This window comes from Ralstonia sp. ASV6 (assembly GCF_016429285.1).
In the GTDB taxonomy this organism is placed as follows: Bacteria; Pseudomonadota; Gammaproteobacteria; order Burkholderiales; family Burkholderiaceae; genus Ralstonia; species Ralstonia flaminis.
Genome location: NZ_JAELUI010000022.1, coordinates 1 through 50662, shown reverse-complemented (window position 1 = coordinate 50662; position 50662 = coordinate 1). Strand labels below are relative to the sequence as shown.

61 protein-coding genes and 1 pseudogene are annotated in these 50662 nt (G+C 58.8%); 44 read left to right on the top strand and 18 right to left on the bottom strand.

Going from position 1 to position 50662, the window contains the following annotated elements:
* Positions 1-92 precede the first annotated feature (92 nt).
* The 6 genes from JHD73_RS06365 to JHD73_RS06340 all read right to left on the bottom strand — a co-directional run bounded on the left by JHD73_RS06365 (position 93) and on the right by JHD73_RS06340 (position 3451).
* Positions 93-611, bottom strand: a complete 519-nt coding sequence (locus JHD73_RS06365; protein ID WP_199028916.1) for a hypothetical protein — start codon at positions 609-611, stop codon at positions 93-95.
* A gap of 239 nt (positions 612-850) precedes the next feature.
* Entirely contained in the window at positions 851-1090 is a 240-nt protein-coding gene (locus tag JHD73_RS06360) for a hypothetical protein (protein WP_199028914.1), read from the bottom strand.
* A 130-nt stretch (positions 1091-1220) separates the two neighbouring features.
* Positions 1221-1550 (bottom strand): hypothetical protein, encoded by a 330-nt coding sequence (locus JHD73_RS06355; RefSeq protein WP_199028912.1) that lies wholly within the window; start codon positions 1548-1550, stop codon positions 1221-1223.
* A gap of 161 nt (positions 1551-1711) precedes the next feature.
* Positions 1712-2170 carry a hypothetical protein gene (locus JHD73_RS06350; protein WP_199028910.1) on the bottom strand — a complete coding sequence of 153 codons (459 nt, stop codon included), beginning with the start codon at positions 2168-2170 and terminating at the stop codon, positions 1712-1714.
* A gap of 11 nt (positions 2171-2181) precedes the next feature.
* Positions 2182-2559, bottom strand: coding sequence for a hypothetical protein (locus JHD73_RS06345; protein ID WP_199028908.1), 378 nt, complete (start codon positions 2557-2559; stop codon positions 2182-2184).
* A 25-nt stretch (positions 2560-2584) separates the two neighbouring features.
* The gene (locus JHD73_RS06340) at positions 2585-3451 is read right to left on the bottom strand and encodes a hypothetical protein (RefSeq protein ID WP_199028906.1); all 867 of its coding nucleotides are present in this window, start codon (positions 3449-3451) and stop codon (positions 2585-2587) included.
* 181 nt (positions 3452-3632) lie between these two features.
* Here JHD73_RS06340 and JHD73_RS06335 point away from each other — a divergent pair, with 181 nt between their 5' ends.
* From JHD73_RS06335 to JHD73_RS06250, 18 genes are all read left to right on the top strand, one after another.
* A complete protein-coding gene (locus JHD73_RS06335; protein WP_199028904.1) occupies positions 3633-5660 on the top strand; it encodes a putative molybdenum carrier protein in 2028 nt (675 codons plus the stop codon).
* 152 nt (positions 5661-5812) lie between these two features.
* A complete protein-coding gene (locus tag JHD73_RS06330; RefSeq protein WP_199028902.1) occupies positions 5813-7246 on the top strand; it encodes a replicative DNA helicase in 1434 nt (477 codons plus the stop codon).
* On the top strand, positions 7227-7463 hold the full coding sequence (locus JHD73_RS06325) for a hypothetical protein (RefSeq protein WP_199028900.1): 237 nt from the start codon (positions 7227-7229) through the stop codon (positions 7461-7463). Before JHD73_RS06330 ends, JHD73_RS06325 begins: the two co-directional genes overlap by 20 nt.
* Complete coding sequence (locus tag JHD73_RS06320; RefSeq protein WP_199028898.1) at positions 7460-8074, top strand: hypothetical protein; 615 nt, start codon at positions 7460-7462, stop codon at positions 8072-8074. Before JHD73_RS06325 ends, JHD73_RS06320 begins: the two co-directional genes overlap by 4 nt.
* The gene (locus JHD73_RS06315) at positions 8067-10517 is read left to right on the top strand and encodes a DNA topoisomerase (protein ID WP_199028897.1); all 2451 of its coding nucleotides are present in this window, start codon (positions 8067-8069) and stop codon (positions 10515-10517) included. The genes JHD73_RS06320 and JHD73_RS06315 overlap by 8 nt, the downstream gene beginning before the upstream one ends.
* 270 nt (positions 10518-10787) lie before the next feature.
* On the top strand, positions 10788-10994 hold the full coding sequence (locus JHD73_RS06310) for a hypothetical protein (RefSeq protein ID WP_199028895.1): 207 nt from the start codon (positions 10788-10790) through the stop codon (positions 10992-10994).
* A 153-nt stretch (positions 10995-11147) separates the two neighbouring features.
* Positions 11148-11750, top strand: coding sequence for a hypothetical protein (locus JHD73_RS06305; RefSeq protein ID WP_199028893.1), 603 nt, complete (start codon positions 11148-11150; stop codon positions 11748-11750).
* A gap of 46 nt (positions 11751-11796) precedes the next feature.
* Positions 11797-13470: a DNA primase gene (dnaG, locus tag JHD73_RS06300; protein ID WP_199028891.1), complete on the top strand. Its 1674-nt coding sequence runs from the start codon at positions 11797-11799 to the stop codon at positions 13468-13470.
* Positions 13471-13474: 4 nt separating this feature from the next.
* The gene (locus tag JHD73_RS06295; RefSeq protein WP_199028889.1) at positions 13475-15499 is read left to right on the top strand and encodes a hypothetical protein; all 2025 of its coding nucleotides are present in this window, start codon (positions 13475-13477) and stop codon (positions 15497-15499) included.
* 296 nt (positions 15500-15795) lie between these two features.
* Entirely contained in the window at positions 15796-17820 is a 2025-nt protein-coding gene (locus JHD73_RS06290) for a DEAD/DEAH box helicase (protein WP_199028887.1), read from the top strand.
* 48 nt (positions 17821-17868) lie between these two features.
* Entirely contained in the window at positions 17869-18264 is a 396-nt protein-coding gene (locus JHD73_RS06285; protein ID WP_199028885.1) for a single-stranded DNA-binding protein, read from the top strand.
* Between the two features lie 91 nt (positions 18265-18355).
* Positions 18356-18892 carry a hypothetical protein gene (locus JHD73_RS06280; RefSeq protein WP_199028883.1) on the top strand — a complete coding sequence of 179 codons (537 nt, stop codon included), beginning with the start codon at positions 18356-18358 and terminating at the stop codon, positions 18890-18892.
* A gap of 28 nt (positions 18893-18920) precedes the next feature.
* Positions 18921-20174, top strand: a complete 1254-nt coding sequence (locus JHD73_RS06275; protein WP_199028881.1) for a hypothetical protein — start codon at positions 18921-18923, stop codon at positions 20172-20174.
* A gap of 47 nt (positions 20175-20221) precedes the next feature.
* Positions 20222-22000, top strand: coding sequence for a PcfJ domain-containing protein (locus JHD73_RS06270; protein WP_199028879.1), 1779 nt, complete (start codon positions 20222-20224; stop codon positions 21998-22000).
* Positions 22001-22022: 22 nt separating this feature from the next.
* Complete coding sequence (locus JHD73_RS06265; RefSeq protein ID WP_199028876.1) at positions 22023-22604, top strand: hypothetical protein; 582 nt, start codon at positions 22023-22025, stop codon at positions 22602-22604.
* A 5-nt stretch (positions 22605-22609) separates the two neighbouring features.
* Complete coding sequence (locus tag JHD73_RS06260; RefSeq protein ID WP_199028874.1) at positions 22610-23518, top strand: DUF6685 family protein; 909 nt, start codon at positions 22610-22612, stop codon at positions 23516-23518.
* A 187-nt stretch (positions 23519-23705) separates the two neighbouring features.
* On the top strand, positions 23706-25760 hold the full coding sequence (locus JHD73_RS06255; RefSeq protein WP_199028873.1) for a hypothetical protein: 2055 nt from the start codon (positions 23706-23708) through the stop codon (positions 25758-25760).
* A 71-nt stretch (positions 25761-25831) separates the two neighbouring features.
* Positions 25832-26938: a hypothetical protein gene (locus JHD73_RS06250; protein ID WP_199028871.1), complete on the top strand. Its 1107-nt coding sequence runs from the start codon at positions 25832-25834 to the stop codon at positions 26936-26938.
* Positions 26939-27041: 103 nt separating this feature from the next.
* Here JHD73_RS06250 and argG read toward each other — a convergent pair whose 3' ends face one another.
* Entirely contained in the window at positions 27042-28379 is a 1338-nt protein-coding gene (gene argG / locus JHD73_RS06245; protein WP_199028868.1) for an argininosuccinate synthase, read from the bottom strand.
* Positions 28380-28663: 284 nt separating this feature from the next.
* Here argG and JHD73_RS06240 point away from each other — a divergent pair, with 284 nt between their 5' ends.
* From JHD73_RS06240 to JHD73_RS29070, 13 genes are all read left to right on the top strand, one after another.
* The gene (locus tag JHD73_RS06240; protein ID WP_199028866.1) at positions 28664-28912 is read left to right on the top strand and encodes an AbrB/MazE/SpoVT family DNA-binding domain-containing protein; all 249 of its coding nucleotides are present in this window, start codon (positions 28664-28666) and stop codon (positions 28910-28912) included.
* Positions 28906-29226 carry a type II toxin-antitoxin system PemK/MazF family toxin gene (locus tag JHD73_RS06235; protein ID WP_199028864.1) on the top strand — a complete coding sequence of 107 codons (321 nt, stop codon included), beginning with the start codon at positions 28906-28908 and terminating at the stop codon, positions 29224-29226. The genes JHD73_RS06240 and JHD73_RS06235 overlap by 7 nt, the downstream gene beginning before the upstream one ends.
* A 76-nt stretch (positions 29227-29302) precedes the next feature.
* Positions 29303-29473, top strand: coding sequence for a hypothetical protein (locus JHD73_RS06230; protein WP_199028862.1), 171 nt, complete (start codon positions 29303-29305; stop codon positions 29471-29473).
* Positions 29474-29657: 184 nt separating this feature from the next.
* On the top strand, positions 29658-30122 hold the full coding sequence (locus tag JHD73_RS06225; RefSeq protein ID WP_199028860.1) for a hypothetical protein: 465 nt from the start codon (positions 29658-29660) through the stop codon (positions 30120-30122).
* The gene (locus tag JHD73_RS06220) at positions 30119-30286 is read left to right on the top strand and encodes a hypothetical protein (RefSeq protein WP_199028858.1); all 168 of its coding nucleotides are present in this window, start codon (positions 30119-30121) and stop codon (positions 30284-30286) included. The genes JHD73_RS06225 and JHD73_RS06220 overlap by 4 nt, the downstream gene beginning before the upstream one ends.
* Positions 30287-30301: 15 nt before the next feature.
* Positions 30302-30556 carry a hypothetical protein gene (locus JHD73_RS06215; protein ID WP_233176806.1) on the top strand — a complete coding sequence of 85 codons (255 nt, stop codon included), beginning with the start codon at positions 30302-30304 and terminating at the stop codon, positions 30554-30556.
* Between the two features lie 14 nt (positions 30557-30570).
* Positions 30571-30984 carry a hypothetical protein gene (locus tag JHD73_RS06210; RefSeq protein WP_199028856.1) on the top strand — a complete coding sequence of 138 codons (414 nt, stop codon included), beginning with the start codon at positions 30571-30573 and terminating at the stop codon, positions 30982-30984.
* 11 nt (positions 30985-30995) lie between these two features.
* Positions 30996-31310, top strand: coding sequence for a hypothetical protein (locus JHD73_RS06205; RefSeq protein WP_199028854.1), 315 nt, complete (start codon positions 30996-30998; stop codon positions 31308-31310).
* Positions 31311-31574: 264 nt separating this feature from the next.
* Positions 31575-32006 (top strand): hypothetical protein, encoded by a 432-nt coding sequence (locus JHD73_RS06200; protein WP_199028852.1) that lies wholly within the window; start codon positions 31575-31577, stop codon positions 32004-32006.
* 152 nt (positions 32007-32158) lie between these two features.
* Positions 32159-32431, top strand: a complete 273-nt coding sequence (locus JHD73_RS06195) for a hypothetical protein (protein WP_199028850.1) — start codon at positions 32159-32161, stop codon at positions 32429-32431.
* Between the two features lie 40 nt (positions 32432-32471).
* Entirely contained in the window at positions 32472-32957 is a 486-nt protein-coding gene (locus JHD73_RS06190; RefSeq protein ID WP_199028848.1) for a hypothetical protein, read from the top strand.
* A 216-nt stretch (positions 32958-33173) separates the two neighbouring features.
* Entirely contained in the window at positions 33174-33470 is a 297-nt protein-coding gene (locus JHD73_RS06185) for a hypothetical protein (protein WP_199028846.1), read from the top strand.
* A 685-nt stretch (positions 33471-34155) separates the two neighbouring features.
* Positions 34156-34488, top strand: a complete 333-nt coding sequence (locus JHD73_RS29070) for a hypothetical protein (RefSeq protein WP_233176805.1) — start codon at positions 34156-34158, stop codon at positions 34486-34488.
* Positions 34489-34592: 104 nt separating this feature from the next.
* Here JHD73_RS29070 and JHD73_RS29725 read toward each other — a convergent pair.
* From JHD73_RS29725 to JHD73_RS06135, 10 genes and pseudogenes are all read right to left on the bottom strand, one after another.
* Positions 34593-34847: pseudogene (locus JHD73_RS29725) on the bottom strand (ATP-grasp domain-containing protein); the annotation flags it as partial.
* 162 nt (positions 34848-35009) lie between these two features.
* Entirely contained in the window at positions 35010-35210 is a 201-nt protein-coding gene (locus JHD73_RS06175) for a hypothetical protein (RefSeq protein WP_199028844.1), read from the bottom strand.
* Positions 35211-35276: 66 nt separating this feature from the next.
* Entirely contained in the window at positions 35277-35654 is a 378-nt protein-coding gene (locus tag JHD73_RS06170) for a hypothetical protein (RefSeq protein ID WP_199028842.1), read from the bottom strand.
* A gap of 53 nt (positions 35655-35707) precedes the next feature.
* Positions 35708-37456 (bottom strand): SNF2-related protein, encoded by a 1749-nt coding sequence (locus tag JHD73_RS06165; protein ID WP_199028840.1) that lies wholly within the window; start codon positions 37454-37456, stop codon positions 35708-35710.
* On the bottom strand, positions 37453-37839 hold the full coding sequence (locus JHD73_RS06160; protein ID WP_199028838.1) for a hypothetical protein: 387 nt from the start codon (positions 37837-37839) through the stop codon (positions 37453-37455). Before JHD73_RS06160 ends, JHD73_RS06165 begins: the two co-directional genes overlap by 4 nt.
* Positions 37840-37934: 95 nt before the next feature.
* Complete coding sequence (locus tag JHD73_RS06155) at positions 37935-39173, bottom strand: DNA methyltransferase (RefSeq protein ID WP_199028836.1); 1239 nt, start codon at positions 39171-39173, stop codon at positions 37935-37937.
* 30 nt (positions 39174-39203) lie between these two features.
* The gene (locus JHD73_RS06150; RefSeq protein WP_199028834.1) at positions 39204-39422 is read right to left on the bottom strand and encodes a hypothetical protein; all 219 of its coding nucleotides are present in this window, start codon (positions 39420-39422) and stop codon (positions 39204-39206) included.
* A 27-nt stretch (positions 39423-39449) separates the two neighbouring features.
* Positions 39450-40145 (bottom strand): hypothetical protein, encoded by a 696-nt coding sequence (locus JHD73_RS06145; RefSeq protein WP_199028832.1) that lies wholly within the window; start codon positions 40143-40145, stop codon positions 39450-39452.
* Positions 40146-40169: 24 nt separating this feature from the next.
* On the bottom strand, positions 40170-40355 hold the full coding sequence (locus tag JHD73_RS06140) for a hypothetical protein (protein ID WP_199028830.1): 186 nt from the start codon (positions 40353-40355) through the stop codon (positions 40170-40172).
* Positions 40356-40376: 21 nt separating this feature from the next.
* Positions 40377-40676: a hypothetical protein gene (locus JHD73_RS06135; protein WP_199028828.1), complete on the bottom strand. Its 300-nt coding sequence runs from the start codon at positions 40674-40676 to the stop codon at positions 40377-40379.
* A gap of 427 nt (positions 40677-41103) precedes the next feature.
* On the opposite strand from JHD73_RS06135, the gene JHD73_RS06130 reads away from it, so the two are divergent.
* The 13 genes from JHD73_RS06130 to JHD73_RS06070 all read left to right on the top strand — a co-directional run bounded on the left by JHD73_RS06130 (position 41104) and on the right by JHD73_RS06070 (position 50137).
* The gene (locus JHD73_RS06130; protein ID WP_199028826.1) at positions 41104-41301 is read left to right on the top strand and encodes a hypothetical protein; all 198 of its coding nucleotides are present in this window, start codon (positions 41104-41106) and stop codon (positions 41299-41301) included.
* A complete protein-coding gene (locus tag JHD73_RS06125; RefSeq protein ID WP_199028824.1) occupies positions 41298-42011 on the top strand; it encodes an A24 family peptidase in 714 nt (237 codons plus the stop codon). Before JHD73_RS06130 ends, JHD73_RS06125 begins: the two co-directional genes overlap by 4 nt.
* A 16-nt stretch (positions 42012-42027) precedes the next feature.
* Positions 42028-42372, top strand: a complete 345-nt coding sequence (locus JHD73_RS06120) for a hypothetical protein (protein ID WP_199028822.1) — start codon at positions 42028-42030, stop codon at positions 42370-42372.
* A 49-nt stretch (positions 42373-42421) separates the two neighbouring features.
* Complete coding sequence (locus tag JHD73_RS06115) at positions 42422-42892, top strand: hypothetical protein (protein ID WP_199028820.1); 471 nt, start codon at positions 42422-42424, stop codon at positions 42890-42892.
* A gap of 6 nt (positions 42893-42898) precedes the next feature.
* Positions 42899-43474 (top strand): hypothetical protein, encoded by a 576-nt coding sequence (locus JHD73_RS06110; protein WP_199028818.1) that lies wholly within the window; start codon positions 42899-42901, stop codon positions 43472-43474.
* A 308-nt stretch (positions 43475-43782) separates the two neighbouring features.
* Positions 43783-44214 carry a hypothetical protein gene (locus tag JHD73_RS06105; RefSeq protein WP_199028816.1) on the top strand — a complete coding sequence of 144 codons (432 nt, stop codon included), beginning with the start codon at positions 43783-43785 and terminating at the stop codon, positions 44212-44214.
* A 53-nt stretch (positions 44215-44267) separates the two neighbouring features.
* Entirely contained in the window at positions 44268-45092 is an 825-nt protein-coding gene (locus JHD73_RS06100) for a hypothetical protein (RefSeq protein WP_199028814.1), read from the top strand.
* A gap of 68 nt (positions 45093-45160) precedes the next feature.
* Positions 45161-45865, top strand: a complete 705-nt coding sequence (locus tag JHD73_RS06095; RefSeq protein WP_199028812.1) for a hypothetical protein — start codon at positions 45161-45163, stop codon at positions 45863-45865.
* Between the two features lie 99 nt (positions 45866-45964).
* A complete protein-coding gene (locus JHD73_RS06090) occupies positions 45965-46336 on the top strand; it encodes a hypothetical protein (protein ID WP_199028810.1) in 372 nt (123 codons plus the stop codon).
* Between the two features lie 139 nt (positions 46337-46475).
* On the top strand, positions 46476-46634 hold the full coding sequence (locus tag JHD73_RS06085) for a hypothetical protein (protein WP_199028808.1): 159 nt from the start codon (positions 46476-46478) through the stop codon (positions 46632-46634).
* A gap of 763 nt (positions 46635-47397) precedes the next feature.
* Positions 47398-47928, top strand: a complete 531-nt coding sequence (locus JHD73_RS06080; protein WP_199028806.1) for a toprim domain-containing protein — start codon at positions 47398-47400, stop codon at positions 47926-47928.
* A 944-nt stretch (positions 47929-48872) separates the two neighbouring features.
* Entirely contained in the window at positions 48873-49370 is a 498-nt protein-coding gene (locus JHD73_RS06075) for a hypothetical protein (protein WP_199028804.1), read from the top strand.
* Positions 49367-50137, top strand: a complete 771-nt coding sequence (locus JHD73_RS06070) for a hypothetical protein (RefSeq protein WP_199028802.1) — start codon at positions 49367-49369, stop codon at positions 50135-50137. The genes JHD73_RS06075 and JHD73_RS06070 overlap by 4 nt, the downstream gene beginning before the upstream one ends.
* Before the next feature lie 25 nt (positions 50138-50162).
* Here the strand turns inward: JHD73_RS06070 and JHD73_RS29720 are convergent, their stop codons facing one another.
* A complete protein-coding gene (locus JHD73_RS29720; protein ID WP_368735499.1) occupies positions 50163-50633 on the bottom strand; it encodes a DUF5677 domain-containing protein in 471 nt (156 codons plus the stop codon).
* Positions 50634-50662 lie beyond the last annotated feature (29 nt).

Sequence of the window (50662 nt, the reverse complement as noted above, 5' to 3'; positions counted from 1 at the left end):
CGCTTGGATACCGTCCGCCGGCACCTGCCGCCCACTGGCCAACACCGATGCCCGCACAGCAACCAGGCACCATCCAATAAACTTCAATCCTCTCATAAGAACTGGACCGGAATACCGGTCACGTCAATCGCCTCCTTTGATAGCGGACCGCCTGAGACTGTAAGCACACAGGCCGCGTCTTCGATGGTGCCATAAGGCATGATGGCCAGGCGCTGCGCCGTCAGGGTGATGTCGGTGCCCCTGCGCTGAATGGTTGCGGTCAGCAGCGATTCGTCGCGTGTCTGAGTCCACGCCAGCGAGAAATTGCGGCCATTCAGCAGGGCCTGCGATAGCGCCTGGCTTCCCGGTATCGCTCGTGCCTCCTGGGCTTGGATGCTCTTGATGGCGTCAGCCAACTCATTTGCGTTGAGCGCGGGCACTGCTTGCTTGGCCAGGTGGAGCTTTCCTCGGATCTCAGTGATGCGAGAGATGGTTGGGTCCTCACCGCATTCCGCCAGCGCCCACATGACGCGGTTATCGGGGGCAAGCGGATTGAGCTCGGGCTCCTTGGCGACGGGCTCGGCCGGTGCTGGGGAACGGCGACCAAAGAGGGAGGCCAGAAAATTCGGCATGGTTGGTTTCAATTGGGGCGGGGATATCGGGGAAAGGCAAAGACTCTTTGTCGTTTTGTTGGGGTGGCCAAGGCCGCGTCTGCGACGCCGCTACGTGGCTGTCCGGTCAGGTGGTACGGAGTCAATGAAGGGTGCTATCAAAAGCAGCATGCATATTTCTAGAAAACTGCATGCGATCCATTTTCGTTGAGCGGGGTAACGCGTGCCCGGACAGCCTCTGTGTGACGGATCTCAGCCATTCACATAGTTCGGCTGGGGTTGCAAAAACCTTTCTCGTCAAAGCCTGAAGATGAGAGAAAACCGAGGCGTCCTTGAACTCCAGGGTGCGAGGCCAAGAAGACGGCGGTTCGTCGTATAGCCAGGATGTTTTCCCCGGTGATGCCGAGCATTTCGCATGAGGCCAGGAAGTGCAGAATGACGGCGTCACTCCATTCCTGGATGGAGGCGAGACGTTGCAGGCGAGGGTCAATCGTTTCCATGGAGTAGCCTTTGGTCGTGATGTCTATCGGGGGAGTTCGGTTTCTCTAACGGCTCAAGAACTCTTTTTCTGTTTTTCGTTTGTGAGCAAGACAACGCGCCGTAGGCGCGCTCCAGCCCCTCCACGGGGCCTTAAAATTCCGGAAAAGCGGTTTCACTAACCCCGGTCGTCGCAGCAGCCTGGTCAACGGTGTCTTTGGTGATGGTCTTGGCAAAACCCGGTTGCAGGCGTTCAGCGATGGCCATGAGCCATGCATGTTCGGTGTCGCGGATGAATCCGAGTACGTCGAGCTTGGCGCGCACGGTGCCGCAGAAGATCTGCTCGCGCTCGGTCAGCGCGTTGTGGCGTCTGGTGATGACGTTGAGGGCCAGCTTCCGTGTGTCGAGTAGCCGTGCAGCAGCTGCGTTGTCGGCCTCAAGGCGTTGCTGGATGTTGGGATCGTTCATCTTACGAAAGGCCATGGTGGGCGCCTCAATGGTCGTGTGCGGTTTCTGTATCTCGTGTAGGGACGGGATCATGGACGGCAACGACTCTTTGTCGGTTTTTTCTCGTTGTCGAGAACGCGCCTTCGGCGCTTCACAGCCCCTCCGGAATGCCATTAACCGCGAAGGGCCGGAATCTGTCACATCTCGGGACCGGAATCGGTTGGAATCTGGATACCATCAACGCATTCGAAGTGCAGATCGCTGGCAAGGCCGATGTCATGGACGACGGTGTCGCCGTCTTCCAGACGGCCGAAGTCGTCACCGTTCTTCCCGTTGAGCACTTGATTCAGGATGCGCTCGGCGTCGGCACGAGAATGCGTTGTGACGTTCACGGTGGCATAGAGGCTCACCGTGAATGAGTAGGTGCGATCAACCAGCTCGGACTCAGGGGTGTCGTATGAATTGGAGGCGGCTTCGCGTGCCGCGTGTACGGTGCGCAGGAGGGCCACTTCGCGATCGGCGCCTTGGAGCAGGTCCTGTTTGAGATGCATACGGATCAGGTCGACCCGGGATGCGCTGGGGTCCTCGCCAAGCGACGCCAGTGCGGTCAAGATTTCGTCGTCGCTTGGCTCGATCTGGGTGACATTGTTCGACATGATGGGCTCCTTCAAGGGCTGGGCGAATCGGACGCTCTCACTTCGGCTTCTTGGGGTTCCTCTGCGGGTTTCGCCGCAGTCAGGATCTCCATGTCGGAACCGGGAAAGGCTTGCTTGAAGCCAGGCTGCAGACGCTCTGCGATGTCCATCAACCACCGGTGTTGATTCGCAGGGAGGTAGCCCTGCGCCGAAGCCTGTGTTGCCGAGTACATGAAGCTGCGCTCCTTGGTGGACAGCGTTTCATGGTGCTCGTGCATCAGGTCGACGGCCGCGTTTCGCGCGGTGTCGACGAGTTTCTGCGCGGCCCAGCGCGCCTCCTGCTCCCGATCGCACTTCGCGCGGTATTCGGGGTCGTTGAGGTTCTTGAGCAGTTTTCCGAAATCGATCATGAATTGGCTCTTTGCGTGGCGGTGGTTACAGCGTTGCCTCGGTCGTCGGCTCTGCCGGCATTGTTTGGTAGAGCCCTTTCACCGTTGTCACGATCTCGTCGTGCGACATGGAGGTGCGGCCGTTGAAGCGGAAGTAGTCGTCGCCGATTCGGGCGTACACGCGCGTAACGTTAAAAGTCAGCGGTTCAGAGGATAGGAAGGTCTCAGTCGCCCCATCGTTGCGCCACCGCAATGGCGGAGTCATGTTGCGGGCGCTATGCCAATCTTCTTCTGAGATCTGTTTGGCAGGCTCGTCGAGGTATCGGTGGGCGTGCAGCTCAAGTGCCCGGTCGAACGAGATTTTGATGACGTCGGGGTAGCGGGAAATGATCTCGGGGAAGCTCTCGCGGCCGTAGAGCGTGAGTCCGTTTGGACGAATCTCGTCGATGATGCTGTAGGTTTTCGGGGAGTAGTACACCCATTCTGTTGCCGCGAGGTTGGGCATTAGCGCCTCAGCCTCTGGAACTGCCTCCTCGATGGTGGCTGCATCCAGAAACGCGATATCGCGCACTCCGGTTTGGAGCGTTGTCAGAACGAGGCGGCTGGTTCGGCGATCCCTGGCCACGCCGACGTAGTCGGGCAGTTCCATGGCTTCAGCGCCATAGACCAGCAGGCGGTCACCATCCAGGTCAATCATCGGCAGCGTGTCGACAGAGGGCGTGCCGAGCATGGTCTTCTGAATGGCGGCGCGCAGTGCGAGTGACCGGTCTGCGGCGGCGGTGATTGCGCTGGCATCGAGGCGTTGCTGAATGGATTCCGCATGGGAAACGCTGGGGTCGAAGCCGTTCTGCGCGAGGGCCACGATGATCTCTTCGAGCTCAATGGTGCCGGTGGGTGCGAGGGTGTCGTTCATGATCGGTTCCGTGCTATAAACGCCGAAAGTATAGGTATCAGAGCGTATTTTCGGAGCATTCCTGCGCAAATAATCCGAAAACATATTTCTTTAGAGATCAAAATGTGCAGCCTGGGAACGAACGCAAGTGGATTTCATATTGCGGCGCGCTATGGTGTTTTGAATGCGGGAGGGTAAGGCGATGTGGGAAGAAGTGAGCGGGCCGCGAGCGGCCGTTTTCTACGGCACGGTGTCGGCGGCCCCCGATGAGCGCGCAACGCTTGAGAGCTTCGGGCTCCAGCTGGGCGAGTTTTCCGCTCAGCACGGGTGGTTCTACGCGTGCGGTGACGCGGCAGCGGTCGCTCAGCTGGGGGCATTTGATCGGTCGTTCCCTGCCACCATGCTGCAGCGTGAAAACCCCAGCGGCGCTGAGTACTCGTTTCTCGATGTCGATCGGTTGCGTGCTGAACTCGCGTATCTCGACTACAGCATCCACTCGCCAGAAGCGCGCGGGGAGCGCAAAGCCGAGCTGCAGGCGCAGCGCGCGGCGGTGCTCGATGAGTTGCAGTACCAGGGTGAGCCCGTGCAGGTGAGCGGTAGCGAGTATGTGCGCGGCGCGTTGGTGGTCGCGGCGCACAGGTCGTCCGACTATGCGCCGCGCACCTTCCACAACGCGAAGGCGGCGGATGCGACGGTCGCCTTCGCAGTCGACTTTGCGAGCAAGGGCGAAATCCTGACCAAGAAGGCTGCGGAAGGCCGCTATCTTGCGGTGCCACTGGACCTGAAGCGGGAACCGGAAGAAGCGGCCCGCCTTGTCTTCGAGCACCTGAAGCGATTGGATGCCCGAAGCTTGAACGTTGCTGGAAACAGCATCAAAACGCTCGCCAAACATGGCGTCACCCAACAGGCGGCCAATCGCTGGGTCTTCCAGGTGCTCGAAAAAGTGCACGAGCATCGGCGTATTGAGCGCGTGCATTGTGGCGGCCAGACAGGTGTGGATCTGGCAGGTGCTGTGGCGGGCGTTGCGCTCGGCATCGAGACGCACGTCATGATGCCGGCAGGCTTCAAGCAGCGCGGCATTGACGGCAAGGATCGCAATTCCAGCCAGGCGGAGGTGGAGTCGGCAATCCATAAGCAGGTCGCGGCCTTGAGTGCGAGCCCTGAGTCACCGCCGTCAGACGAGCCCTGGCTCACGCCGCCGGTTGAGGTCGCGCACTTGCTGCTGCGCGAGCGCGTGCCAGGGGCGGCATTCGACGGCGAGCCATTTATGGGCACGTCCACATTCACGCGGGACGGGCAACGCTTCATCAGTTGTGACTGCTATTTCCATACAGTCCTCTATCACTCAAGCGATCGTGTTGCCGTGTTCACTCGCGATGAGGGAGGAATGGTGCCATGGGTGGACGGGTTGCCGGACATGGACTTTCTGGTCAAGCGGATCCGGCTGCCGGACGGCGCATTCGAGCGCCTTTGGACGCGCAACAAAGAGCATGAAGCGGCGGCGTGCCGGGATGCAGTTGTAAAGAGGATGCCGGAGGTCGTGCGCCGGTGGGTCGCTGAAGGGTCTGTACGGTTGGTGCCGCCGGAGTCGGCTGAACTTTCGCCTGAAATCGTGGCGCATTTTCGAGAAAGGGGCGACGACAAAATTACTGGTGTGACGTTTCTGAAGGAAGGCCAGCAGGTGGTGCTTGCGTTTTCCGGGCGTGGCGCGCGAGACGAGCCAACGGTCCGTCACGAGGCCATTCATGTGGCACAGATTTGGGCGGGTACCGATGTAATGGAACAAGCGCTACACGCGGCGGCGCGCCGGGGAGAGGCGATTGCTGGCGCGGTTGCGGCAAGTGGCGGTTTGCCCCCGCAACGTGAAGATGAGTTGTGGTGGATTCCCTCTGCGATGCGCCGGGCCTACCAGGACGGCAGAGACGGCGCTTTGGGCGCGCTCAAACTCGCAATGATGATTTACCCCCGGCAGGGAGTCAGCGGTGTTGCAAAGGAACTGGGATTCAGCGATCGAGAGGGGGTAGTGGCTGCCCTGTGTGCGCACTACCTGCTGGAAACAGGATTCTCGGACTGGCAATCTGACATCGCCAGAGAGCTTGTCGCATACACCTTTCAATCCCACAGCGATCCCGTTGTGGATGCGCTGCTGGAATCGGCGGACGGCCGACGCCCGATGCCCGTTCTGGGGCAGGTCCGCGTGGAAGGGCCGGGCGATGCCATGTGCGCTTGACGACGCACCAGAGTGAGCTGCAAATAAAAAATTCGCCGAGTAGGCCGTGATTTCGCCATACGATTACAGTTAGAAATCGCACGCGATACTAAAAAAAACATGTTTTCGTATCGTCCTGCTACAATGCCCGCCAAACGTGCACGGGATGAGGTATGAGCGTAGAAAGGAGCGAAGGCCAGCAGTTGGCCGCCATAGAGGCGGAGGAAAGTATCGTCTCCGCGCTGTTCAGCGATCACGCCGACAGTGCCTACACGACACTGTCGCAGGAGCTGGAGGGTAAGCATTTTTCGGAGCCCGTGTATCGCATGGTCTACGAGGCTTACGGCCAACTCCTGGCAAAAGGCCAGTCGCCCGACAGCGTCACGCTGGCGAGCTATCTGAAGTCTCTGCCTGTGTTCGGCGCCAGAGCAAAAGAGCTCCTTTCCCATGCGATCAGTATCAAGGCGTCGCAGGACAACCTCCCAAACTACGCCGCGGCGGTCATCGAGAAGTGGCGTGCTCGCCAGATTGCCGAGGCCCTGAAAAACGCAGAATCGCGGATTGCCAGGATCGGCGGTGAGCTGACGTCGGATGACGTGCTGCGCGACCTGGAATCAATAGCACCGAGTCTGTCTACGAGACAGAAGACGGCCGGTTTGTTGAAGACGCCCCTGCAGGTGGTAGAGGACGTCGTCAGCCGTATGCAAAAGGTCGAGGCGGGCGGCTTGCCGGGCGCACGTACCGGCATTGAAGAGCTCGATCTAAAGCTTGGCTCGATGGAACCCGGGCACCTCATTGTCGTAGCGGGCCGGCCGAGTATGGGTAAGTCGGTTTTTGGCTTGCGTATCGCTATCCACAATTCAATTGAGGCCGTACCCGAGCTCTCCCCCGACGCGTTGCAACGGAACCCAGAGCCGTCTCCCGACGCAAGCCCATTTGGGGCCTACTTCTCGCTTGAGATGCCTGACGTGTCCTTAGGGATGCGCGCAATCTCTGCGCTGTCGAGCGTCGAATATGGCCGAATCCGCACCGCCCAGTTTGAAACGGATGACTGGGCACGATTGACGATCGCGATGATGCGGTACAGCGCCTCCAATATCCGCATCAGCTACGAGACGCACTTCACCCCATCTATGATGCGGGCTCGGTGCCGCGAACTGACGCGCGCGACCGGGAAGAAGCTCGCATACATCGTCGTCGACTATCTGCAACTGATGAACTCGGACAAGGCTTCGAGTAGTCAGAACCGGGCAACGGAAGTCTCGGAGATCACCCGAGCTCTCAAACAAATGGCGGGGGAATTCGAGTGCCCAGTGGTCGCGCTCTCCCAGCTTAATCGTTCTCTGGAATCCCGGACGGACAAGCGACCGACGATGGGCGATCTGCGAGAGTCAGGGGCTATCGAGCAAGATGCCGACACGATTCTCTTTCTCTATCGCGACGAAGTCTACAACCCAGATTCGGACCAGCGTGGAACAGTCGAAATTATTGTTGCGAAGGGCCGTGACACCGGGATTGGTGTTGCGCGGGCTCAGTCTCAGCTTCAATATCAGCGCTTCGTGAGCATGCCTCGCGGCGAATTTTCCTATGAAAAACTCTACGCCTAAAACCTGGGTCGCGGCGCGACGCCGGGCGTTGATCTATCTGGCAATTGCTTGCGGTTGCGCATTTCTCGCCGGTGTTTACCTGTTCAAGGCGCCTTTCAATCCGCCAATGCTGCTGGGCGTGATGTTGATCCTCGGTGCAGGGTTTTGCTTCGCGTTCAATGAGGGATGGAACGCATGGGAAGCTGCACAGAAGTGCGAGGATGAAGCATGTCAATGAAGGCGCGCAATCGCGAATTTCGTCGGTCCCCTGAGGGCCAGAAGACGCGGATCTTTGATGAGATCCGGGTGGAGATCGGGAAAGCCCTGCAGCGCCCGAATTTGAAGGTGCGTGCGGGCTCTTCGATGGAGCTCGCGATCGGCACGTTTGCCCCGTCCGAGATCATCGACGGCTTCGAGATGAGCGACTACCCGTTCATCGGCGCACGCTACGTGTCCGTGCGCGATGGCCATGTCTACATCGTGGCTGGTGCGACGGACGACGGTGGGAGCATCAAGGCCTATCGCTTGCACTTCGTGCGCTCGATCTTCACGAACACGGGTGGCATCGCGGTCGGCCTCACCTGCCAAGGCTGGATGGATTCGGTAATGGTCATGTACTCGCTCACGAATGCGCACTTCGAGATGAAGGGCGGCGAGATTCAAGGTGTGAGCGACACCGTGACGGATCGGCGTGCCTACCCCATCAAGAAAACGAGGATCTTCCTCGCGCATTTGGCATTGGCGTTGCGCACAGCCCTTTGTCGGATCCCACTGATTGCGCGCATCGTGGAAGCGCGCAAGGCAAAGGCGGCCCAAACATCTACCGCACAAGGAGCGGAACATGAGTAAGACACTGATTGTGCCGGAGAAGCCGAGCGTTGCCGCTGATATTGCGAAGGCGCTGGGTGGATTTCAGCTGCAACGGGATGGTGAGAAACAATGGTATGAGCGCGGCGATGCGCTCATCGCGTCGGCCGTCGGGCACCTGGTTGAGTTGGTTTGCCCGGATGGCCAAGACGTTGGCTACGACCTCAACCGATTACCGGTGATCCCGGAGCCGTTCGGATTGAAGCCGGTTGACAAGACGAAATCGAAGTTGTTGTTGATCAAGTCTCTTGCGGAACGAAGCGACGTAACGAGCCTGGTGAACGCCTGCGATGCAGGGCGTGAGGGCGAGTTGATTTTTCGATACATCGTGGCGGCGATTCGCTGCAAGAAGCCCTTTACACGGATGTGGTTGCAGTCAATGACCCCAGAGTCCATTAGGGCCGCCTATAAAAAGCAACGCAGCTCGCAAGAGATGCAGGGACTCTATGACGCGGCGCGGTGCAGATCGGAATCGGATTTTCTGATCGGCATCAATGGCACACGAGCACTCACTATCGTTGCACAGATGCTGAGTGGGCAGCGTGATACGCATACGACGGGGCGAGTGCAGGGCCCGACGCTTGCAATTACGGTGGATCTGGAAGAAAAGATTCGCACCTTCGTTCCGAAGGACTACTGGGAAGTGCGTGCAAAGTTTGGTGCTCAAGCTGGCACCTATGACGGTAAGTGGTTTGATCCTAACTTCAAGAAGCCCGAGGCCGGAGAAGAAGAAAAACAGGCGGATCGGATTTGGAACGAGGACGATGCGAAAGCTATTGCCCAGCGCTGCCACGGGCAACAGGCGACCGAAGTTAAAGAGGAGTCGAAGCCTGACTCGAAGGCGCCGCCTCATCTTTTCGACCTGACGTCGTTGCAGCGGGAAGCGAACAAGAAGTTTGGCTTTAGCGCGGCGCAGACGCTCAAGCTGGCGCAAGCTTTGTACGAGACCCACAAGGTGCTGACATATCCACGGACGGATGCGAAGGTTCTGCCCGATGACTACGTGGATACCGCAAAAGGCACCCTTCTCAACCTTACGGGCCTGACGGTGGGTAAGTATGCGCAAGAGGCTGTGGAGAAAGGCTATGTGAAGCCGAACCCGCGCATCTTCGATAGCTCAAAAGTCTCCGACCACTTTGCAATTATCCCCACGGGTACAGTCGTGCAAGGGCTCTCGGCGGACGAGAGCAAAATTTACGACTTGGTAACGAGACGCTTCATTGCGGTTTTCTTCCCGGCCGCTGTGTTCTTGAAGACCGTGCGCATCACGAGTATCGGCTCCGACCATTTTCGTTCCACTGGGAGTGTGCTGCAGGAGGCCGGCTGGATGGCGGTCTACGGCAGAGAGGTGGCAGACAACGATGTTGCGATGTGCCAGGTCGCAGCCGGTGAGCTGCCAAATGCGACTGAGGTCAAGGCGGTCGGTTTGAAGACGAAACCACCCGAGCGGTTTACCGAGGCGACACTCCTAGGTGCGATGGAACACGCAGGGCGACTCGTCACCGACGATGATTTGCGTGATGCCATGAGTGAGCGGGGGCTCGGTACCCCCGCAACCCGAGCCGCTACGATTGAGAAACTGCTCTACTCCGGGGCGGGTTGCAGCCCCTATCTCGTGCGTTCCGGAAAGGAACTCGTGCCGCAGCAGAAGGCAATGTCCACTGTGGCTCTGCTGCGCCGCGTAGGGGCGGCATCGCTGACGTCCCCGGAGATGACGGGAGAATGGGAGTACCAACTCAAGCAGATGGAATCCGGCAAGGTGTCTCGCGCAGACTTCATGAAAGAGATCCAGGAGCAGACGCGGACTATTGTGGATTGCCTTCGTTCAGAGGCGAAGGAGGCACCCGCAGCGCAGCCACTGGGTGCTCCCTGTCCGAAGTGCGGCGGGGCGGTTGCGTCAGCAGGCTTGCACTACAGCTGCAGTGGCTGCGGCTTGCGCGTCCCGCGCCGTTTGCTGGATCGCAACCTGGAGGTGTCTGAAGTCGAGGCGTTGCTGCGCGAGCGCCAAACGCCTGTGCTTGATGGCTTCGTGTCAGGCAAAACCGGCAAGTCGTTCTCTGCGTCACTGAAGTTTGCCGAAGACTTCAGCAAGATGGACTTTGTGTTCCCGCCGCGTGAGGCGGCGTCAGAGCCTGCGGGGGAGACGCTTGGCAACTGCCCGAAATGTGGTGGTGCCGTCCACCAGCGTGGCGACCATTACTACTGTGAGAAGAACGGCGCTGCAGCTGAGAGCCGGACGTGCGACTTCCGCATCTACGGTGAGCGATCGGGGAAGACGATCGGAGCTTCGGTCGTTAAGCAACTGTTGAGTGGTGGGCGAAGCAATTTGATCGACGGATTCAAGGGCAAGAGCAGCGGGAAGAAGTTCTCAGCCTATCTTGTGCTGTTGCCGGACCACCAGGTCGGTTTCGAATTCGAGAGCTAAGCCGGGTCGTGAGACCGCCGTCTACGGCGGCCTCACGCAGGCATACATAGATCGCGCTCGGTGAGCCACCTGGGAGTCGAGAAGATGGTATTTAAGATCATTGGTTTCCAGCAAGCGGATGAGCCGCGGCGCAAATTCCGGATCACGATCACTGCGTCCCTATCCGGGTACAGCGCCCGGGTGGTTGAGCTGTCGGAGTCGGGCGCTCGCATTGCTGTCAGGGTTCGGCGTGGCCCCAGGTATTCGATACCGCCAGCGGAGTTTTACCGCATGCGCGAACACTATCGCGGTGAACTCGTGGCCTACGTCATCGCGCAGTTGGGGTACGGCGAAGTCGACAGCTTGGAGTCTGGCATGGACGCATCAGCGTCCGACTGCTACATCACCGCTGACTTGTCCGGCTGGCCAGAGGGTTTCCCAGGGGCGGCTTCCGACAATATGGGCAACTGGACGCGCGAGGCGCAAGCAAGCACATAGAGGGGGCGTGGGCGGACAGAGATCCTTCGGGCGCACAAACTGATTCGACTTCCCGCCAAGCGCTTGCGCTGATTTTCGTTACGAAAAGATATTTTTTTCTGTATCTTTCTCGTACAATGTGCCCAACATAGCCGGTTGAGGTGCGAACGAATCATGCGGAAGATCTTTCTTGTCTCGGTATTGGTGCCTGGAATGGCGCTGGCCCAAATGCCACCAGTCAACGTTCTCATGGCGCCAGCGGGAGCTGAAGCCTCAGACGCGCAGCTCCAGCTCGCTTCCGGCTTCGTTCAGTGCAACCCGAGTGTGGCGCTTTCGCGCACTGAGCTCTCGCCGCTGGGCGTGAAGTTCGGGCCCATCGGCAAGCGGTATGCGCACCCATCGGTGAACACTACCGCGGAGATGGTGCTGGCGCCGCAAGCGCAACAAAGCCAACGTACTGGCGATGGCAAGGGCTATTTGAGCGTGGTCGCCGATTACAAGCTGCGCTCGCCTCTGCAGTTGCTCACATCGCCTGTGCAGATCATTCAGGTCGGGGAGGCGGCTTACTACGAGGAGACACCCGCTACCGTTTCCATCGCCTTGCGATTCAAGCAGCCGGCTGCCGAGGCGGTGCGCGAATTCGACAAACGGTTCGGCGGTGGGGTGGGCGCACGCCTGGGGACGCAGTACGCAGCCAACGGCCGTTGGTTCGTCATCGAGGAAGATGGGCACACGCTGCGTTGTTTCCGTCATCCGGATGTGGCGGAGAAGCCGTGATTCAACTTCGTGCGGCTGAGGCCGGGCCAGCGCTCAAAGGTGGTGTGTGAGCCGGTTTCCAGACGCCTTTCTGAGCGACGTCAGGGACCGCCACGACGTGGTGGATCTCGTCGGGCGCTATGTGCAGCTCAAGAAGGCCGGTGCCAATTACTCCGGCCTGTGCCCGTTCCATAGCGAGAAGTCGCCGTCGTTTTCTGTCAGCCCGACCAAGCAGTTCTATCACTGCTTCGGCTGTGGGGCCCATGGGGACGTGTTCGGGTTCCTGATGGCACACACCGGCATGACGTTCGTGGAAGCGGTAGAGGAGCTCGCGCAGGCAGCGGGCATGCCTTTGCCGGAGCGGGCAAAGCCTACTCCTGAGGTGCAGGCGCGAGAAGCGCACGAGTCATCGCTTTATGAGGTGCTCTCGCGCGCGGCCCGCCATTTTCATCTGAACCTGCGTCAGGAGCCGGAAACGATCGACTACATGAAGCGGCGCGGTCTCACGAAAGAGACGGTCGTCAAATTTAGCCTCGGTCACGCCAGCAATGGCTTGCGCGCAGCTTTGGCCGACGTACCTGAGTCTGTGTTGGTCGAAGCCGGGCTGGTGTCGCGAAGCGAAGAAACAGGCCATGTGCGAGACAAGTTCCGTGAGCGGTTGATGTTCCCGATCTGGAACGCGGCCGGACAGGTGATCGGATTCGGTGGCCGCACCATGACCGACGCGGAGCCGAAATACTTGAATTCGCCCGAGACGCCCGTGTTCCACAAGGGCGAGGAGCTTTACGGGCTGAACTTTGCGCGCGCGGCAGTGCGGCAGACACGCAGTGCCGTGGTGGTTGAGGGGTACATGGATGTGGCCATGCTGCACCAGCACGGCGAAACCAGGGCGGTTGCTGCACTCGGGACCAGCATCACGGCGGAGCAGGTCACCAGGCTGTTGCGCCAGTGCCAGTCGATCTACTTCTGTTTCGATGGTGACAAGGCTGGCCAGCATGCGGCCGACCGCGCTGCGAACATCGTCCTCAGTGTCATGACGGACGGCAAGCGTGCGTATTTCCTGACGCTACCCAACGATCATGATCCCGACAGCTACGTGCGGGAGCACGGCATTGATGCGTGGCGTGAGGCATTGATCAACGCCTCGGTCCCGCTTTCTGAGCGCGTCATAGCGATTTTGCACGGCGGAATCAGGAAGGTTCACGCCGAAGACCGTGCAGCGATGGCGAAGGAGGCTTCGATGCTCCTGGCCACCATCGAGCACGCGCCTTTGTTCCGCGATGCTCTGCGCGGCGAAATCGAAGCGGCGATTGGGGTGGAGGTGTCGGTTGCGCCACGGGCAACAAAAGGTTCTGCGCGGATGCAAGGGGGGCAGGTAGACGCCCAGCGCGCGCCTGTGACGAATGAGCGCCAGCTCTTCTACAGGCGCTTGGCCCTGCTGAGTGCGATTGACGTCAATCGCACGTGCGAAGTGCCGCAGGAGCTTCGAGACGAGTTCTCGGAGCTGATTGTTGGTTGGTTCGGTGTCAATGCACCCGAGCAACGATTCGTCGCAGCAGAGCGCATCCCCGATGTAGCGCTGCGCATGGCTGTCACAGAGGCGTTGGCAAGCCACGCCGATCGCGAACGCATTGTCGCGAGCGCTGGGCTCGTGCACGAGGCGAACGCCATCCTTTCCACCATTGCCAGCGACCTGGAGCAGCGAAATCGCGCCCAGGCCGCCGCGGCGCTATTCAGCTGAGAACATGAGCACTCCGCACAACGGCAGCCGGCCGGATGAGACGATCGAGCCGTATTGGATCCTCATCCTAGGCCTCCTGGTGGCCCTGGGCTTCTACGCATTCTGGACAGCAGCGCATACACAGATTGCGACGGGATATTCCTGGATCCGCATCGTTGAGTTCGGTGTGTTCGTCGTCAGCCGAACCCTCTGGGGAGCGCTCGCAGGAGCGGTTCTTCTGGGTGCGGCGGCGGCCTTGCGGGCGCTCAAGCCGGAAGCGACGTCAGTTCGCTGGATCGCCGTCGCAGGTGGCTACCTTCTCGTTGACGGGTTGCTGTCGCTTTTGACGAAAGGTCCGCTTGGCGCGATCGCTGGCGTGCCGTTGATCCTTGCCGGTGCCGTCATGATGGCTCTGCGGATACGCAAAGAGCTTGGCCGTGGTGTCTTGTATGTCGGGGGCCTAGTTGTCGTGGGCAGGCTGGTTGGTGGCATCTTCACGAGCTGGTTCCGCTTTTTCGTGGGCTCGAATCCGGCTTTCATCGAGCTCTCGCATATGGCGCAATCGAGCATTGCGGCAAACATCTTTTTGCTGGTCGCCATTAACGTGCCTGTCGCGATCTGGATCATGCGCAAGTCGCTTGATTCGAATCCGACGAACCATAAGCACTTCGGCAAGCCGCGGGACTACACCCTGCACACGTTCACGGATGAGCAGTCCAAGCACTACCCGCATTTGAAGTTGTTCCGCAAGGTCGACCTGACGAGCCAGTCCATCAATGTCGGGAAGTACCGCATGGCGGATACCGAGAAGGCATTCGCTATCAAGCACAAGCTGCTGGACCGTGGAGCGAAACCCGGCGAGTACAGAATCAACCGTGACCGTGCAGCTGCTCTTTTCCGCGCTCAGATGGGGCCGCTCTGGCGAACGCCGAAGCATCTGACCAAGTGGGAAGCGGCCGTACTTGCAATCGTCTTGCCGCGTATCGCTGCGCTCGATTCGAAGATGTCTGAGCGCGACTACAAGGCGGCCATGGCCGATACCGAGCGGATGTTGGCCACCTTCTGGAAGTGTGCGGGCGATAGCTACAACAAAGAGACCGACCGCATTGATCTGGACATGAGCGAAGCTGTGGTCGTGCTGCGTAAGTACTGGAATGCACCCACAGTGCGCGGCTACTTTAAGCGTCACGCATACGTGTACACGCTGATCTACGCAATGCTCACGGATGCGCGGCGCCTTGGTGTCTTGCCGCCGTCGGAATTCCGCTGGCTGCGCGTCGCAGACCGCCGGCTGTGGCTCGTCGTCGATAACGTAGGGCGGATCACGGCCTTCACCGAAGTTGCCGGCATCTATTCCCACTTCCTCCACGAAAGCAAGCGCAAGCGCGCGCTAGAGAAACCGGCTATCGATTCAGCCGTGACTGGGCTCATCGAGGGTGTTGAGAGCTACAAGTTCACCGAAGAAGAGCTGGAGAAGATCGAGGCGCAGCTCAAGGAACAGGAGCAACTCTCAGCCGTCGATCCTGCAGCGGTTGCGGTCAAGCGGCAGACGCTGGCTCTGGGCCTCCTGACCGTGCGCTCGGACACCCAGACCGACTTTATCGAGGCGGCGCTCATGAACGAGCGCGGCGATATTGTTCACAGCCAGCTGTGCAAGCCACAGGTTTCCGTGGAGGAGATCACCGCTCAGCACGGCACGACCGATGAGCAGCTCGCTCGTATCGTCCAGGCGCCGACGTCGATGGAAGCGCGCCGAAAGCTGCTGGAGCTCGTCAATGGCCACGACGTCATTGTGTTCTATGCGAACGATGTGGCGTTGATTCCAGGCCTTGAGCGTTCGGCGGCATCGGTGCGCGTGCTGGAAGACCCGGACGAGCCGCTGGATCTTCCGTCCACGTCGGTCGTGGAAGGTGTGATGAAGCAGCCGCCGGAGCTGCGCGACGCCAAGGCCATCGCAACGCTTGTACGTGCCATCTGGCTGAAGTACCGCGAGGCCGAGATGCGTGCACAAGCGCAGAGCGAAGCGGGCAAGGCAAAGCCCGGTAACTGATCTCTCATCCCCCCGGAGAACCCCATGGCCCCCCCGACATTCTCACAGGTCGTCTTCAGCCTCATCTGGCTTGCAATCATCATCCTGACAGTTCGATTCGTCCTGCGCATGTTCCTGGGCGTTCGGAAGTTGGAGCGACGCTGTCAGACGCAAGAGCGCCTTTTGGCGGCCTTTGCACGCGAACTGAATCTTGAGCTGCCGGCAGTCGAGCCAGCGCCACGAAGCGCTGTCGCAACTCTCATCGCGCGCCTGATCCCGGCGCGTGGCATGCGTCGTTAGTCTAGGGGCGCGTCAAGATGGGTCTACGCCTGCAATCGCTCGGTTTCAAATCTGCGTATAGCGCGGATCCGAAGCCGCTCGTGCAGCGCGTTGTATATGACGGCTTCCAGTTTGGCATTCTGTTCTCGCACTTCGAAGGTGCGAACCTGATCCTGAAACAGGAACCGTACAACGGTCGCTACATTCCGAAGGAACAGCATCCGTACCACCGGTTCTGGCGCTTTCCGGCCCATGTCCTCTACGAACATGGGGAAGCGTTGTTCAATGCGCTGATTGATGCCGGCAATGGCCGGGTCAAGGGCGCATCGCCCGAGTTTTTCAAGATGCTGGCGGACGCCCGGGCCGATGCACAGCCTTCGGCGTTCACAGATGATCTGACGGCGACGATCTACCAGATCGAGGCGGGCGGCGCCGTGCTGGTGAGCAGCGCTTATCACCCGGCAGTTGTCTCTCTCGCACAGTCGATGAAGGGCCGCTATCTGGCCCCAATGCGTGCTTGGAAGCTGGCGCAGTCCAGTCCGCACATGGTGCGTGAGAACCTGATCGAGCAGCTCAAGCTGCGCGAGGACCAGGTGACGATTGCGCAGGGCATCTTCGACATCGTCGACGATGCCTTCGTGCCGCAGGGCAACAAGGGCGCAACGATTCAGGTTCTGCCGAGCGCGATCCCGGAGTTTGCGCAGGCATCCGAGGATCACGACAAGGAGGTGTATCTCGCGGTGACGGCGCCACTGGCGCCGACGCCGTTGACATCGTCTTTGATCGAAGCCGCGATCGCGGGGTACTCGCTCTACGACTACCAGAAGGTCGGCGTCCGGCACCTGGTGCGCAACTCAAGCGCGCTGCTGGCCGACGATATGGGCCTGGGCAAGACGCGTCAGGGCATCTGCGCAGCCGACATCCTGTCGAGCCAGGCCCCGGGTAAGCAGATCCTCGTCATTACGCTGTCCGACCTGATGATCAACTGGGCGCGGGAAATCGCCCAGGTGCTCCCAGGAGAAACGAGCATTTCCCTGGGCTACCGCGCAGACAAGCGGTGGATCGTCATCAACTACGAGATGCTGCATACGGTCGCCCATCTAGCAGACCGGTTCGTGGTGATGGTGGTCGACGAGGCGCATTCGATCAAGGACCCGACGGCGCTGCGCACGCGCTACGCGTTCGACATCGCAGCCAGCGTGCCGTATCGGGTGATTCTGACCGGTACACCGATCCTGAACCGCGAAAGCGAGATTCACACGCTGCTGCGGTTGTCTGGGCATCCGCTTGGCAAGATTCCGCTCAAGACATTCCAGGAGAAGTTTGCCGGCGATGCTGCTTTCCGGCGCGATCTCGGCAAGCTGATTCGTGAGTGGATGCTGTATCGCACCAAGGACCAGGTGCTCAAGCATCTCAAAGGCAAACGTCGGCAGGCTCGGTACATCGAGCTCGACCAGAGCCAGCGCGAGCGCTATGACGCGATCAATGCGGACAGCGGAATCATCACGCTCGCCAAGATCACGAAGCTGCGCCAGGAGCTGGAGATCAGCAAGGTCCGCGCCGTCGTTGACATGGTGTCGCAGCTCAACGGCGACGACAAAGTCCTGGTCTTCTGCGAATTCAGCGAGTCGGTGGCGCACTTCGAGGCGGCATTGCGAGACGCTGGACATGACCCCTGCGTGCTCACCGGCGCAATCAAATCGAAGAAGCGCCGGCAGGCTGTTATCGATGAATTTCAGACGAACCCGCTCAAGCGCGTGCTGGTGGCCACGCGCTCGGTGGGCGGCGTGGGCCACAACATCACCGCGGCGAACTACGTGATCCTGGTGTCGCTGCCGTGGACGCCGTTCCTGGCCAAGCAAGCCGAAGACCGTGCGTACCGCAACGGTCAGGAGCGCCTCGTCTTTGTACTCATCGTGTTGGTCGACGGGACCATCGATATAGACGTGGTCGAGATGCACAAATCAAAGATGGCAATCGCGACCGAGATCCTCGACCCGGAAGAGGCAGAACGTCTCGCGATGATGGAGTTTGCAGAAGGTTTCGATCGAAAGGCCGCATAGGGCGGTCATTCGTTATCAACGGGCTGAGGCCCTACTTTGGAGGTTGTGATGACTATTCGTGGCGAATTGGAAATGACGCAAATCGGCTTTTTGGCCGATAACCCGCAGTTCCGCAAGAACCCGGACGGCAGCAAGGTCGCGAATTTCCGCGTGATTACCAACGTCACGTGGAAAGACAAGAACACTCAAGAAGAAGTCAGTCGTGCTGAAGGCTTCCCCTATGAGCTGTGGGGTGAGAGCGCGGAGATCTTCGCCGACATGATGAAGAAGGGCTATCGCGTCTACGTGAAGGGCGAACCGCGCAACGAAAAGTACGAACTCGACGGCGTGACCCGCTACGGTGTCCGCATCCGCGTGACCAAGTGGGAAAACCTGACGAAGATCGATCGCCCGGACCAAGCAACCGGTGGCGAAGCGGAGCGTCTGGACGACATCCCCGCGTGATCACTTCCGTAATGCCGGCCTAGCGCGGCGGCGGGGGCCGCTGTCCGCGCGAAGCCGATTTTGAGCAAGTCACAGAGATCGGATTTCCGCAATGATCACGCACACCCAACTGCAAGACATGTTGGCCGCTCAGTTGAGCACCAACAACGCGATCAACGGCTGCTGGATGGACGCCGGCTATCCGTTTGATCGAGCCATCGCCATTCAATGTTCGGCGGCGGTAACGCCAACTGGGTGGGCGTGGAAGCAGTATCGTGAATCGGAGTCGGCGGTAGCCGCACTCACCAATATTTGGCGCTGTGTCATGTCACGTCATCTGACCCTGGCGAAGGGGAATGTACGGGAGGCGGCCGAAGCGATCGCTATCGGTCTGACGGACCCGCCGCAGGTGTTTTTTGATTTCAAGCCCTACACGTTTTCAGAGATGAGCGCAGTTTCGCAAGTTGAACTGCTTGCGGCGCTTTCGCTTGCGCACCGTGTCTACCTGCCCCTTCTCGTATCCATCATGGACGCATGTCTGGTGCAGTGGAGCGACATCGAGCAGCGCATCCGAATGTCCTCGTTGAATGAGCAGGCATTTCCGATCGCTTTTGCGTCGAAGGCTGTCAGCACACTGCTGGCCGCGTGATCGGTTGAGTAGATCAATTGGAGCTGACATGACGGATGTCGATAGCAATTTGAGTGTGGTTGAAGAGTTTTTCGAAGTCTATGACTCCAGCTTTGGAAGCTCGCTGTTTGATACCCAAGCGTATGCCGGGGCGCTTGCTACCTATTTCGCGCGCGAACACGGTCAACGTCATCTTGACACGCTGGCCAACGAAGTCGGCCTCCACAATCTCAAGTTCGTAAAGGGTGAATCGTCCCTTCGGCTCACCAGAAGCCAGGTAGAGGAAATCGGACGAGTGCTGACACGCGCAGAAATGCAGTCGAAACACCCTGGGCTTCCCAGCGATGAGATCGATGACATGGTGGATGCCGCTGTGGCTATGGGGTTTCACATTGCATACCTCGATACGCTGCTTGAAGCGCTGCGCCGTCGGGGGATTTCTCTTGAGCGATCCGATCACGAATCGGATGCTGTAGACCTCAGGCCGCACGCGTTGTCGGTGGAGCGATACGTGTTTTGGGCGCAGTATTCTGCGGGCGCGAGAGGTGCGATTCGCAAGCTCATTGAACATGGCGTTTGGTTGGGCCGTGGCGTTGCGGCCATGTCAATCCCAAGCGCGCTTCGCGACGACGTCGAGACCGCGTACAAACATGCCAGGGGCGGGCACTATGGCCCTCGCTGGACGCCAGAACTTGGCCAGTATTTCCAGAAGGAACTTCGACGAAAAGAGTCTTTCGATGTTCTATGGAAATCGCTATCTCGGCTTGGCTATGAGCCCTATCGCACGGAGCAAGGCGCAGTCGATCGGAGGGAGTGGGAAGCGCGTAAGCGTAGCGCTTCCAAACTCGCGGCGAGGCTTGGCGTCGTTCTGCGAGAAGCCAGCTTGAAGAGCCGGTTCTCTGAATACATGACGGCAATGAGCCGAATTGCCGAGTTGATCGGGCTGCAGTTTGTACGAGAGAAGAAGCCACTGCTATCCAGCCAGATTCCAGAGCAATTACGTTCTGCGCTGGAGATCGCGCTGTGTTTTGACGATGTTGCGAACGATCGAAAACTCTCGAAAGCGCCCTTCGCCGAGCAGTGGAGTGCCGCAATGGCGTTGTACGACCGTGGTCACGCGACGGTCCGTCTCGGCGACATGATCGCGGCGCTCATGCATTGTGGGATTCGGCTCTCCCCTCTGGATAACACGTCGCATCCAGCGAAGCTTCCTTTGATGCAACTCGAAGTCGCTGAGGTGCGAGGCGCACTGGCCGCGGTATTCGCGCTTCGTCATCACCTCGGTGGTGTTATCAATTTTTGATTGCGAGTCGGAACTGCGGTTGAGAGCGCAAGGAGATCGCTTTGTACATGGAACGCGGTGAAGAGGGCTTTCTTTCGCCTGGTGTCGAGGCTAGCGTTTCCCCCGCCATGGCGTTGGCCCCTGTTCTTCGCGGGCGCAAGAATCTTTTCGGCAGGGAGGATTTGGCGGATGTGTATCGCCGCGCGAAGCAGATGATCGTCGACCACAAGGTGTTCCGCCTTGTGCAGGTGTCAGAAGCCGTAGATGGTGGGAAGAGCGTCATCATTTGCAATCTGTGGCGGGTCGACCGTAGCCCGGAAGGGGCTGTGCAGACGCTTGAGTTCGATCTCAAAGAGAAGCTGTGGAAGGAGGTTGATGACCTTGGATACTGGCCAAGGGTGCCATTTTTCCCAATTCAGAAAACACAGAAACTCGATTGGTGGCGCGACATCACGCGAAAAGCCATTTGGGCAGCGCTGGTAGCCGCTGGGTACAAGGATCTCCCATGGCATCTATCGAATTGGGATGCGGATTGGGACCCCTTGTCAGGGACGAACACACCCAAGGCGGACGCCCCGAAGCCTGACATGTCGCCAGGAACGATGGCCAGCATTTTGCTCGGAAAGTACCTTGGTAAGGGCACCGGAATTCGCAATGATGGCAAGGAGAACTGGAAGGACGGTCTGCTCACGACCGAATCGATGTTGGCAGGCGCCCGGGCGTTGCGTGCTGCCATCTTCGATCATGTGCTCGACGCTGAAGTGTTGTCGGCAATGCTCGCTATCGAGTACGACGTCGTTTGGTTTCACGACTACTTGCGCCATGCCAAAAACCGCGACGCTCTTTTGAAGGTTTCAAAGGAGAGGCGAAACCTGCTACCGCTGCTGCGTGATATCCGCGTGGATCAATGGAGCAGAGACGATTTGTTTTCTCGGAAGCTTTGGGTTCGGGATGGTCGCAAACGGACTTTGGTGGAGTATCCGAGGTTCAACGCGAGTGGGAACCGGTTTGTGCCGCTTGAGTCGAGAGCCGCTATGCGCTGGCTGTTTAAATCGAAGCTCACTGTCATCAGGAAATGGGCCTCGGTCAATGGGGGCGGTAAGGATCCCGTCGTGGTGGAGAACCTTGCGAGGGCCAACATAACAGTCGATATTCCAGCGATCGCATGGTGGCATCTGGTCACGCGCAGTTACAGCGTCCGGCAACTGGGGGTGAGCGATCCAGTTCAGCGGCTCTATCGCGCTTTCGCGATCCACTGTGCGGCCATGTGGAAGGAGCAGGGCTTCGCCCATCTCAAGAATTGGTTGCAGTCGGGGCAGGCGAATCTTGGCGATATCGCCGACTGGCTCCGAGTTGAGGGTATCGATCAGGGTTTTCCGGATCGACACGCCACTTGGTCGTCTCTGGTGAGGCGTAGCCGAGACTGGCATATGCGTACCGCCGAAGTTCGCGTAAGCCAGACAGGAAGGAACCATACCTGGACCTCGCTCGTGCCGGAAATCGAGATTGAAGGGATTCGCTTCACGCCATTAAACTCGGTGCGTGACCTCATGGAAGAGGGGCGGGTGCAACGCCACTGCGTTGCCGACTATGCTGATGACTGTATCGACGGCGAATATCGTGTCTACAGAGTGGTTGAGCCTGACGGTACCCGATCGACCCTCGGGCTGTGGCGAAACGACAGAGGGCATTGGGAGGTGGAGCAGCACCGAGGAATGTTTAATGACCCGGTAAGCGCTACAGCAAGCGAGGCAGGTGAGAAGTTGATGAACCTGTATCGCGTTGCGCAGATGCAGAAACGCGGGAAGACCGCAGCCCCTATGACTGGAGCGGCTTCTGCCGCTTGACGTCTTGAGAATAACAACGACTATGCGCATTTATCACGAGACCTTGCCAGCGATTGCCATCCACATCGCGAGAACGAAGCAGTTCATTTGCGGCGAGATTGCAGGTGATGCTGGCTTGAATTGCTACATCGAGGGCAGCCTGCCAAACCTTTCCGTGTACAGCCAAGCAGAGAAGAAAGGGGCGCTGATCACGTTCGAGTGGACTGGGCCAATAAGCTCCGATGGCTACTGGATGTTTGGCGACCCCGATACGCTGTATGACCAGCGACCGCACCGTGGTTTCGTCCCCGTGGATACCACACAGCATCTGAAGCTGGTTGGCATCGAATTGCTGTACGGTCAAACGTTTGCCGATTTGGTCCATCGACCGAATCTCCCCAGCGGTACCGATGTACTAAAGCCGTGGATCTGGTGGGAGTGGGCCCAATCAAGACGCAGTGCATGGGTGAAGGCGCAAGCGCAGCAGCTTGAGAGTACGATCGCGGCGTTGGTAGCAGAGCGGCCGAGCATCTCCGTGGTTCCGCCGCGCCGCGCACCCTATCTGGGCTATCTTCAGGACTGGCGCGCAACGCGAATGGCGCGCACCGGCGCCTCTGCCGAGTAGACGGAATGCGGCAAGTCCTGACTGCGCTGTATGACGCGATTCGCGAAGATCTGGGAATCCATCCGTCGCGGTTGGGGCGGCTGATTGAACAACGGTCCGATGCTTGCTATCAGCTCGTCAAGCCGGTGCAATCCATCGCTGCCAGCAGCGTTGTCCGGTGGGATGAGCTCGGATTGCCACCATTGACCGACTGGCCGCGCCGGTCCCGTAGTACGTTGCGCGGCTGGCGGGTCGCCGGCAAGCACTACTACGAGAGTTTCGAATTTCATTGCCCGGCGTTCGACCACCTGGCCAGCATCGAGACGACTGACGACTGGATGTGCGATATCCAGGACATCGACGGTCTTTCGTCGTCGAAGTCCAGGCTCACTGATTTCGCTACCATGGATGCGCTGGTGGAGCGAAATTCGCGCGAAATGATCGACGAGATTACGCACGCGAAGCTGACGAAGAACCTTGCGCATAGCGAGATCCGAATACTCCATCGAGAGACGACATCGGACCACTTCGCGCGGTTTGCGTGGGATGGGCGCCTATTCCTGATGAATAGTGGAGGCTCGCATCACCTGGCCGCCGGCAAATACATTGCGGCGCGCCTCGGCGTTTCCGTCCCTTTGAAAGCGACCCTGCGCGAGTACTCGCTCGAAGCTGGTTCAGTTCTGTCGCTGATCTCCCAATTCGAGATGTTCGTTCTCTCTGATGAGCCAGAGTTCAGCGTGGCCTTTGGTGAGGCGATGCGTCACTTCAAAGCCACCTGGCTTTGGCATCATCTCCCGCGGCCTTATCAGGAACATGCAAGGTTGATCCTCCTGCCCAAGTCGGAAGGCCGATCGATGAAGGTGGCTGATATCTTGAGCAAAGCGGGTGCGGTCGATTTTGTTGCATACCTCGTGGAGCTGGCGGGATTGGCTTGACTGGTGTACATGTCCACATTACGCTTGCGGTACGACGGACTGATCTCGTTCGTACCGCTGGCATTGGTAAAGGCTGTGCCATGAGATCGCATCGATTCTGTCGCCTGGACGCATAACACCTCCTCAACGGTGCGCACCAACGGCAAGCCAGCTCCCGTGTCCGTCTCGTGCGCCGCTTGGAGTGATTGTGCGTATTCCTATCTCTCAGGCAGACCTGAAGCAAGGTCGCCTTACCAAAATCTCGCGTGCCCTGCAGAAGCTCTGGAAAGCCGATTCCTTGAGCTTGATGCAAGCCCAGAATCTACTCGCTGGATTGCTTGGGTACCGCAACCTGCACGAGCTTCAGGCCAATGCTTTGGCCGACATCCCTCAGCCTCCTGCTGGTCTTTTGCCGGAGGGATTCAGCAGAGCCATGATGGTGAGCGCTGTGGCTTGGCAGTTGTTTCGGAAGCACCGGTTGAGTTTGGCTGAAGCAACTCGCCTCGCGGGCGCGTTGCACCTCAACGAGCTATCAGTCGACTCCAGCACAACAGATGCAATCACTGGCCGGTTGATCGCGCGTGAGCAAGCTCGGGGACGGCATCTGGTATTGGATGAAGCCCACTACCTTTTGAATCCACGATGGTGTGAGAAGACGCCGGCTGCGCTTGCCGGCGGCGTACCTGCGCACAAAATTGCGGTGTTGCCGGATCGTCGCGTGTTCACATGGTCAGCGCTTGAGCACCTGATCGACTTGCTGCCTCCGTACTACCAGGACCAATTGAGAGCTGAGTCACGGTACCGAGATTGTAGGGATGATGAAGTCGACCGCCAGTTCATTCGTGACGAGCTGTTCCCTTTGGCATGTGAGCCGCTGGAAGACTATGTCGTGCGCTCAAATGCTTTGCCCGCTGGATTTCGCGAGCTTTGGGTGTTCGATGAGCACAACGCATGTATGGGTCGTGTCCTTCATAACGTATCAATTGGCGGTCTCATCCCGGAGCTCTTCAGCGTTGCCGGGCGCGATTTGGCGCGGGCCGCGGTGTCCCTCTATTGCGGAGATCCAGTCCGCTCAAAGAAGTGGGAGGCTGCCGGCGTGGCGGACTATGAGCCACGTGAGGACGACATGTCGCTGTTGACTTCTCGTTATACGTATGGCGATCGGAAGTACCGCGAGCGGGCGACCGTTTCAGAGGGCCCCATTTACGCCGATGCTCGCGATCTGATGCCACTTCCTGCCTCGGTACGCCTCCGTCCCGAAGGGGAATCGTTTTTGCTGTGCGGCCATGTATTCGAGGAAGCCGGTCAAAGTTATCTTCGGTATCAGCCCGATTGGTTAATGCTTGAGGATGTGCCCAATGTAGCGATGCCTGCAGAACCTGAGACTTCCGAGATGATGGAGGAATGCAGGCGTGGTTATGCAAGCGCAGCGACGGCCGTTCCCGATGCGGCTGCGGCCCTGTACCGGGCCGTAAAGCGGCAAGTCGATGAGCTGATCAAGTCGGCTGCAGATCGTCTCACTGGCCAGGTGGCACGCGCCGACATGGTTGGGCTTTTGTTGGAGATCGTCCCGCCACAAGCCTTCAACGCCTATTGTGGAACCTGGATCAACGAGAGTCTTCCGGTGCGGTATGACGGTGATTCGGTAGACAACCCAGTCCTCGTAGAGGAGAGGGAGGATGCCCTGGGCAACCTCGTTTGGCTTGGCGAAAGTGTCAAGCGTTCGATCCCGGAAGTTTTTGCATTCGACGACGCTGCGCTTGGGTACGTGTTGCTTCATGCGGAAGGGCAGGTGCCGGGAGGTCGCCATGCTGCCCTGGTGCAAGCGCTAGAGCCTCATCAGGAGGAACGAATCACGCAGCTGCTTGTTGACATGATCTACGTGGCGGCCTACTGCGAGGCGGATATGCCAGAAGAGCCGGTGACGCGGAAGCTTGACATCCTTCGTGTGGCGGTGAGGCGAGTACTCGACGGAGAAGCTGCGCGGATCTCAATTCCCGGCATTTGCGAAGACCTTTCGAGGCTTGGCCAAAGGATGGCACAGCACCTGGAGTTTTTCGGTACTGTAGAGATCTGGAGGGCACAACAAGCCAAGCAAGCTCGTATTCGGGAGGAAGGGGCCTACCTCTACGTAGGTGAGCCCGTGCCGCGGGAGAAGCCTCAGCGATTTGGCGATTTGATGGCCGGACTGAGACCGAAGCCAAAGCTCTTCGAGGTCGAGCAGCGCCTCTCAGATCTGACAGAGTCACGGAACGACCCATAGCAGCAGCGTGCCCTATTTTTGTAGGCAACTTCGCTATTTTTTTAGGTTCCTTCGCTATCTTCACAACTCAAATGAGCAGCAACCTCCACCCCATCCGTAATCTGACCGACCTGTTCAATAAAGAAGAGATCGATCGCCTCAAAGACGCTCCGCTGCGTCCCAGCGGTGTGCAACACCCAAGTTGGTATCCGCTACACAGTGTCGATTCGCGCCCTGTAGACGCCTTGGTGCGCCAAGTAGTCCCGATGATTGCCTGCGAAGTCGGCGGCGAATCTTGGTTGAGAGATCTCGCTCCGCGCTTGAATGACTTTGTGGATGATCGCAACGCCTCTTCAGCGTTGGCGGAGATCCGCGCGTACGGCGGCCTTCTCGAAGCTGGATTTGAAGTCACGCCAATTCCACGTATGAGTTCGGCCACGCCGGACTTCACGGTGGATGCGGGCGACGGCCCCGTGACTGTCGAGGTCTTTTCGAAGCACCAGGATGTCGAGCAAGACGAGCTGATGGCCGCGGCGAACACACCTGGTGGATGTCACCCTCTTGGCATCGAAAGGACGACGTCAACTGTCGGCAGTCGTGTAGTGACAATGACAGAGATAGAACTCACGCCGGCAGGAAGGCCGGATCCCAACAAGCCTGGTGATAGTGTGCAGGCAAATCTCATCAGCAGAGTCTGCTCGATGAAAAGCGACGAGACGCAGGTCGATGTCGATCGCCCGTGTTTGCTGATTGCAGACTTTGCTCACTTCGGCGGCCCGGTTGCATCCAGATTTGTTGAAGCGGACCAGACGGCCCCGCTCATCAGTGGGCACCATGGCCTATGCAGCGGCGGCATGTGGTATGGGGTCTATGGCTGGAAGGGTGCCCCGATTTTTGAGCATCGGTATGGGAGCCCGAAGCGCATGGGGCACGATGGGCGTTTCCGCCTCACAGGGAAGGAGAAAAGCCGCCTGTCTGGCATTTTGTTCGTCTTCCACGAAGGGGCGGTGCTGCTCGAAAACCCCTGGGCAGCCAAACCGCTGCCTACTCGCGCACGCTTCGCGTTGAACCGCTTCCCCTGGTTCGACCTGCAGCACTCGATCGCGGACTGGTATCCGGGACAGGCTGCGGGACTGGTGGAGTCCCAGCGCAAGATGATTGAGACATTCGACGCCCAGGTTCACCTGATGATGCCGTAGGAAGGCGTACAGGCGCTGGTCAGTTCCAGGGCTTATTCAGCAGCCATAAAAAAGGCCGCTCCGACGTCAATCGGAGCGGCCTTTTGCTTTTGGCAGCAGGCAGCTACTTCTTGCCGCCGTCGAGCTGGGGCAGTGCATTGCTGGTGCCCAGCGACAGCAGACCGGCTTTGGAATAGATGGCCAGCTTGTCGCGCGTGTCCATCAGGTCCAGATTGCGCATGGTCAGTTGGCCGATACGGTCGGCCGGGCTGAACGGTGCGTCTTCCACCTTTTCCATCGACAGGCGCTCGGGCGCGTACGTCAGGTTCGGCGACTCGGTGTTCAGGATCGAGTAGTCGTTGCCGCGGCGCAGTTCCAGCGTCACGGTGCCGGTGACGGCGCGGGCCACCCAACGCTGGGCGGTTTCGCGCAGCATGATGGCTTGCGGGTCGAACCAGCGGCCTTGGTACAGCAGGCGGCCGAGCTTGAGGCCGTTGATGCGGTACTGCTCGATGGTGTCTTCGTTGTGGATGCCGGTGACCAGGCGCTCGTAGGCGATGTGCAGCAGCGCCATGCCCGGGGCTTCGTAGATGCCGCGGCTCTTGGCTTCGATGATGCGGTTTTCGATCTGGTCGCTCATGCCCAGGCCGTGGCGGCCGCCGATGCGGTTCAGCTCCAGGAACATCTCGACCGGGTCGGCGATTTCCTTGCCGTTGACGGCGACCGGACGGCCTTCGTCGAAGGTGACCGACACTTCTTCGGCCTTCACCTCAACTTCCGGCTTCCAGAACGCCACGCCCATGATCGGGTTGACGATGCGGATGCCGGCGTTCAGGAACTCCAGATCCTTCGCCTCGTGGGTGGCGCCCAACATGTTGCTGTCCGTCGAATAGGCCTTCTCGGCGCTCATCTTGTAGCCGAAACCTTCCTTCGTCATGAAGGCTGACATTTCGGCACGGCCGCCGAGTTCGTCGATGAAGGTCTGGTCCAGCCACGGCTTGTAGATCTTCAGCGCCGGGTTGGTCAGCAGGCCGTAGCGGTAGAAGCGCTCGATGTCGTTGCCCTTGAAGGTCGAGCCGTCGCCCCAGATGTGGACGTCGTCTTCCTTCATGGCGGCGACCAGCATGGTGCCCGTGACGGCGCGGCCCAGCGGCGTGGTGTTGAAGTAGGTGATGCCGCCGGTGCTGATGTGGAAGGCGCCGGCCTGGATGGCGGCGATGCCTTCGTTGGCCAACTGCGGGCGGCAATCGATCAGGCGGGCCTTTTCTGCGCCGTACTCCATCGCCTTGCGCGGGATGGCATCGTAGTCTTCCTCGTCGGGCTGGCCGAGATTGGCGGTGTAGGCATAGGGCAGCGCACCCTTGTTCTTCATCCAGCGCAGGGCCGCGCTGGTGTCCAGGCCGCCGGAGAAGGCAATGCCGACCTTCTGGCCGACGGGAACGTGTTGCAGGATGGTTTCCATGGTCTTTCTCAAATGGCGGAGCGCAAAAAAACAGCAGATTGGGGTCGAATCCGCCATTTTAGGGCAGGACGGGGATACAACATCGAAACCGCTCAGCTTTTGCGTGGGCACGCCGAACTGGACCATTTGCGCCAAGGTGCCGCGGCAGGATCTGCGTGCCGCTTTGGCAGGGCGCGACGCCACTGTTGGTCCCCAAGTGAGGTGCAGACTTGCCGGCAACAATGTAATAACATTGTGTTGCCATGCATCTGGCAACGGTATAACATTGTGCTTACGGTGAGGCTATGAAGGCAACGATACGCAAGATGGGCAATTCGCAGGGGGTGTTGATCCCCAAGCCCATTCTTGCCCAGCTAGGTTTGGAGAATGAGGTGGATATGGCAGTGGAGGACAATGCGCTGGTGATCCGCAAGCCACAGAAGAAGGCGCGCGAGGGCTGGGCTGAAGCCAGCCAGGCCGTCGCGGCTGCCGGTGATGATGCGCTGGTGATGGGCGAATTCCCCAATGCTGACGACACGGAGCTGGTGTGGTAGCGCGCGGAGAGATTTGGCTCGTAGCCCTAGACCCGACGAAGGGCGGCGAGATTGAGAAGACGCGGCCGTGCGTGATCGTCTCCCCACCGGAGATGCACGACCATCTGCGAACGGTCATTGTTGCTCCGATGACGACGAAGGGCCGGCCGGCTCCGTTCCGGGTGCCGATCACCTTCATGAAGAGGAGTGGGCTGATTTTGCTGGACCAGATTCGTGCGGTCGACAAGGTGCGCCTGGTCAAGAAAGAGGGCGTAGTTGCCGATAAAACCTTGTTGAGCACCCTGCAGACATTGCAGGAAGTTTTCGCTGAATAGGCGAAGGGGAAAAACCACCAGGCGCGAAAGCGCCCCGCGTCCGGCCGGCTGCCGCGAAACTAAAGAGACCACAACGATGAACGCGACCTATTTATCAGGCTTCCTTACGGGCTTTGGTGCCGGCACGGGCGGTATCTGGCTGGCGATCGGCAACACGACGCTGGCGTGCGTCGCTGCTGCTGTAGCTGTGGCCGGGATCGTCATTCACGGTGTAGCAGTGCGAAACAATGCGAAAGCTTCCCCCTAACTCCGGATCACCAGCAGAGCAAATTTAGATTATGGATCGAATTATTTGGCCGGCGCTGGCAGGGTTGGTCTTGATTGTGGCATACGGTGCCTACTTGGCGTTGTCCTGACAAACATTCCGGCGCACAGCGCCTCGCGTACCGGTCTCCAAGCAGTTGGATTCGACTTTGATAGGAAAACCGACGATGACTTCATGGGCCGTATCAATGTTTGCTGCTGGAGCATGTAGCGCTGGCGCAATCCTGCTGATCCGGGATGTGCCGAAATTTGCGGGTGGCATGCCGCCAGCGCTGGTGGTATCCATCTACATGTTGCTGGGCGGGGTCACACTGCTTTTTTTTGCGGCACTCGGCCTTCAACGCACGGCCGGAGCTGCTGCGATCAAGTGGCCAACAATCGCCGGTATGGTGGGCGTGGCCGCCATCGGTGTCTTGCTGGCAATGCTGGAGCTGTTTTTTGTCTTCGGTGCACGCCAGGCCATGCCGCTGCCGGATGCCATGATTGTGTACAACGTGACGAGCCTATCGCTGGTGGCCGCCGTTGGTGTTGTCGTGTTTCGTGAATCGATGGACTGGCCACGCCTGGTTGGAGTCGGCATGGGGCTGGCGTCGATGATCCTCTTGCTTCAACCGTCGAAGGTGTCAACATGATTGAGATGAATGACCGCGCAGCCGTCATTTTGTCCGTCCTGCTGGGTGCCATTGCTGTAGTTCATACGCTGATGGTGGTGCATGTCGCGTGGTTGCGCGCAAAGCTCGATGCGAAGTTGGCCGAGCGCATCAAGGCAGACGGCGAGCGCGAGTTTTCGCGCTGATACAGGGGAAAACAAATGGCAAATCAAGTTATCGGTGCGGCAGTCATGTTGGTGGTCACGCTCCAGCTCGTGCTGTTCATCTGCTCGCCCACGAAGTCGATGAAGCAGGCATACGCGGATAGCTGGCACAAGACGGGAACGGTAATCGCGCATCTGTTCCAAATCCAGCCTGGCCCGGATCGATGGATCGGGTTCGCGGTGCTTGGGCTCATGGCGTATGTCGCGGCCCTGGCCCTCGCGTTGGAAGCGGTCGGCCGGTACATCCACTGAAGGCTCGGAACAAGATGATGGGTACTCCCAACCTGAATGAATTGGCTGCAAAGCCTGCGGGCGACGACCAGATCAAGCGCGCCCGCGAGATTTGCGGGGAATCCGAGGTACTACACGCCAAGCTGGACGCGTTCCTAAACGAGAACCCTACTCGCGGGAGTATGGTTGAGTTCATGAGCGAGTTGAAAGAGGGTGGCCTGAAAGCGGAGATGGAGGCCAACATTCTGCGCATCTGCGCGTCGGTCGGGATCGATCAGCCAACCGGTACAGACAGGCTTCTGGCGCTGCAAATTGGCCTTCTGCAAGAACAGAACGAGGCATTAGCGAACCTTGCACGGCGCACTGGCCAGATCGCACATCAAACGAAGGAATCGCCGTCGATCTTCGGCCCTGTCCTCGCGGCCGTGTTGATCGGCAAGGTGCTGTAACCATCGGAAAAATGATGGACGAACGAATCAAGAAGTGGTCAGCCTTGCGCCCGATGCAGATGCCCGAGTTGGTGCACTTTGGGAAGGCCAGCGGGGTCACGGTGGAGCGCTTCGGTGGCGGCTGGGTTTTGCAGTGCAAGGACGGCGTTCTGTCCGATGACAAGGGTTATGCGATCGTTTTCAAGGACCTTGAGCCGATTATCAAGGCCGTCGCGCGACATGGCATTTCAGAATGCACCGTCGAGTTTTCAGAGCTCCATCCCGACGACATGCAGCCCCTGGATTTCGAGGTCGTTCCAACTGTTGGGTACATCGGCAAAGCATAAGAAAAAGGACAGGGGTCTTGAATAGAGCAGCGGCCACTGTAGTCCCGCTGATAGTCGTCGTCTCAGGCGCTTCGTTTGCGTTCGGCAGACATATTCGGAAAGGCGATCAGGACATCATCTATCGTGACGGAATGACGTACGGCTGCTCAATGCTTGCGCGAAGTGAGGCAGACGCCAAGGCATGCACGAACATTACCTATTCGCCTCCCCAAAGTTATCGCGGTATGAGCGGGTTTTCGCGTTAGAACGGATCGAAAAAACATCATGAAACAACAACAACGAATGACTTGGCGTGTTGCCTTTGCCGCCTGTGCACTCACGCTGATTTCTTCGGCAGCAACCGCTGCTGAGCTAGTGCTGCTGACCGGCATTGCTCCAACCACGGCTGATGGAAGTGTGGTGCAACTGCGGAAGACTGGGCCAGATGGCTGCACATACCTCGGAGCGTTCCATGATACGACGCGTACCGCATCGTCGTGGATCGAAAAGGTTCTGTCTGGCGGCGATCAGCGTTTGTCGGACTGGTCGATCGAGCTGACGCGCATGCAATGCGATCGCATGCTGTCACCGATCCAAGCGATCGTGCCACTGAGCAAGACTCACACCTATCTGGATGTGGACGGCAAGATCCGCCCCGGTTACGCGCCAGGCGACAGCGTAGGCAACATGACGCCCCTTCAGCCCCAAGCGCGTTGAGTCCCACAAATCGGAAAATAGGGAAATCGTTTCGTGGACTTGATCTTTCAGACACCAATCGTCGGCTCTTTGGTCGACCCAGCTCAACGGGCGACAGCCTGCAAGGCATTGGTTGACTCAGTGAAACGCTAGGGGCCTAGGAGAATCGTCAAATGAACATCGAGATAGATGGTGGTGGTCGGGTCGCGTTCAACGCACCTCAGCAGCGTTGGGTGGACCCGAATGGTGGTGATGGGCGCGTGATTCAGATGGCTCGCTTTGGTGGGCAAGAGATGATGGCGATAACCGATGACGGCGGTGCATTCGATCTGCACTTCCTGCATTTCAAGACAGGTGGATTCCCTACTATTGAAGCTGCGAAGCAGGCAGCTCCAGAATTCGCCCGACGCGTCCTCGCTCGGCTGGCCGAAATGATCGCGGACTGAACAGAAAAACGCCGGCAGTGCTGGCAGGAGGGAACGAACGATGACAGATGAAGAAATGGACCGGCAGCATCTCGCTAGCCTGGGTGATGCGGATTGGTATCTGTCGCGCCACGATGCGGCAGTGGTTTGCCGGGCAATCGCGTTGTCGATGCCGCCACTCTCGTGGGAGGCCATTAAGGCGCGGGTCTGCTCGCTCATTTGTCGCCTCAGTCGGGATGGCGACCATTGGATGTGTCAGGGAAGCTTTGAAAGAGAGCGTCGGCCTATCTCTGTCGCCGCGGTCTCCTACCTGAAGGCAAACGCATCCAAGGACGTGCTCAACGAGTTGGAAGTCGCTTACGAAGTTTTTGTGAAACACTCAGACCAAAACAAACAGCCGTGGTTGGCGGTGAAAGAGCTTTACAGCTTGCTGGGTCGGGGCTTGTGCGCAGATCGCTTTCGAGCACGCATGGCAAGGCAAGCGAAGGAAGCAAGCGGCAACAAAGTGCTTGAGAGCGCCCAGCGTTCGGCCTTCAGTTCAGACTAATAGGAAAGACTCGGTGGCCGACCTGCACGCACCGCTGCATACATTCAATGGCCGGAAGTGCCGCGTGTTAGGACGCGAGTACACGAACGAGGCACCTTACGTTGTCATCCGGTTCATTGACGAAGGCGGGGAAGCGTTCGGTGACGAGTTGCGTGTGAAGCCTTGGGATGTGGAGCCGAAGCTCCCAATTTACTCACGCCGCTAGCAACAAGGAAAATGATGAACCTACACGAAGAAATGACAGCGTTGCTCAGAGCCGTGAATCGTGACGTGCGCCGGGGAGCGTGGGAGTTGCTGGCTTGCGCTCTCGCGCTGCTGTTGTTCGCTGGATATGGATACAGTCACATCATTCCGCTACTCGAATCGCTTACGAGCGCAAACCTGTCGTTGTTGCGTCACGGCTTCGTGTTGGCGTTCGGCCTCGGGATTGCATTGGTCATCTGGTGTGGTCTGATCTTGACCAGTCGCCATTTCGCGAGCGAGCAAAACAGTCGCGATTCGACTGGCAACTGATACCAAGGAAGAACAAGCCGGCGCGTGAGCGCTCCGCCACCGGCCGGCAGCCGAGTGAAGGAAATGCGATGGACAAGTCAACCTTGAGTTAGGGCTTTCCGGCGGGCAGAACAGCGACACCGGAACGGTGCTGCGTAAGCAAAGGGAAGAGAGCGATGTCAGATGAAGGTCGCAGAAACGGGGCGGCGTTGGAGTGGGTCAACCGCCAGCGGTTCTGGCCTGACTGTGGAGCCCCGTGCTGGCGTTCGCCCACTCGACCCAAGACCGAAGCACTACTTCGACATCAGCCGCATACCAGCCAGACGAGTGGATGGGATTGAACTCGATGACCTTGTAGCCGCCTGTAAGTTCCAGCACTAAATGAGATTGCACAGGGTTATTTGCGAATGTCCACCGCAATTTGCATGGCAAAACGCATGGCGCAGAAGATGATCCACAGCAAGATCAAGCACTTGCAGCAACAGGACGGCAATTTTGGCAACCCTGTGTTCGTCCCTGCACCGGAATGCACGGTTGCAAGCGGCGATTGCTTTCACGAGGGGCAGTGCCTTGCGCAATGCGGGCGACACGCGTTGCAAGCCGGCTGGAAGTGCTCGGTATGCGGCAAGGGAAACGCTCCCTTCCAAGCGCTGTGCGCGAACGAGAACTGCGGGCGAGAGCGCACAAACTAGACGAAGAGGCAACGATGGACGATGGGGAATACTGGGATCGCATCGAAGGCGAAGCAGCGCTTGCGGTCGAGCGGGGCATGACGGACCTCGCCTGCCCTCATGCTGCGGGCAGCGATGAGGCTAACCATTGGCTGTTCACATTCGAGAACGTCCGGGCCCGACCATATATCCAGAGTGGTGAGCGCGCGGCGCGTGATGGACAGCCCATCACCGCATGTCCGCAAGGGTTGGAACCGAAGTTGCGTGAAGCCTGGGAGCTAGGTTGGCGTATCGCCCACGACGGCCCGTTTTCGGGCTTTAAGGATCTCGAAATCTCATTTCGAGGGCGGGACTCTGTTCGCGAATAGCGATGGAAATTGCCCCGCCGTTTGCAAATAGCGTCGGAACCAACACCGCCATCTGCCCTGGCAATGTCAAGAGCCACGCAGGGGGCGGGCAGGTACCGGTCAGCAAGACTTTGCGCTGCCTGCCAGAGCTGCGGGTCCACATCGCGCTCAAGAGCGCGTTCGCCGTTCTCCCGATACTTGCTGATCTCGATCAGGCGGCCGCCGACAAACCAGCACCGCCATTCCGCATCGATTTTCCGCAGTGGACTCATCCAGCAGTCCAGTTCGTTCGATAGGTCCCGTTCAATTTCGATCTTTCTCCACCCTTCGGCGTCGACGACTGCCCCTGTGAAGGCTTTGTCCAGAGAGTCGGGGCGAATGTGAGCTGGACCTTCGTGGGCAAGGACTGAGGCAACGTCGCGCGCCTTGACTATGCGTCCTGTTCCGTTCAGGGCGTCAGGACCGAAAGACCTGGCCGAGGCCTGAGTGGCAAACCGCGCTTCGTCATGCTGAACGAAGCGCGCCAGGGAGCTGGTCTTGAGTTACCGAAGAAATTGGACGGATCCATAGGTCAACACGAAACGGAATCCAGTCCAATCAATGCCGCAGTCGTCAGGATCGAAGTTGGTGGTTGATGAGCGGTCGTATAGCGTGATGCCCGCGGCGCGGGCAAAGATCGCGACAGGCGCGGTCAGGCGCTCCACGTAGTTGTTCTGCACGAAGATGGCAACGCTTTCGGACATCGTGTGTGGAGGGAGCGCGCTCAATGCGTTCAGTGGAGCAGGGAAGACACTATCCGGCGAGGATGACTATTGGACCATAGTCGGCGTAACAGTCACCTCCAAACCGGGGACGAGGCTGTCGAATTTCGTGTCGGTAGCGAGCGTGCCGTCGGGCAGGACGGTCGGAGTAATGGACACGGTGATGCCGTTGGTTCCCATCCCTTTCTCGCATTCGTCCGCACCCAGGCAAGTCTTGACGCTATACCTGACGGTCTGCCCTTGGAGGGTGAGAGCGTAGCCGGTGCTGATGTGCTTGTCATCCTTGTCGACGTCGATGCGATAGGCGATTTGGCGGAGTTGAGTTGTCGGCGAAGACGCGGGTTGCTCGGACGCCGCCGCGGCAGTGTGGCCGGTGGCCATTGCTGCGGAAATGAATGCGAGTGCTAGGAAGGCTTTCTTCATCATGTTCTACCGGTATTGGTCCGACTGATTGTTGCAGCCTCTCGGCTGCTATAGGGTTAGATGGGTAGCAGCTGTTGTTCGGAGCGATCGGTTTGTGGCTCCATGATCTTGGAGCCACCATCTGCGGCGATATCTTCCTTGGCGCGGCGATTCACCTTGTCAAGGTAGTGTTGGACCAAGCGCTTGAGATGCGATGTGTCGTTGTCTGTTTGTTGGACACCAAGGTTTGGATCGACGACGTGATGAGCCTCGCTGGCCTTGATACCGAGTACGTCCATGATGGGCGGATCGCTTCCTTCTTCGCTGACGAGGAAGAAGGCAATCACCGGATTTTTCTGTCCTTCACGATCGATGCGCCACAGTAATTGCTGGTGGACTCCAGGGCTATAATCCAATTCTCCAATGACCAACACTGAGCAGCGCTCCTGCAGGCCGTCCAATCCAGCGCCAGATCTCAGAGAGATAATCATCACATCGGTATCGCCGTTTAGGAATCGCTCCTTCTCGCGTTCCTTTTGCGTGGGCGATTCTGAACCGGTATACATGGCCGGGCGCAGGTCCCCCAACTCCTGCTGCCAAATACTGTAGACCTCGCGATGCCAACCTGCCAACAGAACGGGCTCGCCAGCTTCGACCATGAGTCGCACAAACTGCGCGACCGATTTCGCTTTGGAGACCCCGGTCGCTTGGCGGACCATCATGTCGAGCTCGCGCACTGCGGCGCCACGTTCGACAAATGAGCCTGTCGTCGCGCGAATGGCCAGCTTCTTTGCGAGCTCCTCAATGCTCTGCACGGCCTTAGCGTCAAAATCGACGTGCTCAACGATGCGCGACACCTTCGGAAGCTCCAGGCCAACATCAGCCTTGAGGCGCCGCAGAAACACGTGTTGTTCACGCAGGAACGTACCGAGTGCCTCGGGGTCATTGATCCTGCCGTCATCGTCGAGCCATTCGCGCTCGAAATCTTCCCGGGTCCCGAGGACATCGGCATCGATAAAGCTCAGGATTTGCCAGATCTCCCGGCCATAGCCGTACACGGGAGTCGCGGACAGTCCTAGGTGATATTCGGTGTGGTTCGAGAGCACGCGCGCGGCGGCGCCCTTAGCCGTCTGATCGCCGGTGCGAAGACTCTGCGGCTCGTCGTAAACGACGGCCTTGAAGAACCCTTCGTTGAAGAAATCGATCCATCCGCCGATCTGGCTGATCCGGAAAATATAGACGTCCGCGGGCGGTAGATTGTAGGGCGATGCCTTTTTAATGACATGGACCCGCAACGTCGTGAACGTGGTCAGTTTGTCACGCCACTGCTTCTGCATGTGCGGATCACAAACGACTGCGGCGGGGAGTGCGCCAGGTGTCGAAGCAAGGAACGCTCCGGCGACGTAAGTCTTCCCGAGTCCGCCCTCATCGCCTAGCAGTAAGCTCTTTCGCATCTGCACGAGCGTTACTGCTTGCGATTGGTACAGGCGAATCTTCTGGCCATCTCGCAAGCCCAGCATGGGCGGCGGCGAGTAGTCTGGCAACAGGATTCTTTCGAGCTCGGCCTGCTCGTGCTCAAACGCCAGGCGGCCGCCGCGTAGTGCCTGCCTGTCGCCCTCGCTCATGAAGAGCGGATAGCGTGAGATGAACCAATCGAGATCCGCAGCGTGAGCCAAGTCGCGCGGGAAGTAGTAGGGCCCTGTGGAATTTTTCGGGACGCGCGGGAAAAGGTGCTTGAGCCGGATGGCGACATGCGGCTCGATCTTGGACATCTCCCACTTTGTCCCGCCGTCGACGAGCTGCAGACAGCCGTAGGTACGCGTCATAGCCAACCTCGGCTGAGCGATGCCGAATAGAGCGGCTTGCCGTTCAGTTCCGGCGGCAGCCCCATCGACATATTCGAGGCCAGGATGATGGCCGTCACCTCGGCGTGCTCGGCGTAGCGGGAGATCTGGCGGAACACCTCCATCTTGCTGGATTTGTTGCGCATTTTGCATTCGATGACCACGCCGCCGGACACCAAGAAATCGGGGATGTCCTGAGAAGACAGGCGCTTCTCGCGAGCAAAGTCGAATCCGGCACCCCGTAACGCTTGCTCTACACCAGCTTGGAGGTGCTTTTCAGTCGACAGGTCAAAGCGGCACCGTTGCAGCAACTGAACGATCTCCACCGCGATTGTGTTGTGCTCAACAACGGCAAGTGCTTCCATCGGTTTGCTCCTGGTGCACGAGATCATCAAATGCGCAGCGAGATGCCTAAAGTTGTGGATTTTTTTGACAAATAACGCCGGACCGCCGCCCGCATTCACGCGGCATCAAGCGCTAGGTCGAATCCTTCAAACTGGCGAAATCGTTCTGCGGCGCCCCGGACGTAGTCGTACACAACGTCCGTCGCTGCCCAGCGTCGTCCCTCAAGCTCGCTGGCCAGAGCCGTCGTCATCGATCCCGCGCACGGGTCGACCACCAGCTGATCGACGTCCGTCATGAACCGGATGAGCTTGCGTGCCAGTGCGAGTGGCATCGGCGCGCCGTGAGGTTGTAGGCCGATCTCGCGTGCACGCTTCTTGTAGGCACGTTGGCTTGCGCAATTGTTTGGGACGTGGAGCACGTTGCGAGGGATGCGCCCAGCGGTGGGGTTCCCATAGGATCCTGGGCGTAGGCGATACACTCCGTCACCATTGACAGCGACATGCTTGACGCCGCCCTGGTCGATCAGCTTCTGGTGCTGCTCGGTATGCGGTTCCAGGACGCGTTGGTTGTTGGCGATGCACCGGACCGGGTCGTTGCACAGCCACAGAATCGGCTCGTAGGCCGTGTTGAATTGCATCCGCTGCAGGCTGGCCCACTGGATCGGACCCGGCGCCTTGTTGGACTCCCAAATCAGGGTGTCCATCTTGTAGAGGCCGAAGCGCTCGCAGAGTGCGATGGTCAGCTTTTCGAAGTAGAGCGAGCGCGCAGGGGATTTAGGCAAGTGCACGTCGTTGCTCAGCGAGAGCAGGATGTTGCCGCCTGGCACCAGCTTGTTCGCGATGGGCTCCACCACACGCGAGATGAAGTCGATGAAATCCTCGACGGGGGGATTGCCGTATGCGCGTGGCTTCTGCAGCGGGTACGGCGTCGAGGTCAGCGCGAGAAAAATGGGCTCGTCCCATTTTGAGAAAACGTGATGGCAGTTGCCCCAGATCGCGAGGCCAAGATCCGTGCTGAAGGCGATGGCGGCGATGTTGTCCTTCACCGTTCGCATCTTTTTCTTTCCCGCTTCCGTCAGCTCCCATACCGCGCGCTCACCTTCGACGCGCTCGATCAAGCCAAGGCTGCGAAGCGTTTGCTGATGCCAGCGGATGGCACGCTTCAGGAGGCTGCGTTGATCGCCGGCACGGCCGACTGGAGCGGTCTCGTTCAAGAGCTTGGGATCCACGCCGGCACGGCCGACTGCCATGCGATAGAGCTCAGCATTGGTCAGGCGCCCGGACTGTGGTTGGGCATACGCCCCAGCCACATGTTCGAAGAGATCAATCTGACGGGCAGCGGTTGATTTGGTCATGAGTGCGGTTGGTGGTTTGACGCTTGGTGCTCAGGCCACGCCTTGGCAGCGCCGGATGGCTTGCCGGCGCTCCGCATCGACCTTGCATTCATGGCAGCAGTACGACGACCCTTCGGCAGGTGGTTCGCCACATTCGTTGAGGCACTGGTCAACCCGCTGATGGGATTTCGGATTTACGCGAGCGGCGGCGATCGCCTGCTCCAGCGTGCGCTGGGCGTAGTCGTTTGCAATATCGATTTCGTCGGGCATGGTCAGCTCCTCTCGATCAGGTTGGTGTTACCAACGGGCAGACTCTTCAGTTTCTCGGCTGCTGGTGTTCGTCGCGTTTCCGCCACCGAACAAGCCAGAACCCTTGCGCAGCGTCGGCCAGCGCAAAGGTGCTTCTGCAGCGCGCAGGAGTGCGATGAGCATCAGCAATGGGGCGAGCGACAGCGTGACGATCCAGCCAGCGGCCAGGTGCGCGCCGACGAGTCCAGCGTCGCGCGCGGTGGCCAGCAACATTAGTGCTCGGTTGGACACCGGGATGCGATCACAGGGGATATCGGCAGCTGCAGCCAGTGGTGAGGCGGCTCCGGACCCCACGGACTTCCAAAGGACGTCGCGATCGCGCAACTTGGTAGCAGCGTCGGCCATCTCGCCTTCTCGGAGCTTTGCAGGATCAGCCTTGCATACGGTCGCCAGTGCGCTGCCGAGCGCGTAGTTCTGCGTGATGGAGCCCATCATGGACGGCCAGAGAGCGGCTTGGACGGCTGAATTGAGGACGATGAGCGAGAGACCCATGCAACCCATGAGGATGGCCGCGCCACCCCAGAGGTTCATGCGGCGCTTGTAGGCGGCGTCTCGTCGTACGAGGGAGAAACGCGCGATGAGATACAGCAGAGGAAGCCCGATAGCAGTAGCGAGGAGGCCTGCGTAGCTTTGCCAGCCGTGAAAGAGATCAAGGCGGGCAAGCGCAAGGAAGAATTCGTGCATGGATGGTCCTGGAGGGATTGCTGGCTACCGGCTGCCGGCTACGGCGCCGTCGTCGAGAAACAGTGTTTTGCCGAGCACCGCATCATCGATGCGGCAGTAGGGAAGGAAGGCGCAGCGATAGGTGGCAATCAGCGACGCCACAAAGAGCCAGCGGGTAGCAAAGCGTGGATGCGATTGGCCTGGTGCCGTGTAGATGAGGTAACGGTGCATCCCACCCTCCTGCAATTCTTGCTACGTTGTCGAGCGAGCGAGTATTTGCTCGACGGCTCGTTTGACGTGCTCACCGGCGAGGATCTGAGCTCTCCGGCGTGCATGCTGCTGCCTCGTAATGAGCGTCAACAAAGCAATGATGGCCAAGAGCGTTACACCCATCGGGGTAGTGAACGAAGAGACGTTTTGCAGCGCACCCAAAGTCATCACGATGGCAACGAGTACGCTTGCGAATGCAGCGAGTGCTAGTGCAATGGTGCCCCCCAACTGGATCTGCTCCAGGTTCCCGTTGCCGATGTCAAAGTTCTTGGTGCCGGTCATACGCACTCCACTCTGTTGATCATGTTGTTGATGTCGAACAGCGCTTCAGGTTTAGCGTGACGTTTCTTGGGTTACCAAGCCTGCTTGTGGCTGACGGCGGCTGAATATCCGCCAACCCTCGTAACTGCCAAAGCCGCCCAGCGCGCCAAAGCAGAAGGCGATGACGAGGTTCTGCACCCAGTGTTCAGGGACTTGGCTGCTGCCCCACATCCCCCAGAGCACGTACAGGTGCACGAAGGGGAAGCACGCGAAAGGCGCCGCCACTACAAACAAGATCGCTCCCAGCACCCGACGCAGCATCCCCCAGCCCTCACAATTCGGAAAAATTCTCAAACCACAACGGCGAATTCTGCTCGCTTTGTGGCGTTGTGTGTGCTGTATAATACGAAAACATATTTTTTTTTGCAACATACCCGAGGGGGTTGTCGTGCAAACACCATCCATCCAGTCCTATACGGGACTCAGAGAACGGGACACCGGGCGCGAGTTTGTGGTTACCGATGTCTCGCATGGCTTCGTCTTTTATCGCGCTCGGGTGGGGAAGATCGTGGGCGAGATCATGTGTGCCTATGTCGACGAAGTCTTCGAGGTGGTCGCAGCGAAATCGAATGGTGCCGACGCATGACTGGCCTGCTCCTTGAGGTCAGTTGTCTGGCACTGGGGTTGGGTGCGGGCGCCGTGGCGCCGTTGGCTGCACGCCATATCCTGCATGCGCTGGCGGTGTCTTACGGCCTTGAGCCTTCGGCACTGTGGCTCCGTCCGGACATAGCGAGAGATTGGGTGCCAAGCGTTCTATGTGCGATCGCCTGTGGGGCGTTGGCGCTCGTTCTGCTGCAGAGGCTCGGCACCAGCCCGTTGATCGGCTTCGTTGCCGCTGCCTGCTATGTGCTGCTGATCCTGTCGCTCATCGATTTGCACGCGAGGCTGTTGCCGGATTTCCTCACCGTTCCCATGTTGGTTGCCGGGCTCGTCATCAATTCAACGGATGCCCTGGTGACGCTCCCAAGTGCCTTGCTCGGTGCAGCTCTCGGATACGCCGCGCTATGGGCGGCGCGCCAACTCTCCATGCGGACGTGGCGGCGAGCCGAAGGTATCGGTCTCGGCGATGCAAAGCTGCTTGCAGCACTGGGAGCGTGGCTAGGCTGGGGCCCTGTTCTCGAAATCCTGATCGCCGCATCGATCGCTGCATGTGTCGTCGGTGCCGTTCAAACACGGTTGCGGGCGACCGCAGCAGGTCAGATTCTCGCTTTCGGGCCATTTATCTCTGCGGCGGGGATGGTTGCCCTCCTGACCTGGCCATTCTCTCCGGCCGAAGTATTGGCCACCCTTATCTAACTAAACGGAGTCTCCGATGCTCACCGAAATGCTGCCATCGCTCGCGGTCGTCCTTCTCATCTTCTACACCGTCTTTGCTCGGTATACCCAGGGCAAGTACGCGATGAGCGGTTGGGAGTCATTCAAATGGTTCGGGCTTGCAGTTTTGGTGTTCTTTGTTGTGCTCGGTATCGCTGGCGAAATCCGCAGTCGGATTGACGCCACAAAAATGAAGAGGGAACGCAAGGCGTACCTCGCGCGCCAAGCGATGATGGAATCGAGGCATCCGGGCACGCGCGCAACGCTGTTGTCCTCTGGGCTCTGGCTGCTGACCGACATCGCTACAGGAAAGACCGTCGGCGAGGTCGCCGATAACGTCTAAGTGGCGTAGCCGCTATTCCTTCAACGGAAGTCACTAACCGGACCGATCTATGGAAAACAACGTGCAGCAACGATCCGCCGACCTCTCACGCGCAGGTGCGCTGATGGGACAGCCTTCGCCAGATCACGACCTGAGCGAAGCGGAAATTGCCGAATTCGAGGCCGATGGTCGGAGGCGATACCGCATCACCCATTACTACGACATCGGCGATCAGGACGTGTATGTGGAGCACCCGACCGGAGAAATCGATGGCCGGCGGGTCGCGCTCTATTGCTGGTTCAAGGCCACGGATTGGTTCGGTGACGCAGCCATGGTTTCGAACCTGGGGGTCGCGTCGTTGATGGTGGCCTTCTACGGGTTTCAGCATTGCGCCCGTGCTTACAACAGTACGCCGGTGGATCTATATGCCGATACTGAAAGGTGCTCCGGCGAGGAATACAGGACGCTCATGCAGGACGGAGCCTTCTATCGTGAGGGCTTGCGCGAAGCGATGGCACCTCACGTAATCCTCGGAGCGTGATTCGCCATGGCTAAGTGCACGGTATCTGAACAATGCGGTTGCCGAATCATCACCGGGCAACTACCCATTTCCGCTATGGACCTCCTGTCGCGAGGATTCAGCAAGAAGGCCGTCCTCGACCACGATCTCGCCCGCATGCTTGGTGCGTCATTCGTGGTTGGCGAACCGGAAGCACTCGCACGTTTGAGAGAAGACCCGCATGTCCTAGCGTCAGCGCGGGCGCGGTTCAATGGTGAGGACTACTCGAACCTGTCTCCTGCAGCACGCGAATGGCTTGCGACTGGGGATAGGGGCGCGAGCAGCGATGCCATGTTTGCTCGGTTCACCGGCATTGGGACGAGAACAACGGCTTGTCCTGTCGATCCATCGGATTTTCGGCGCTGCCGCCTGCTGATCGAGCGGGTCCCGGAATTCGCATCGCTGCTGCCGGCAATGCGGGACGTCTCCGGCGAATGGGCGGTTCTCGTTGATCGCTGGGAAGAGCTTTGCGCGCTGATGGACAGTGAAACGCCAGAGTGGAGAGCGGGGCGCGGCGACGCGCACAAGACATACGCGGCGCTGAAGGCTATTCGACAATCCTGAAACCATTTCGCCAAGAGCTTTGGGTCTTCATCCCGTCAGCGAAGCTGCGGCACAGGTTGCGCAAATCATGGTGCCGGAAATCGCAAGCATTTCTTCTGATTGAAGCACCGTCAATACAAACTGAGACACGTTAGAGGGACAGGTATGTCGACTCTCGCAAATCAAGTCAAGAAGCTCATCAAGGGCGCCTCGATGCATCCCTCCACCGACTTTTTTTAAGTGCGGAACGCGCACTCGATTCTTGTGGTCACCCTGCATACGATTGCCCAGGCTGTCCAGAACGCAGCCAATTTTGCACAGAAGAATCAATGGAAGAATTGAGCCTGGGAGCGCGTGCGGAACTCGCAAATGAGCGATACCGTAAGGCTGAAGAGGGCTTGATCGGCTTCGCCCTATTCCATTTACCTGACCGGATGCGCAAGCGGTACTGCGCTGAAGGCGGGATGGACGCATTCGTGCATTACGCAGTCTTTGGCAACACCCCATACGAAGACGACAAAAAAGAATGCTTTGGGGACGTGTCGGCACGCTCACATCGTTTTCTGATTGCGATACCCCGGTTTCGTCGCCTGTTTGAGGTATGGGCGATCGCCGCGGATGAATCCATCGATGTGGGTCTCCTCCTCGATGAAGCGGAAGAGGAGTACAAGCGCTCGATTGCAGAAACATACGACCAAATTGAGTGTGAAATGTGGGCTGACATCTACGACGAATGTCGTGACCTTGGCCTAGTCGACTAAACATCGCTTCAAGCAACGAGCGATAGGCAACAACCAATTTTTTGGGAAACTCTATGAAACTTCATCTTGGCAACAAAACGAGCTCGATTCCTTTCGCAAAAGCGGTCGATCTTGACGGGCCATCAGTCGTACAGAACGTCGGCGCACTCGGCTCGGGGCGGAACCAGTTCCTTGTCGAAATCGCCCGCCAGGCAATTCAAGGTGGCGCTGGTTTGATCTATGTTGGCTGGCATAGCGAGCCGGGGATATGGGCATCGATTTACACAGCCGCCGAGGCTAGCAATCGTCAGGCTGAATGCTTCGCGGATGTAGCGGGAAATAAGGAGTTGGCGCCCGTTTCCATGGATGCCATTGTCAACTCGGGTGCGATCCTTTGGTGTGGTCCGAGCGCGCTGGAGGTCTCTGCGCTTGAGGCAGATGTCTGGAGCACGGAAGCCATTCTGGATCTGAGTCGCGCCATCACTGCGCGCCAAGATCGAACGCGCTCAATCGTGTTGATCCTTGACGGACTGATTGGCGGCTTGCAAGGGCTGCCCGCAATGTTGAAACCGCTCGTCGAGAACGTGGTCGACCTGAACTTAACACTCGTTGTGAGCGATCGCGATGAGTTTGCTCACTTGCACGACGATCAAGTGGCGGCACACGCAACGTGCCGTGTATTCATGTACTCAATTAGCGAACCTGGAAACGCGACATTTCATCGCTTGCTGGGCGACACCCACGACCTACGCGCCCTGCAGGCGGGTGAGGCCATCGTGGCACGCGGGCCCACTGCTTCCCAATCCGTCGAGCGCGTGCGGCTGTCATGGCCGGGGCATTCTGCGACTCACACCATCATGAGGCCCGCAAACTCGCTGCGCCCCTTGGCGTCCTCATAAAGAAATCCCCGGCGGCGACTACGACGTCTGGCTGCACTTATCGACGAAGGCATTTCACGAAAACCATCATGCGCTTTACAACGGAAGCAACAACAATCGGTGGCGTTGAACAGGCGCCGAAGACGGATCCGCGTGTGGCAGCGGATTTTGTTCGTCAGCACGTCAACGCGGGATGGAGCGAAGACGGAGCAAAATCCAGGTACGAGTTGTGGGCCGCCGATCTGATCGAGATGAATCCCGAAATGAATCTGGCGACCGTGAATCGCTTTGCATGGTTGCTAGAACCCGAAGATCGCCTGGAGGCTACCCAGGCCGCCTGCTCACAGCGAGTGGGCGAACACCGATTCACGGCGGGGAGGCTCTACCCCATTTCTTCCGTTGCCCCCCATCAATGCCCTGCCGCAGTCGTTGTCTTGGACGACTCTGGCAGGGAAGCGACGATCGGCCCGGACTCGCTCTTGTGGTTCAAACGTGTCACCGGTGACGAATTCAAAGCGTATTGCACCGAAGTCGAGCGTCAGCTTCGCATTCAGCGCGGAGCCGGCACAATCGACTTTCGTTTCGCTGGCGGGGGTGAGAAGCCCGGCGAGTATCGACGTCATTGGTATCAAACGGAAAGTGGTGAGAGCTTCTTCATTCAAACCGTTCGCGACGTGTCGCAGACATGGACGTTCAGCGTGGCGCTAGGCGGGCCCAATGAGGTAGTGGCATGCCCAACGCCTGAAGCTGCCCTTTCGGTTCTGCTGACGAAGTACTGGCCGGTCGCCGCATGACGACGCTGCTTGGCGATGAATGGGATGGGGTTGATGACTGGCTTGACATGGTGCACATGTGCACCTATCATGCCTTCAACAACGCTCTGTGTTCTTGGAATGAATCTCGACCCTCGCATCGGTCTGCTGAGTAGCGGCAAGTTCTACACCTTCCCCAACGGCCCCCACAAGCCCGAGTTTATCGGCACATTGGAAGAAGTTGAGGCACGCCTTGGCTTGCCGGAGTCGTGCGCGGAAGAGGCGCAGCCGGTGAAATTGAGATCGCTGCGCGACTTCGAGGTGACGGTAAAGCCGAAGGTCGTCGCCCATTCGGGTGGAGGCTGGAGCGGCGCCTCACAAACCTTCGGTGAATACACGGTTCGAGTTTCTGCCCGCACGCACTCAGACGCCATTACAAAGGTCCGTCAAGAGCGCAATGAGCAGGAAGGGCGCCATGGCATCAAGGCGAACTTTCGCGCAAAGCGCATCTAAGATGGACAACAAAGCGCAAGAATTGTCACCAGCAGCCCGGGCCTTTTACGCCCGTCACGAAGCAAGGATGGGCCGGTTCGGACCGCCGACGTTTGAACAGTGGCGCGATGCGCAAGGTGAGCGAATGAAAGGTGAAACCATGGATCGGAAACCGTTTGACCAGATGTCCGAGGACGAGCAGAACGCAATCATGGACGAGTGGATCCGCGAGGCGAACAGCAAGCCTTTCAGCGTAGTGATGCCGGCCGAAACCCTGCGTGAAGGCTACTACCACACAGGGCCGGACCCGATCGCCTAGCGGCGGGTGGATGGTCGGAAAGAATCTTTGACATGCGGACTGCTGCTTTCGGGGTGCGCAGATGGGAAACATCTCGCGTACCTGTGGATAGTGGCGACGAGAGTTGCGGCACCGGGTTCAATTCCCGGGCACCAGTTGGGTGGTGCGACTTGGGCTCTGGCTCCCGTTCGAATCGGGCGAAGCAGCAGTCCGCATGTCAATGAAGGCCGAGACACCTAAGAGAGTGGAACGTGAAGCAAGAGGACATCGTTGTGGGGCAATGCTACGAGAATGCAGCGCTCCCCAACTACTTCCGGCGGGTGGAGCACATCGAGGAGTCCATCACCAGACCAGGCGGAAAAGTCGTCGTTTGGAACACCGATGGCTTTGAGGTGCAAGACCGGACCCTACGCACACGTGGCCGGTGTGGAATCAGAACCTTCGCAGACTGGGCGACCGGTCAGGTGGGTCCTGTAGACAGCACGCCGAGGCTCCAGTCTCATGAGGGGATGTGGCGCTGCCGCGGGCGTTGCGGCGAGGTTCTGCCGGCGACCACGGAATTCTTCCATCGGGACAAGAATGGGCCGAAGGGCCTGAGAAGCGTGTGCAAGGCCTGCTACAGTGAGCTTCCGTCCATTGTGTCGCGGACAAAGACGCGAGCTCTACGGGCGGTCTCTGGCGATTCCGTGACCGTAGATGCCGTCGACGCAATGGATGTGCTGTTCTCGCTCGGGAGAAGATAAACCGCGTGACACGCGAGGCAAGGGATATACGGGACAGCATCATGGAAGCAATGAACGCACATCTGGCAGAGCGATGGCTCAACCCTTCACGGTATCGCGGCGTATTCGTGGCCGAAGACAGTGCAACATTCGCCCTGTGGAATTTCTCAGGGCAGATGGTCGGCTACCAGACTTATCGGCCAGATCGTCCGAAGAATCACGATGGCGATCCTCGCGAAGGGCGGTATTTCACGTTCGTTTCCCGCTACGGTGGACGAACACCGGAGCTGGCGGTGTGGGGGCTGGAAACGGTCGATCCAGGCCGCCCACTGTTCCTTTGTGAGGGCGTTTTTGATGCATGCAGACTGCATGCCCTAGGGCTATCTTGCGTGGCCACGCTGGGGAGTGACCCGAAGCCACTCCGGCAATGGCTGAACTGCTTGCCCCAGCTTAAAGTCGCCGTCTGCGATGGAGATGCCGCAGGTAGGAAGTTGGCGAAGTTCGCGGACGAGGCTGTGTTTTTGCCCGACGGGAAGGATGCCGGGGACCTTTCTGAAAACGAACTGAGGGATGCACTGCGGTCATACTTGTGACGAAGCATTTGGGCGCGATTCTTCTAGAGTCTGCGCCTGTAACAGCAAGGAAGAGAGCATGTTTCAGAAATTGCGTGAGTGGGTTGCGCAACGATGTGGTAGCCAAGCTCCTCACGACGTGGGCGCGAATGTGCGAAGTGTAGAAGAGGTAAGCGCATCGAATCGGGACACAACGTCGGCAAGTGATCGACACGACAAGCAGCCATCAATTCCCCACGGCTACGTTAGCTACTTCATTTCGTACGCATACGGGGCGGGGGGATTTGGCAACTGCGAGATCGCGCGTGGTCGCGCCATCCGATCTATCAACGACCTGCTTGCTATCAGCCGGCACATCGAAACCACACAGCAAGTCCAGTCGGTGGTCATATTGAATTGGCGCCAATTCGAGGCCGAGGCACACGGTGGGGCGAAGGTACCGATACCCGAAGGGGCGCCGGAGAATGTAGTGCTGCGACTGGTTGCGTAACGGAACGCAGCGGGAAAACGCCGGGCGTGCCGGCTCAAGGAAGATCATGATGATGAAGTTTGTTTTGGGCGCTTGCGTTGCAGTGCTGCTGACTGCAGGACTCTCGGGCTGTGTGCCGGTTCGGTGTGGTGGCAGCAACATGATGATTTGCTACTGACGGCCGTATGTTTGGGGTAAACACAATGATTCTTGAAAAGACCAAAGACCTCGGAGACGAAACGCGCTTGGCTAGACACATTGCAATCGGAGTCGCCGTGCTGACCATCGTAGGCGTCGCGTTGCTTGCCTACTGTCAAGGCGTTCATTGGAGGCTGTTCGGTGCTGTGTCAGCTGGAATTGGAATCGGGGTGTTGGCAGCTTCGAAGCTAGCGCTGTGGAAGGCGTGAGGGCATGATGCCGGGGATCTTTGTGAAAACGATCTGAGGGCCGCACTGAGGCCATACTTGTGACGAAGAAAAATATGGAGGGTAGCAACATGAAGATCACCAGGACGCGTCTCGCCGTAGTGCTTGTCGCGGTGATGCTCGCGGCGGGCGCAGCGGTGTTCCTCTACAACCAACCCATGATTGGTCGCCCCTGTACTCCTGACGCAGGCGTGGACAAGGCAATCGACGGTACGCCGTTGGTGTGCCTGGCGGGCACGTGGCGTGATGCCGTCGATGAAGATTGGCACTTGCACGGCAGCTCCAAGTTCAGCACATTGGTTGAGCGCGTAGCTCCGAAAGGCTGGACGGTCGATTGGCGCGCCAATGCGAACCCGACCGTGGACACCGAGGCGTTATGGAGGGCGAAATTCATGTGGCGGGAAGGGTATCCCGACCCGGTCACCAGAGCGTTGGTAGAGGGAGCACAGTATGGTGTCACGCCATACCTTGTCGCCTGTTATGACGACACAAAGCATGTGGTTGTGATCGACCACAATAAAACAGCCAACTGCAAAAGCTATCAAGAAGCCACGGCGAGGCATTCGTGATTGAAAGGGGCGAGCAATGCGGAGACACGTTCGACGCTACCTTCGACACATACCATTGGCGTGAGCACTCTTCCGATATTCAGGCCATTCTCTATCGCCCGCGAATCCGCGCGTTTATGCGTGACGTGGTGGATCCGGCCCTCACAGCGCTGGATGCCGATATTGCTCGTTGGTCCGACAACCAGGAGGGCGGCTGGATGTTTGCAAGAGCGGACGCCGAGGCGTTGTTGCATGCCACCGTCCAGGCGTTTTGCTTGTCGATTCAGTCTCTTTGGGAGCGCCAGCTGCGCAATTGGTTGTGCGCGTGTATTGCCGTTGGTCCGCGCAGAAGCCAGCAGCTCAGCACAGCTCGGCATGATGGCCTCATTGGCCTAAGCGCCTTACTCGCGGAGCTGAGGGGTATTCCTCTCTCTGCATTCCCCAGCTGGGGTGATCTGGATCTGCTCCAGCGGGTAGGGAATGCCTGCCGGCACGGAGACGGGCGGTCAGCCGCCGAACTCTTTCGTAGCAACCCGGAGCTATGGCCAACCTGGTCGTCAGCCCCCGATCGATGGTTCGCTCAGGGCTCACCAACAGCCCCCCCATCCCCGCCTTCGTTTGAGCAGGCAGTTCTCCCACGCGAACTGCTCGTGCAGTTTGCAAACGGGATTGTCGGCTTTTGGGAGGACGTCGAGTATCTTCGTCTCAAGGGGATTAAGCGCAAAGACGAGCGCATCTTGCAAGCCATGGCAGAGCTGCGCGCTGCTCGGGTCGTTCGCTGCAGCTGAATAGCATGCATGGCTCAATCGGGAGTCAGGAGTCAGTCTGATCCGATCCCATGACCGGAGAATCGGGGGCACTCGGCGATAACGCGTGATGACGTGCGTTGTGCGCTGCTATGGTGTCTCGCATATCCAGGTGAGTGAATACCTCTCCGAGTGTGTCCATGGCCGCGAGGATGGCAAAGATGCTCGCCGACAAGATGGATTCCAAACCTTCCCTTTGCGGGCGGAAAGTGAGCGTCTTGATCTGCCCTGCGCTCCCTCTACCAATATGCCGCTCCAAGGATGTCAGCGTTGGGTGAGCGGCTTCCCCCGACAGTCGTCTGTAGGCGAACTCGTAAAGCGGTGACATTCCAGTTTTCTCGGCAAGCTGTCGTAGCTTGATGTCGCCCCGGTGATGTCCCGTAAGCGTCCGGCGATACCACCTTGCCAGTCGAACTGCGTTGTGAGTGAGAGTATCTTCAGCGCGCCAGGCGCCAATTGTGAGGAAGCAGCTCGTCAATGCGGCTGTTCAGGTGGGTTGGCAGTCGG

Bases quoted from the DNA above. Each gene is read 5' to 3' on its own strand.
- JHD73_RS06365 (WP_199028916.1), bottom strand. From the start codon at position 611: ATGCCGAATTTTCTGGCCTCCCTCTTTGGTCGCCGTTCCCCAGCACCG.
- JHD73_RS06360 (WP_199028914.1), bottom strand. From the start codon at position 1,090: ATGGAAACGATTGACCCTCGCCTGCAACGTCTCGCCTCCATCCAGGAA.
- JHD73_RS06355 (WP_199028912.1), bottom strand. From the start codon at position 1,550: ATGGCCTTTCGTAAGATGAACGATCCCAACATCCAGCAACGCCTTGAG.
- JHD73_RS06350 (WP_199028910.1), bottom strand. From the start codon at position 2,170: ATGTCGAACAATGTCACCCAGATCGAGCCAAGCGACGACGAAATCTTG.
- JHD73_RS06345 (WP_199028908.1), bottom strand. From the start codon at position 2,559: ATGATCGATTTCGGAAAACTGCTCAAGAACCTCAACGACCCCGAATAC.
- JHD73_RS06340 (WP_199028906.1), bottom strand. From the start codon at position 3,451: ATGAACGACACCCTCGCACCCACCGGCACCATTGAGCTCGAAGAGATC.
- JHD73_RS06335 (WP_199028904.1), top strand. From the start codon at position 3,633: ATGTGGGAAGAAGTGAGCGGGCCGCGAGCGGCCGTTTTCTACGGCACG.
- JHD73_RS06330 (WP_199028902.1), top strand. From the start codon at position 5,813: ATGAGCGTAGAAAGGAGCGAAGGCCAGCAGTTGGCCGCCATAGAGGCG.
- JHD73_RS06325 (WP_199028900.1), top strand. From the start codon at position 7,227: ATGAAAAACTCTACGCCTAAAACCTGGGTCGCGGCGCGACGCCGGGCG.
- JHD73_RS06320 (WP_199028898.1), top strand. From the start codon at position 7,460: ATGAAGGCGCGCAATCGCGAATTTCGTCGGTCCCCTGAGGGCCAGAAG.
- JHD73_RS06315 (WP_199028897.1), top strand. From the start codon at position 8,067: ATGAGTAAGACACTGATTGTGCCGGAGAAGCCGAGCGTTGCCGCTGAT.
- JHD73_RS06310 (WP_199028895.1), top strand. From the start codon at position 10,788: ATGCGCGAACACTATCGCGGTGAACTCGTGGCCTACGTCATCGCGCAG.
- JHD73_RS06305 (WP_199028893.1), top strand. From the start codon at position 11,148: ATGCGGAAGATCTTTCTTGTCTCGGTATTGGTGCCTGGAATGGCGCTG.
- JHD73_RS06295 (WP_199028889.1), top strand. From the start codon at position 13,475: ATGAGCACTCCGCACAACGGCAGCCGGCCGGATGAGACGATCGAGCCG.
- JHD73_RS06290 (WP_199028887.1), top strand. From the start codon at position 15,796: ATGGGTCTACGCCTGCAATCGCTCGGTTTCAAATCTGCGTATAGCGCG.
- JHD73_RS06285 (WP_199028885.1), top strand. From the start codon at position 17,869: ATGACTATTCGTGGCGAATTGGAAATGACGCAAATCGGCTTTTTGGCC.
- JHD73_RS06280 (WP_199028883.1), top strand. From the start codon at position 18,356: ATGATCACGCACACCCAACTGCAAGACATGTTGGCCGCTCAGTTGAGC.
- JHD73_RS06275 (WP_199028881.1), top strand. From the start codon at position 18,921: ATGACGGATGTCGATAGCAATTTGAGTGTGGTTGAAGAGTTTTTCGAA.
- JHD73_RS06270 (WP_199028879.1), top strand. From the start codon at position 20,222: ATGGAACGCGGTGAAGAGGGCTTTCTTTCGCCTGGTGTCGAGGCTAGC.
- JHD73_RS06265 (WP_199028876.1), top strand. From the start codon at position 22,023: ATGCGCATTTATCACGAGACCTTGCCAGCGATTGCCATCCACATCGCG.
- JHD73_RS06260 (WP_199028874.1), top strand. From the start codon at position 22,610: ATGCGGCAAGTCCTGACTGCGCTGTATGACGCGATTCGCGAAGATCTG.
- JHD73_RS06250 (WP_199028871.1), top strand. From the start codon at position 25,832: ATGAGCAGCAACCTCCACCCCATCCGTAATCTGACCGACCTGTTCAAT.
- argG (WP_199028868.1), bottom strand. From the start codon at position 28,379: ATGGAAACCATCCTGCAACACGTTCCCGTCGGCCAGAAGGTCGGCATT.
- JHD73_RS06240 (WP_199028866.1), top strand. From the start codon at position 28,664: ATGAAGGCAACGATACGCAAGATGGGCAATTCGCAGGGGGTGTTGATC.
- JHD73_RS06230 (WP_199028862.1), top strand. From the start codon at position 29,303: ATGAACGCGACCTATTTATCAGGCTTCCTTACGGGCTTTGGTGCCGGC.
- JHD73_RS06225 (WP_199028860.1), top strand. From the start codon at position 29,658: ATGACTTCATGGGCCGTATCAATGTTTGCTGCTGGAGCATGTAGCGCT.
- JHD73_RS06220 (WP_199028858.1), top strand. From the start codon at position 30,119: ATGATTGAGATGAATGACCGCGCAGCCGTCATTTTGTCCGTCCTGCTG.
- JHD73_RS06215 (WP_233176806.1), top strand. From the start codon at position 30,302: ATGGCAAATCAAGTTATCGGTGCGGCAGTCATGTTGGTGGTCACGCTC.
- JHD73_RS06210 (WP_199028856.1), top strand. From the start codon at position 30,571: ATGATGGGTACTCCCAACCTGAATGAATTGGCTGCAAAGCCTGCGGGC.
- JHD73_RS06205 (WP_199028854.1), top strand. From the start codon at position 30,996: ATGATGGACGAACGAATCAAGAAGTGGTCAGCCTTGCGCCCGATGCAG.
- JHD73_RS06200 (WP_199028852.1), top strand. From the start codon at position 31,575: ATGAAACAACAACAACGAATGACTTGGCGTGTTGCCTTTGCCGCCTGT.
- JHD73_RS06195 (WP_199028850.1), top strand. From the start codon at position 32,159: ATGAACATCGAGATAGATGGTGGTGGTCGGGTCGCGTTCAACGCACCT.
- JHD73_RS06190 (WP_199028848.1), top strand. From the start codon at position 32,472: ATGACAGATGAAGAAATGGACCGGCAGCATCTCGCTAGCCTGGGTGAT.
- JHD73_RS06185 (WP_199028846.1), top strand. From the start codon at position 33,174: ATGATGAACCTACACGAAGAAATGACAGCGTTGCTCAGAGCCGTGAAT.
- JHD73_RS29070 (WP_233176805.1), top strand. From the start codon at position 34,156: ATGGACGATGGGGAATACTGGGATCGCATCGAAGGCGAAGCAGCGCTT.
- JHD73_RS06175 (WP_199028844.1), bottom strand. From the start codon at position 35,210: ATGTCCGAAAGCGTTGCCATCTTCGTGCAGAACAACTACGTGGAGCGC.
- JHD73_RS06170 (WP_199028842.1), bottom strand. From the start codon at position 35,654: ATGATGAAGAAAGCCTTCCTAGCACTCGCATTCATTTCCGCAGCAATG.
- JHD73_RS06165 (WP_199028840.1), bottom strand. From the start codon at position 37,456: ATGACGCGTACCTACGGCTGTCTGCAGCTCGTCGACGGCGGGACAAAG.
- JHD73_RS06160 (WP_199028838.1), bottom strand. From the start codon at position 37,839: ATGGAAGCACTTGCCGTTGTTGAGCACAACACAATCGCGGTGGAGATC.
- JHD73_RS06155 (WP_199028836.1), bottom strand. From the start codon at position 39,173: ATGACCAAATCAACCGCTGCCCGTCAGATTGATCTCTTCGAACATGTG.
- JHD73_RS06150 (WP_199028834.1), bottom strand. From the start codon at position 39,422: ATGCCCGACGAAATCGATATTGCAAACGACTACGCCCAGCGCACGCTG.
- JHD73_RS06145 (WP_199028832.1), bottom strand. From the start codon at position 40,145: ATGCACGAATTCTTCCTTGCGCTTGCCCGCCTTGATCTCTTTCACGGC.
- JHD73_RS06140 (WP_199028830.1), bottom strand. From the start codon at position 40,355: ATGCACCGTTACCTCATCTACACGGCACCAGGCCAATCGCATCCACGC.
- JHD73_RS06135 (WP_199028828.1), bottom strand. From the start codon at position 40,676: ATGACCGGCACCAAGAACTTTGACATCGGCAACGGGAACCTGGAGCAG.
- JHD73_RS06125 (WP_199028824.1), top strand. From the start codon at position 41,298: ATGACTGGCCTGCTCCTTGAGGTCAGTTGTCTGGCACTGGGGTTGGGT.
- JHD73_RS06120 (WP_199028822.1), top strand. From the start codon at position 42,028: ATGCTCACCGAAATGCTGCCATCGCTCGCGGTCGTCCTTCTCATCTTC.
- JHD73_RS06115 (WP_199028820.1), top strand. From the start codon at position 42,422: ATGGAAAACAACGTGCAGCAACGATCCGCCGACCTCTCACGCGCAGGT.
- JHD73_RS06110 (WP_199028818.1), top strand. From the start codon at position 42,899: ATGGCTAAGTGCACGGTATCTGAACAATGCGGTTGCCGAATCATCACC.
- JHD73_RS06105 (WP_199028816.1), top strand. From the start codon at position 43,783: ATGGAAGAATTGAGCCTGGGAGCGCGTGCGGAACTCGCAAATGAGCGA.
- JHD73_RS06100 (WP_199028814.1), top strand. From the start codon at position 44,268: ATGAAACTTCATCTTGGCAACAAAACGAGCTCGATTCCTTTCGCAAAA.
- JHD73_RS06095 (WP_199028812.1), top strand. From the start codon at position 45,161: ATGCGCTTTACAACGGAAGCAACAACAATCGGTGGCGTTGAACAGGCG.
- JHD73_RS06090 (WP_199028810.1), top strand. From the start codon at position 45,965: ATGAATCTCGACCCTCGCATCGGTCTGCTGAGTAGCGGCAAGTTCTAC.
- JHD73_RS06085 (WP_199028808.1), top strand. From the start codon at position 46,476: ATGGATCGGAAACCGTTTGACCAGATGTCCGAGGACGAGCAGAACGCA.
- JHD73_RS06080 (WP_199028806.1), top strand. From the start codon at position 47,398: ATGGAAGCAATGAACGCACATCTGGCAGAGCGATGGCTCAACCCTTCA.
- JHD73_RS06075 (WP_199028804.1), top strand. From the start codon at position 48,873: ATGAAGATCACCAGGACGCGTCTCGCCGTAGTGCTTGTCGCGGTGATG.